The sequence below is a fragment of the Arthrobacter sp. Sr24 genome (assembly GCF_054511175.1).
The window spans coordinates 113972-170763 of the sequence record NZ_JBTNDB010000004.1 but is presented as its reverse complement, the minus strand read 5'-3'; the positions used below and the strand labels follow the sequence as shown (position 1 = coordinate 170763).

58 protein-coding genes (2 of these 58 running past the window's edge) are annotated in these 56792 nt (G+C 58.8%); 28 read left to right on the top strand and 30 right to left on the bottom strand.

The window, feature by feature from the left end:
* The 10 genes from ACX80D_RS04885 to ACX80D_RS04840 form a co-directional block, all read right to left on the bottom strand.
* Nucleotides 1-806 carry the start of a xanthine dehydrogenase family protein molybdopterin-binding subunit gene (locus ACX80D_RS04885; protein WP_459321509.1) on the bottom strand. The gene continues 1597 nt to the left of window position 1, outside the view, so the window shows 806 of its 2403 coding nt (coding positions 1-806); the start codon lies at nt 804-806; the stop codon falls past the left edge of the window.
* A complete protein-coding gene (locus ACX80D_RS04880; RefSeq protein WP_459321508.1) occupies nt 803-1339 on the bottom strand; it encodes a (2Fe-2S)-binding protein in 537 nt (178 codons plus the stop codon). Before ACX80D_RS04880 ends, ACX80D_RS04885 begins: the two co-directional genes overlap by 4 nt.
* Before the next feature lie 118 nt (nt 1340-1457).
* Nucleotides 1458-2621 carry an XdhC family protein gene (locus tag ACX80D_RS04875; RefSeq protein WP_459321507.1) on the bottom strand — a complete coding sequence of 388 codons (1164 nt, stop codon included), beginning with the start codon at nt 2619-2621 and terminating at the stop codon, nt 1458-1460.
* Nucleotides 2614-3726 carry a vWA domain-containing protein gene (locus tag ACX80D_RS04870; protein ID WP_459321506.1) on the bottom strand — a complete coding sequence of 371 codons (1113 nt, stop codon included), beginning with the start codon at nt 3724-3726 and terminating at the stop codon, nt 2614-2616. Before ACX80D_RS04870 ends, ACX80D_RS04875 begins: the two co-directional genes overlap by 8 nt.
* 3 nt (nt 3727-3729) lie before the next feature.
* Entirely contained in the window at nt 3730-4611 is an 882-nt protein-coding gene (locus ACX80D_RS04865; RefSeq protein ID WP_459321505.1) for an AAA family ATPase, read from the bottom strand.
* Nucleotides 4612-4653: 42 nt separating this feature from the next.
* Nucleotides 4654-5937, bottom strand: a complete 1284-nt coding sequence (locus ACX80D_RS04860; RefSeq protein ID WP_459321504.1) for a reverse transcriptase family protein — start codon at nt 5935-5937, stop codon at nt 4654-4656.
* Nucleotides 5938-6367: 430 nt separating this feature from the next.
* Nucleotides 6368-7441 carry an alkene reductase gene (locus ACX80D_RS04855; protein WP_459321503.1) on the bottom strand — a complete coding sequence of 358 codons (1074 nt, stop codon included), beginning with the start codon at nt 7439-7441 and terminating at the stop codon, nt 6368-6370.
* Nucleotides 7442-7567: 126 nt separating this feature from the next.
* A complete protein-coding gene (locus tag ACX80D_RS04850) occupies nt 7568-8200 on the bottom strand; it encodes a nucleotidyltransferase family protein (protein ID WP_459321502.1) in 633 nt (210 codons plus the stop codon).
* Between the two features lie 59 nt (nt 8201-8259).
* Nucleotides 8260-8682 carry an alternative ribosome rescue aminoacyl-tRNA hydrolase ArfB gene (arfB, locus tag ACX80D_RS04845; RefSeq protein WP_459321501.1) on the bottom strand — a complete coding sequence of 141 codons (423 nt, stop codon included), beginning with the start codon at nt 8680-8682 and terminating at the stop codon, nt 8260-8262.
* 260 nt (nt 8683-8942) lie between these two features.
* Nucleotides 8943-9386, bottom strand: a complete 444-nt coding sequence (locus ACX80D_RS04840; protein WP_459321500.1) for a Clp protease N-terminal domain-containing protein — start codon at nt 9384-9386, stop codon at nt 8943-8945.
* Between the two features lie 94 nt (nt 9387-9480).
* Between ACX80D_RS04840 and ACX80D_RS04835 the strand changes: the two genes are divergently transcribed.
* From ACX80D_RS04835 to ACX80D_RS04820, 4 genes are all read left to right on the top strand, one after another.
* A complete protein-coding gene (locus ACX80D_RS04835; RefSeq protein WP_459321499.1) occupies nt 9481-9882 on the top strand; it encodes an NUDIX domain-containing protein in 402 nt (133 codons plus the stop codon).
* A gap of 111 nt (nt 9883-9993) precedes the next feature.
* Nucleotides 9994-10686, top strand: a complete 693-nt coding sequence (locus ACX80D_RS04830; RefSeq protein WP_459321498.1) for a MerR family transcriptional regulator — start codon at nt 9994-9996, stop codon at nt 10684-10686.
* A 104-nt stretch (nt 10687-10790) separates the two neighbouring features.
* Nucleotides 10791-11540 (top strand): sulfite exporter TauE/SafE family protein, encoded by a 750-nt coding sequence (locus ACX80D_RS04825; protein WP_459321497.1) that lies wholly within the window; start codon nt 10791-10793, stop codon nt 11538-11540.
* Between the two features lie 284 nt (nt 11541-11824).
* On the top strand, nt 11825-12298 hold the full coding sequence (locus ACX80D_RS04820; protein WP_459321496.1) for a hypothetical protein: 474 nt from the start codon (nt 11825-11827) through the stop codon (nt 12296-12298).
* Nucleotides 12299-12446: 148 nt separating this feature from the next.
* On the opposite strand, the gene ACX80D_RS04815 is transcribed toward ACX80D_RS04820, so the two are convergent.
* On the bottom strand, nt 12447-13139 hold the full coding sequence (locus tag ACX80D_RS04815) for a hypothetical protein (protein ID WP_459321495.1): 693 nt from the start codon (nt 13137-13139) through the stop codon (nt 12447-12449).
* A 79-nt stretch (nt 13140-13218) separates the two neighbouring features.
* Between ACX80D_RS04815 and ACX80D_RS04810 the strand changes: the two genes are divergently transcribed.
* The 3 genes from ACX80D_RS04810 to ACX80D_RS04800 all read left to right on the top strand — a co-directional run bounded on the left by ACX80D_RS04810 (nt 13219) and on the right by ACX80D_RS04800 (nt 14635).
* Complete coding sequence (locus ACX80D_RS04810; protein WP_459321494.1) at nt 13219-13380, top strand: hypothetical protein; 162 nt, start codon at nt 13219-13221, stop codon at nt 13378-13380.
* A 164-nt stretch (nt 13381-13544) separates the two neighbouring features.
* On the top strand, nt 13545-14054 hold the full coding sequence (locus tag ACX80D_RS04805) for a hypothetical protein (protein WP_459321493.1): 510 nt from the start codon (nt 13545-13547) through the stop codon (nt 14052-14054).
* Between the two features lie 302 nt (nt 14055-14356).
* Nucleotides 14357-14635 carry a putative quinol monooxygenase gene (locus ACX80D_RS04800; protein WP_459321492.1) on the top strand — a complete coding sequence of 93 codons (279 nt, stop codon included), beginning with the start codon at nt 14357-14359 and terminating at the stop codon, nt 14633-14635.
* A 157-nt stretch (nt 14636-14792) separates the two neighbouring features.
* On the opposite strand, the gene ACX80D_RS04795 is transcribed toward ACX80D_RS04800, so the two are convergent.
* Nucleotides 14793-15425, bottom strand: coding sequence for a dihydrofolate reductase family protein (locus ACX80D_RS04795; protein ID WP_459321491.1), 633 nt, complete (start codon nt 15423-15425; stop codon nt 14793-14795).
* Between the two features lie 755 nt (nt 15426-16180).
* Between ACX80D_RS04795 and ACX80D_RS04790 the strand changes: the two genes are divergently transcribed.
* On the top strand, nt 16181-16768 hold the full coding sequence (locus ACX80D_RS04790) for an antibiotic biosynthesis monooxygenase (RefSeq protein ID WP_459321490.1): 588 nt from the start codon (nt 16181-16183) through the stop codon (nt 16766-16768).
* 146 nt (nt 16769-16914) lie between these two features.
* Here ACX80D_RS04790 and ACX80D_RS04785 read toward each other — a convergent pair whose 3' ends face one another.
* Nucleotides 16915-19227, bottom strand: a complete 2313-nt coding sequence (locus ACX80D_RS04785; RefSeq protein ID WP_459321542.1) for a lamin tail domain-containing protein — start codon at nt 19225-19227, stop codon at nt 16915-16917.
* A 12-nt stretch (nt 19228-19239) separates the two neighbouring features.
* The gene (locus tag ACX80D_RS04780) at nt 19240-19785 is read right to left on the bottom strand and encodes a lamin tail domain-containing protein (protein ID WP_459321489.1); all 546 of its coding nucleotides are present in this window, start codon (nt 19783-19785) and stop codon (nt 19240-19242) included.
* 434 nt (nt 19786-20219) lie between these two features.
* On the opposite strand from ACX80D_RS04780, the gene ACX80D_RS04775 reads away from it, so the two are divergent.
* The 3 genes from ACX80D_RS04775 (at nt 20220) to ACX80D_RS04765 (ending at nt 23889) form a co-directional block, all read left to right on the top strand.
* The gene (locus tag ACX80D_RS04775) at nt 20220-21674 is read left to right on the top strand and encodes an amino acid permease (protein ID WP_459321541.1); all 1455 of its coding nucleotides are present in this window, start codon (nt 20220-20222) and stop codon (nt 21672-21674) included.
* A gap of 199 nt (nt 21675-21873) precedes the next feature.
* Nucleotides 21874-22575, top strand: a complete 702-nt coding sequence (locus ACX80D_RS04770) for a DedA family protein (RefSeq protein WP_459321488.1) — start codon at nt 21874-21876, stop codon at nt 22573-22575.
* A 126-nt stretch (nt 22576-22701) separates the two neighbouring features.
* Nucleotides 22702-23889: an SGNH/GDSL hydrolase family protein gene (locus tag ACX80D_RS04765; protein WP_459321487.1), complete on the top strand. Its 1188-nt coding sequence runs from the start codon at nt 22702-22704 to the stop codon at nt 23887-23889.
* Nucleotides 23890-23975: 86 nt separating this feature from the next.
* Here the strand turns inward: ACX80D_RS04765 and ACX80D_RS04760 are convergent, their stop codons facing one another.
* Nucleotides 23976-25454 carry an MDR family MFS transporter gene (locus ACX80D_RS04760; protein ID WP_459321486.1) on the bottom strand — a complete coding sequence of 493 codons (1479 nt, stop codon included), beginning with the start codon at nt 25452-25454 and terminating at the stop codon, nt 23976-23978.
* A gap of 197 nt (nt 25455-25651) precedes the next feature.
* On the opposite strand from ACX80D_RS04760, the gene ACX80D_RS04755 reads away from it, so the two are divergent.
* On the top strand, nt 25652-26053 hold the full coding sequence (locus ACX80D_RS04755; RefSeq protein ID WP_459321485.1) for a DoxX family protein: 402 nt from the start codon (nt 25652-25654) through the stop codon (nt 26051-26053).
* Nucleotides 26054-27169: 1116 nt separating this feature from the next.
* Here ACX80D_RS04755 and ACX80D_RS04750 read toward each other — a convergent pair.
* The 4 genes from ACX80D_RS04750 to ACX80D_RS04735 all read right to left on the bottom strand — a co-directional run bounded on the left by ACX80D_RS04750 (nt 27170) and on the right by ACX80D_RS04735 (nt 30300).
* Nucleotides 27170-27328 carry a hypothetical protein gene (locus ACX80D_RS04750; protein ID WP_459321484.1) on the bottom strand — a complete coding sequence of 53 codons (159 nt, stop codon included), beginning with the start codon at nt 27326-27328 and terminating at the stop codon, nt 27170-27172.
* A 270-nt stretch (nt 27329-27598) separates the two neighbouring features.
* Nucleotides 27599-28207 (bottom strand): phosphoribosylanthranilate isomerase, encoded by a 609-nt coding sequence (locus ACX80D_RS04745; RefSeq protein ID WP_459321483.1) that lies wholly within the window; start codon nt 28205-28207, stop codon nt 27599-27601.
* A 461-nt stretch (nt 28208-28668) separates the two neighbouring features.
* Nucleotides 28669-29478 carry a metal-dependent hydrolase gene (locus ACX80D_RS04740; RefSeq protein WP_459321482.1) on the bottom strand — a complete coding sequence of 270 codons (810 nt, stop codon included), beginning with the start codon at nt 29476-29478 and terminating at the stop codon, nt 28669-28671.
* 150 nt (nt 29479-29628) lie between these two features.
* Nucleotides 29629-30300 (bottom strand): YceI family protein, encoded by a 672-nt coding sequence (locus ACX80D_RS04735; protein WP_459321481.1) that lies wholly within the window; start codon nt 30298-30300, stop codon nt 29629-29631.
* Between the two features lie 113 nt (nt 30301-30413).
* On the opposite strand from ACX80D_RS04735, the gene ACX80D_RS04730 reads away from it, so the two are divergent.
* From ACX80D_RS04730 to ACX80D_RS04715, 4 genes are all read left to right on the top strand, one after another.
* Nucleotides 30414-30569: a hypothetical protein gene (locus ACX80D_RS04730; RefSeq protein ID WP_459321480.1), complete on the top strand. Its 156-nt coding sequence runs from the start codon at nt 30414-30416 to the stop codon at nt 30567-30569.
* 336 nt (nt 30570-30905) lie between these two features.
* A complete protein-coding gene (locus ACX80D_RS04725) occupies nt 30906-31370 on the top strand; it encodes a GatB/YqeY domain-containing protein (protein WP_459321479.1) in 465 nt (154 codons plus the stop codon).
* 447 nt (nt 31371-31817) lie between these two features.
* Nucleotides 31818-32129, top strand: coding sequence for a hypothetical protein (locus tag ACX80D_RS04720; protein WP_459321478.1), 312 nt, complete (start codon nt 31818-31820; stop codon nt 32127-32129).
* 34 nt (nt 32130-32163) lie between these two features.
* Nucleotides 32164-33810 (top strand): flotillin family protein, encoded by a 1647-nt coding sequence (locus tag ACX80D_RS04715; RefSeq protein ID WP_459321477.1) that lies wholly within the window; start codon nt 32164-32166, stop codon nt 33808-33810.
* 123 nt (nt 33811-33933) lie between these two features.
* Here the strand turns inward: ACX80D_RS04715 and ACX80D_RS04710 are convergent, their stop codons facing one another.
* Nucleotides 33934-34953, bottom strand: coding sequence for an isopenicillin N synthase family dioxygenase (locus tag ACX80D_RS04710; protein ID WP_459321476.1), 1020 nt, complete (start codon nt 34951-34953; stop codon nt 33934-33936).
* 228 nt (nt 34954-35181) lie between these two features.
* On the opposite strand from ACX80D_RS04710, the gene ACX80D_RS04705 reads away from it, so the two are divergent.
* The 3 genes from ACX80D_RS04705 to hrpB are packed head-to-tail and all read left to right on the top strand — an operon-like array spanning nt 35182 to nt 38967.
* A complete protein-coding gene (locus ACX80D_RS04705; RefSeq protein WP_459321475.1) occupies nt 35182-35856 on the top strand; it encodes an MBL fold metallo-hydrolase in 675 nt (224 codons plus the stop codon).
* 36 nt (nt 35857-35892) lie between these two features.
* Nucleotides 35893-36216 carry a putative quinol monooxygenase gene (locus tag ACX80D_RS04700; RefSeq protein WP_459321474.1) on the top strand — a complete coding sequence of 108 codons (324 nt, stop codon included), beginning with the start codon at nt 35893-35895 and terminating at the stop codon, nt 36214-36216.
* A gap of 6 nt (nt 36217-36222) precedes the next feature.
* On the top strand, nt 36223-38967 hold the full coding sequence (gene hrpB / locus ACX80D_RS04695) for an ATP-dependent helicase HrpB (RefSeq protein ID WP_459321473.1): 2745 nt from the start codon (nt 36223-36225) through the stop codon (nt 38965-38967).
* A 71-nt stretch (nt 38968-39038) separates the two neighbouring features.
* Here the strand turns inward: hrpB and ACX80D_RS04690 are convergent, their stop codons facing one another.
* The 3 genes from ACX80D_RS04690 to ACX80D_RS04680 form a co-directional block, all read right to left on the bottom strand.
* Complete coding sequence (locus ACX80D_RS04690) at nt 39039-39884, bottom strand: SDR family oxidoreductase (RefSeq protein ID WP_459321472.1); 846 nt, start codon at nt 39882-39884, stop codon at nt 39039-39041.
* Nucleotides 39884-40447: a Dps family protein gene (locus ACX80D_RS04685; protein ID WP_459321471.1), complete on the bottom strand. Its 564-nt coding sequence runs from the start codon at nt 40445-40447 to the stop codon at nt 39884-39886. Before ACX80D_RS04685 ends, ACX80D_RS04690 begins: the two co-directional genes overlap by 1 nt.
* A 232-nt stretch (nt 40448-40679) precedes the next feature.
* Complete coding sequence (locus ACX80D_RS04680) at nt 40680-41300, bottom strand: L-threonylcarbamoyladenylate synthase (protein ID WP_459321470.1); 621 nt, start codon at nt 41298-41300, stop codon at nt 40680-40682.
* Nucleotides 41301-41965: 665 nt separating this feature from the next.
* Between ACX80D_RS04680 and ACX80D_RS04675 the strand changes: the two genes are divergently transcribed.
* Nucleotides 41966-44368, top strand: coding sequence for a transglycosylase domain-containing protein (locus tag ACX80D_RS04675; protein ID WP_459321469.1), 2403 nt, complete (start codon nt 41966-41968; stop codon nt 44366-44368).
* Between the two features lie 120 nt (nt 44369-44488).
* Nucleotides 44489-44917: a universal stress protein gene (locus tag ACX80D_RS04670; RefSeq protein ID WP_459321468.1), complete on the top strand. Its 429-nt coding sequence runs from the start codon at nt 44489-44491 to the stop codon at nt 44915-44917.
* Nucleotides 44918-44937: 20 nt separating this feature from the next.
* Here the strand turns inward: ACX80D_RS04670 and ACX80D_RS04665 are convergent, their stop codons facing one another.
* Together ACX80D_RS04665 and ACX80D_RS04660 are read right to left on the bottom strand one after the other, a co-directional pair.
* Nucleotides 44938-45552: a hypothetical protein gene (locus ACX80D_RS04665; RefSeq protein ID WP_459321467.1), complete on the bottom strand. Its 615-nt coding sequence runs from the start codon at nt 45550-45552 to the stop codon at nt 44938-44940.
* Nucleotides 45553-45711: 159 nt separating this feature from the next.
* Complete coding sequence (locus ACX80D_RS04660; protein WP_459321466.1) at nt 45712-45900, bottom strand: hypothetical protein; 189 nt, start codon at nt 45898-45900, stop codon at nt 45712-45714.
* Between the two features lie 299 nt (nt 45901-46199).
* Between ACX80D_RS04660 and ACX80D_RS04655 the strand changes: the two genes are divergently transcribed.
* The 3 genes from ACX80D_RS04655 (at nt 46200) to ACX80D_RS04645 (ending at nt 49153) form a co-directional block, all read left to right on the top strand.
* Nucleotides 46200-46745 (top strand): AMIN-like domain-containing (lipo)protein, encoded by a 546-nt coding sequence (locus ACX80D_RS04655; protein WP_459321465.1) that lies wholly within the window; start codon nt 46200-46202, stop codon nt 46743-46745.
* Between the two features lie 197 nt (nt 46746-46942).
* A complete protein-coding gene (locus ACX80D_RS04650) occupies nt 46943-47977 on the top strand; it encodes a DUF222 domain-containing protein (protein ID WP_459321464.1) in 1035 nt (344 codons plus the stop codon).
* 363 nt (nt 47978-48340) lie between these two features.
* Nucleotides 48341-49153 (top strand): HNH endonuclease signature motif containing protein, encoded by an 813-nt coding sequence (locus ACX80D_RS04645; protein WP_459321463.1) that lies wholly within the window; start codon nt 48341-48343, stop codon nt 49151-49153.
* A gap of 50 nt (nt 49154-49203) precedes the next feature.
* On the opposite strand, the gene ACX80D_RS04640 is transcribed toward ACX80D_RS04645, so the two are convergent.
* Both ACX80D_RS04640 and ACX80D_RS04635 read right to left on the bottom strand, forming a co-directional pair.
* On the bottom strand, nt 49204-49626 hold the full coding sequence (locus ACX80D_RS04640) for a pyridoxamine 5'-phosphate oxidase family protein (RefSeq protein ID WP_459321462.1): 423 nt from the start codon (nt 49624-49626) through the stop codon (nt 49204-49206).
* A 7-nt stretch (nt 49627-49633) separates the two neighbouring features.
* A complete protein-coding gene (locus tag ACX80D_RS04635) occupies nt 49634-50809 on the bottom strand; it encodes a LacI family DNA-binding transcriptional regulator (RefSeq protein WP_459321461.1) in 1176 nt (391 codons plus the stop codon).
* Nucleotides 50810-51028: 219 nt separating this feature from the next.
* On the opposite strand from ACX80D_RS04635, the gene ACX80D_RS04630 reads away from it, so the two are divergent.
* From ACX80D_RS04630 to ACX80D_RS04620, 3 genes are read left to right on the top strand one after another with little or no spacing between them, the layout of a single operon-like run.
* The gene (locus ACX80D_RS04630) at nt 51029-52162 is read left to right on the top strand and encodes a Gfo/Idh/MocA family protein (RefSeq protein WP_459321540.1); all 1134 of its coding nucleotides are present in this window, start codon (nt 51029-51031) and stop codon (nt 52160-52162) included.
* Between the two features lie 2 nt (nt 52163-52164).
* Entirely contained in the window at nt 52165-53406 is a 1242-nt protein-coding gene (locus tag ACX80D_RS04625) for a dihydrodipicolinate synthase family protein (RefSeq protein WP_459321460.1), read from the top strand.
* Nucleotides 53403-54299, top strand: a complete 897-nt coding sequence (locus tag ACX80D_RS04620; protein WP_459321459.1) for a sugar phosphate isomerase/epimerase family protein — start codon at nt 53403-53405, stop codon at nt 54297-54299. The genes ACX80D_RS04625 and ACX80D_RS04620 overlap by 4 nt, the downstream gene beginning before the upstream one ends.
* Nucleotides 54300-54500: 201 nt before the next feature.
* Here the strand turns inward: ACX80D_RS04620 and ACX80D_RS04615 are convergent, their stop codons facing one another.
* Nucleotides 54501-55223 carry an AAA family ATPase gene (locus tag ACX80D_RS04615; protein WP_459321458.1) on the bottom strand — a complete coding sequence of 241 codons (723 nt, stop codon included), beginning with the start codon at nt 55221-55223 and terminating at the stop codon, nt 54501-54503.
* A gap of 67 nt (nt 55224-55290) precedes the next feature.
* A complete protein-coding gene (locus ACX80D_RS04610; protein WP_459321457.1) occupies nt 55291-55884 on the bottom strand; it encodes a hypothetical protein in 594 nt (197 codons plus the stop codon).
* Between the two features lie 190 nt (nt 55885-56074).
* Here ACX80D_RS04610 and ACX80D_RS04605 point away from each other — a divergent pair, with 190 nt between their 5' ends.
* Nucleotides 56075-56314 carry a hypothetical protein gene (locus tag ACX80D_RS04605; protein WP_459321456.1) on the top strand — a complete coding sequence of 80 codons (240 nt, stop codon included), beginning with the start codon at nt 56075-56077 and terminating at the stop codon, nt 56312-56314.
* A gap of 444 nt (nt 56315-56758) precedes the next feature.
* On the opposite strand, the gene ACX80D_RS04600 is transcribed toward ACX80D_RS04605, so the two are convergent.
* Nucleotides 56759-56792: the end of a DUF1990 family protein gene (locus ACX80D_RS04600; RefSeq protein WP_459321455.1), read on the bottom strand. The gene runs 1661 nt beyond the window's last position; the window shows 34 of its 1695 coding nt (coding positions 1662-1695); its start codon lies beyond the right edge, outside the window; the stop codon is at nt 56759-56761.

Genomic DNA, 56792 nt, shown 5'->3' with positions numbered 1-56792 from the left:
ACCTGCAGCTTCCCGCCAAAGCCTCCACCAACATCCGGAGCGACCACCCGAACTTTACTCTCGGGGATGCCTAATGTCAGCGCCAACATAAGCCGCAAAATGTGCGGGATCTGCGTGGCGCTCCACATGGTGATCTGCTGGCCCGTTGGATCCACCACCGTAGAGCGTGGTTCCATGAACGCCGGAATGAGCCGCTGCTGGTACAGGGTCCGCTCCACCACCACATCGGAGTTAGCCAGCGCCTCATCAATGGCGGTACCCGTGCCGGCTTCGCCCGAATCAAACACCCACGTTGCGGACTTGTTCGAATCCAGTGAGGTATGGGCCAACACCGCATCTGTTGCGGCTTCCTCCAGGTCCATGACCACCGGCAGCTCGTTGTACTCAACATCAACAAGTTCGACGGCGTCCCGGGCGGCGGCCACGCTGCGGGCAATCACCACGGCGACGATCTCGCCAGCAAAGGCGACTTCCTCCACGGCGATCGAGGGATGACTGGGAGCCTTCTGATCCGGGGCGACTGGCCACGCATTGGGCAATGAACCTTGCTCATCCGCTACATCGGCGCCGGTCAACACGGCCACAATACCGGGGGAGCACTGCGCTGCGGAGACATCAATGGAAGTAATCATGGCGTGCGCAAAGGGGCTGCGAACCATAGCCAAGTGCAACATCCCCGGAAGCACCATATTGTCGGTGAAGCGCGAACGCCCCGTGATTAGGTGCGCATCCTCCTTCCGAAGCCGGGCCGTGCCAATTTCGGTCCGATCCTTGCCAGTACGGCTGCCTTCTGTTGTCGCGGTCATGACACACCTGCTGTTTCGGAATCGTCCAGAGATGGTGCCACGGAAACACCTGAATCGTCATATTGGACGCCGTCCGCCACGGACTTCACAGCTGCCACAATATTTTGGTAGCCGGTGCAGCGGCATAGATTGCCCTCGAGCCCTTCCCGGATCTCCGTTTCGGTGGGATGTGGGTTTTCTTTCAGCAGCGATGCCGATTGCATGATCATGCCCGGGGTGCAGAAGCCGCATTGGAGTGCGTGGCACTGGTGGAAGGCCTCCTGCAACGGGGCCAGTTTCCCATTTTGGGCCATGCCCTCAATGGTGGTGACCTGGTGTCCGTCCGCCTGCACGGCAAACATGGTGCAGGATTTCACGCTGACACCATCGAGGTGCACAGTACAGGCACCGCAGTTGGTGGTGTCACAACCAATCAGGGTGCCTGTTTTTCCCAGCAGTCCACGCAGGTATTGGACCAACAAAAGTCTGGGTTCAACGCTGTCCGTGTAGCTGACGCCGTCAACGTCCACGGTGATGGATATGGAACTCGCCATTGAGAACTCCTCTAGTTTCTTTGGAGTTCAGACGCCATTGCCTGTCTCCAGCCCATGATGTGCTTCACGTTACATGACGGGCCAGAGGATAGTTAGAGCCCCAGCCCACCTTTCCGTATTAGAGCGGCAAATCCTCACTTTCATCCTCATGTGCGGCGTCCGCGACGAGAACGTGGTGTATTCGCACGTCCATGTCGCTGAGCCTGCCACCCCGCCCGCCCCACTGCAGTGCAATGATCTCAGCCGCAATGGACACAGCGGTCTCCTCCGGAGTGCGCGAGCCAAGGTCCAGGCCGATGGGGCTGGAGAGCTGGGACAACTCCTCCTCGCTCAAACCCGCCTCACGTAGGCGTTCCATCCGGTCGTCGTGGGTTTTGCGCGAGCCCATGGCACCCACATAAGCCACCTCGTGGCGCAACGCCACCTCCAAGAGCGGAACATCAAATTTGGGATCGTGGGTCAGCACGCAAATGACGGTGCGTGGATCCACCAGACCGGCATCAATTTGTGCCTGTAAATAGCGGTGCGGCCACTCCACCACCACCTCATCGGCCACGGGAAAGCGTGCCTTGGTGGCAAAGATGGCGCGAGCATCACAGACGGTGACCCGGTAGCCCAGGAAACTGCCTTGCCGGGCCACGGCCGCCGCGAAGTCAATGGCACCAAACACCAGCATGCGTGGCTGCGGAGCAAAACTGGCCACAAAGACGCGCATGCCGTCCCCGCGACGTTCGCCATCGGGTCCGTACATCAGCGTTGTATTGCGTCCGGCTGCCAGCAGCCCTATCGCATCATCGCTGACGGCATGGTTGGCACGGGCACTCCCCAGCGAGCCTGCAAATCCATCGGGGCGAACCACCAGGTGGCGTCCCAACCAAGCCGGGTCGGGGTGCTCAATAACTGTCACGATCGCCACGGGCCGATCCGCATCCACATGGGCAGCCACGTGGGCCAGCTCCGGGAACGTAGTCTGTGAGATAGCTTCGACAAACACGTCAATGATCCCACCGCATGTCAGGCCTACCTCGAAGGCGGCGTCATCGCTGATCCCATAGCGCTGTAATACCGGTGTGCCGCTGGCCGCCACCTCGGTGGCCAACTCATAGAGGGCTCCCTCCACACATCCGCCGGATACGGATCCCACAGCAAGCCCATCGGAATCGACCATCATGGAGGCGCCGGCCGGACGTGGCGCCGAGCGGAAGGTGCGCACCACCGTCCCCAATCCCACGGTGTGCCCGGCTGCCACAGCTTCCACTAAGTCCTTGAGTACTTCACGCATTGCCCATCACAGCCAACAACTCCTCGAAGCTCTTCAATGAATGGCCCCCAATAAAATCATCAACGTGCGGACGGATAGCCATAATTCCCTGTTGCACAGGCTCGTAGCCGGGCTTGCCCCGGTGTGGGTTGGCCCAGATGACACGACGCGCCACATGATGCAGCCGTTCCACCTGCCTCCCCAACAGCGCCGGATCGCCGCGTTCCCACCCGTCACTGAGAATAACGACGACGGCGGATCTGCCCACCGCGCGCTGTCCCCACCGATCGTTAAAAGCCCGCAGTACCTCACCCAGCCGCGTGCCACCGGACCAATCCGGCACGGTGATTCCGGCCAATGCCAAGGCATCGTCGGCGTCGGGGGTACGGAGCGCGGCTGTAACCCGGGTCAGCCGGGTACCCAAAGTGAAAATTTCCACCTGATGCGGGGCGGCTTGCAGGACATGGTGGGCCAGGCGCAGCAGACTGTCGGCATACGGTGACATGGAACCGGAGACGTCGATGAGCCAAACGATCCGCCGCAGCTTTCTGGGCCTGCGAACGTATTTCAGGGGCCCTGGCTCTCCTCCGCGGCGTAGCTGTTCGCGGAAGGTGCGGGCACGGTCAATCTGCCCGGTTCGCCACGGCTGCTTCCGGCGGGATAAACGCGTAGGCAAGGTGACGGTGAGCTTGCCGAACAGCTGGTGGAGCAGGGCCCCTTCGGCAGGGTCAAGGGTGGCTACATCGCGGTGGCGCAAGAGTTCGTGGCGGCTGGCGACAGCGCGCAGGGACTCTTCGCTTTGTTCGGAACCATCAGGGCCGGCGTCGTCCTCGTCAAGCGCAGCAGCCTGGACCGTGGTGGCTGCACCCATCTCGGCTTTGGGGGCGGCGTGCACGGGAGTGAACCAGTGTTCAAAGGTTCGTTGATAAGCATCCAGATCTTCCGGGGCGGAGCATAAGGTGGCCCGCCCAGCCCAAAAGACCTCACCACGGTTCTCCATGGATAAATGGGCCACGGCGTCAACAAAACTGCGTGAGTGCTCCGCGGTGACCTTCAAGCCGGCAGCACGGACAGCGGCGGCAAAGGCCAGGAGAATTTCCTCAGCGCTATTGGTCACCGCAGCCACGTATCAGCCCAGAATCCTGGCCAGCGCGGCCGTCACGCGTTGGGTATCCTCGCGATATTTGCACAGCGCACCGATACTGGCCGCTGCCGATTCCAGATCCAGTTCGGCACTGCCCAGCAGGTGCAGAGCGCGTGCCCAATCGAGAGTTTCGGCCACACCGGGAGGCTTCATAACATCGTCGGTGGCGCGGATCTGTTGGACGGCCCGGACCACTTGTTCGGCCAGAAGTGTCGGGACTTGGGGCAGCCTGGTGCGCACAATCTCCACCTCCCGGGCCAAGCCTGGGTGGTCAATCCAGTGATACAGGCAGCGACGCTTGAGCGCATCATGCAGATCGCGGGTGCGGTTGGAGGTCAGCACAACCAGCGGCGGGACGGCGGCTTTCACCGTGCCGAATTCCGGAATGGAGACTTGATAGGTGGATAGGACCTCCAGCAGGAACGCCTCAAATTCGTCATCTGCCCGGTCAATTTCATCGATCAACAGCACGGCAGGGCTTTGTTGCAACGCTTTCAGAATAGGCCGGGCCAGAAGGAAGCGCTGATCGTAGAGCGAACTTTCCAGATCGGCGGTGCTGCGGGTTTCGCCACCTGCTTCAACGCTGCGTAGGTGCAGGATCTGTGCAGTGAAGTCCCAATCGTAAAGAGCCTGTGTGGCGTCAATGCCTTCGTAACACTGCAGCCTGATCAGGGGCAGAGCAAATGCCTGAGCTAGAGCTTGCGCCATGGCCGTTTTGCCTGTGCCGGGTTCACCTTCAAGCAGTAGCGGGCGCTCCATTGACATGGCCAAATAGGCGATGGTGGACAGCCCTTCATCAGCAAGATAACCAGTTTCGGCCAGTCTGGCAGAGAGTGCGCCCGCGGAAGCAATCGACGTCGTCGTCATGGCCTAAGCATAACGGCCGAGGAGGCGGGCGCTACCGGCGTCTCAGAAGTTGATGCGGTGGAAAACCTCTAGAAGTTTTGCTCCGCGGGCTGGATGGAGTGCGGAAACCCAGGAGATATGGCCTTGCAGGTGGGCCCGGAAATCGGAGCGGTCTTCCCGGTTTTGCGACTCCGGACCATGTTTCAGGCAGTTGTGCAGGATTGCCTTAAGCCGGTCAAAGTCCGGGCGGGAAACATTGGTGCGTTCGTTGACCACTACCGAGGTCACCGTTTGGCGGGTGCTGGCGCGGCGGACTCTTGTTTTCAGCTGGTTGACGCTGTGTCCTTGGTCTTCGATGATTTCTGTGGCGGCCCGCAAGAAAGCCTGGGTACGCCGCGCAAATTCCCGGCCTCCGCTGAAGGCGAGGTCGTCTGCGTAACGGGTGTAGCCGCCGTCGAACGTTGCAGCGAGTCCGGCGAGGCGTGAATCCAGCCGGCGCAGAGACAGGTTCGCCACAGTTGGAGAGGTGGGTGCGCCCTGCGGAAGATGCGGCAAAGACAGTGCCTTCCGCAGCGCAAACCGCTGGGCCGGATTCCCTCCGGGAGGCATGTGGGCCAGCACCTGGGGCGGAACTACGTGGGTAAGGATTCCTGTCAAACGGTGCGCAACAGCTTCGGAATAACCAGCTTGGCGCAGCGTTCCGAACACTTGCCCGGCCGTCACCTTGGCAAAGAAAGTCTGCAGATCGACGGTCAACACCACATCCTTATCGGTGTGGTGAGCGGCGCCCGTGACGGCGCTGCGGCCGGGGACAAATCCGTGGGCCGCGTCGTGGAGTTCAATGGGGTAGAGCAGCTCGTGCAACACAGTTCGCTGGATGGCACGTAGGCGCGGCGCCGGGATCTCCAGTAGGCGTGGCAGTCGCCCTGGACGCGTGCGCCATTCGTAGCGGTAGTGCTGAAGCTTGTGTGCCCCCGTTCGGTTCCAGTGCTTTGGATCCGCGAACCATTCCAGTTCCCCGGCGCCGAGCTGGAGACGTTGAGCCAGCTCGCCCAACGTGTTGATCGCAGGTACTCCCGTTTGCCTCCGATCACGGGCCACCGAAGGTGCCAACACATATTTGGCAATCACGATGGGTTTACGTTGCCGGGCTGCTTTGGCTATGGCCTCAACCAATGCATCACTGCCGCCGATCATGACGGCCAGTTCGCGCGGAGCATCCAGCGGCGGACGCAGGTACGCACCCAAAACGAAGGTGACAAGCGGTCCCAGCCAACGGCGCCGTGCTCCCAAAACATGGGCGCCGGCGTCTACTAGATCCGGCTTGGTCCACTGTGGGGAAGCCAAAAAAGCCTGTGCCAGAGTTTGCGCTATGGCCTCCGTTGACGCGCGGGGGGGTGCGCTTGAGCGTTGCCGAGGCTGTCGTTAGAGACTGAGTCACTTGTGAATTTTGAGACGGAGTTATGGCTGCGATGGCTTCTCCGATGACTCAGCTCTCTGTGCGGGTGCGCGGCTGCGCGGAGCGCAGTGAGGCACCTGCGGTGCATGGATCAGGCAATAGTGCGTACCCCGGGGTAGCCCCGAAGAGGGAGGCGCGCCAAAGGACACTTCCCGCCTCATCGAAGAAACCATCGCATGCCTTCCATGCTAAACCAAGGGGTCCCACAACGCGTTCTTGCGTCGCCAACAGGATGGGGGTTGCCACAAGAACGCTGCGCAACTTGTCCGGCCCGCTAGTACTGCTAGCTAACGGGCCTGATGATTTAGTGGGTCCAGACTAGTTGGCCCAGAAGGGGTAGTCAGTGTATCCGGCCGCGCCCTCGGTGTAGAACGTGGCGAAATCAGGTTCGTTCAGCGGCAGGTTCTCAGCCCAGCGGCGCACCAGATCCGGGTTGGCAATGGCGGGGCGGCCAACCACTACAGCGTCTGCCAACTCACTGAGGGAGTGGGCATCGGAGAGGCTGGTGACCGTCTCAAATCCGGTGTTCAGCAGCACGGGGCCACCGAAACGGGTACGCAGTGTCTGTACCAAGGTGCCCGATGGATCCTTGTGCAAAATGCTCAGGCCAGCCAGCCCCAGAGGGGCGATAGCATCGACCAGAGCCGAGTAAGTGGCGAGGGTCTGCGCGGCATCGGTTTCCAACGCCCCTTGGATGTTGTGCTCGGGTGAAATGCGCAGCCAAGTCTTATCGGCACCAATCGCTTCGGCGACGGCCTGAACCGTCTCGATGACAAAGCGGGCACGGTTCTGGGCACTGCCACCGTATCCATCAGTGCGCTGGTTGGACGCTGGCGAGAGAAATTCATGGAGCAAGTACCCATTGGCGCCGTGGAGCTCTACACCGTCAAATCCTGCAGCAAGAGCATTGAGGGAGCCCTGGACGAATTCGCCGATGACGCCCGCCAGTTCGCCTTTTTCTAGTGCGTGGGGGACCGGATAAGCCTGTTTGCCCTCATAAGTGCGGGTCACGCCGTCGATCGCTACGGCGCTCGGGGCCACCACTTGGTATCCACCGTTGGTGCCCGGGTGGGTAACACGGCCCGAGTGCATGACTTGGGCAATGATGCGCCCGCCATCTGCGTGGACGGCGTCGGTGACGCGCTTCCAACCAGCGATCTGCTCATCGGTAACCAGTCCCGGCTGACGCACAAATGCCTGGCCGGCAAAACTCGGGTAGACACCCTCGCTCGTCAACAGACCCATGGATGCGCGCTGGCGGTAATACTCAACCACCAAGTCCCCGGGTACACCGTCGACGCCGGATCGGGAGCGAGTGAGCGGGGCCATGACCACGCGGTTGGGAAGTTCTAAGCTGCCGAGGGTGACGGGGGAAAACAAGTTCAAGGACATCTCCTAAAGTGCGGTTGATGGACAACGTGTTGCACAACCTTGAGGGGCGGGGCGCTATTCCATAAAGTTGCCTATGGTTCCTCATGTCACATATTGACTGCTCCAGCTGGGTACGGACTGCACCAACTATTCCAGCAGGGGTAGATCTGCAGGGGTGTCAATGTCAGCACCATCGGAGTAGGTACTGACATCGACCAGATCTACTAGCTCTGGATGAGCCGCGAGGAATACCCTGGCGCCGGAATCACCCGTGGCTATTGCCGCTGCGGCCACCGCGTGCTCGGCAGAGAACAGTACGGGATTCCCGCGCCGCAAGTTACCCGCGCCCGCTGCGCCATGAGCGGAGCGGTACCCGGCGGCGGTGATCCGTCCTGGCCGGTGGGCAGCGAGCAGAATTTGGATGAGTTCAAAGTTCATGCCGGGTTGGTCAACCAACGCAACCAATATGGGGCCGCTCCTGGTGCCATCAGCGTCTCCTTCGCCAATTGCCGCTGCAATGCCAGCTGCAAACGAGGTCCCCATGCCTTGTGTCCAGATTGGGTTCTCCACGATTCGGCACCCCCGCGGCAGGGGAGTAGCCCGCACTTGTGCAGCACTCGCGCCAACCACCACAATGACTTCGACGCAGCCGCCACGCAGTAGTTCCGCCGCTGCATGAGCAACGAGGGTGGTTCCGCGGAAAGATAAAAGGGCTTTGGGCCCGAGCCCCAACCTGGTCCCAGCACCTGCTGCCAGCAAAACCGCCACAGTCCGTGTCATGGCTCAACCCTAACGGGCACCGAGGCGCCAGCCGAGCCAGCGATGCAAAGTGATGAGCGTTAATCCCCGTGCGGTCGCTGCCGCAACTGTTTCGTCGCGGAGCGCTGCTGTTTCGCTGCCTGATGCCGGCGTTTGGATCCCCGAGTGGGTTTGGTGCTCTTGCGGGGAGCAGCTGCTGGAGTGAGCGCTGCAGCAACAAGCGCACCTAATTTCTCCAGTGCGATCTCCCGGTTGCGCAACTGCGAGCGCTGTTCATGCGCGGCCACCGTGATGACACCGTCAACGAGCCGCCTGCTGAACCGTTCAAGCAGAATGACGCGCTGCTCCTGGGTCAGAACTGCTGATTCGGCCACGTTCCACAGCAATTCTGCGCGACTATCGGAGGTGTTTACGTGCTGACCGCCAGGGCCTGAGGAACGCGAAAAGCGCCAGTTGAGTTCACTGGCGGGAATCGTGAGCGCCGCAGAAACCGTCAAATCCATGTCCCAAGTGTAGGATCCGTAGCTACGCGCCGCTAATCCGGATTTCATGTCACAACAAGATTTTTTTGTTGTAGTTCAACAACAGGCTCTGGGTCCGTGATTCGAGGACTCTGCTGTCCTATAAGAGAAATGTTCACCGTTCCATTCACCGGACACCGTTTACGGGAACTCCGAAATGCCTGTCCAAACGAACCCCTTGCGGGTGCTTGCGAAGATAGACTGGCGGGCGATCGCTGCCTGTTGCCCAGCCCGGCAATCGGTCAGCCGCGCGTAAGCGCCGCCATTACCCGCGTTTGCGCGCTGCCTCGAACCACACCCGTAGCGGCCAGCGCCCGATCCAGGCGGTCGCTATGGACACTCAGCACCCCGAACAATAGGTGCTTGATACCGACCTGATCGGAATGAAGCTCCCGCGCTGTTCGCTGCCCCGCCTTGAGAGCGTCCAGAGACTCGCGGGTGAATGGAAATAACGCTGGGATGTCCGGCGGACCCGAGGGGACAAAACCTACTATCGCATCACGCACTTCATCCGGCCAGACGCCCAGCGCCGTCTGCACCATCTTCGGATATGCGTGCAGAAGCCCCAATAGTAGATGCTCGGGACCGATGTACGAGTCGTGTATATACCTTGACTCTTCCTGAGCCATGATCACCGCCCGCACGGCATTGTCCGTGTAGTTCCCCAACATCGTCGAACGGCCCATGCCCTTAATCGTAGTCTTCGCGATGCGTCAGCACCACGGGCTGGCGTGCCTCCCGTTCCGCGGGACGACGGCAGGGTATCCGTAGACTCGACTCATGGAACAACTTTTGACGCATTATGTGTCGTGCGGATTGCTCGTACGTGCAGGGCAAATTCTTCTAGTGCATCGATCCCCATCGAAGGCTAAGTATCCCAACGTGTGGGACCTCCCGGGAGGCCACTTGGAACCAGGCGAGGATAGCCGACAGGCGCTGGTACGCGAGCTTCGAGAAGAGTTGAACGTGGAAATCACCGCGCCCGGTGGGACAGCTCTACTAACGCGCCAAGAAGCCGGCCTCTTTCTGGAGATATGGCGGATTGATGAATGGGACGGCGAAATCACGAATGCCGCGCCAGATGAACATGACGATTTCGGATGGTTCAGTTTGGAAGAGGCTCTCTCTTTGGACCTAGTTAGTAGTGAGTACCAAGCCCTGTTCAAACAGGTGCTGAGCTGATTCCCGCCCGGTAACGGATCAGTTTTTGAACTTTCTCAAAACCTCTGCGAGAAGTATGAAAATGCAATGCTTGACTCTCACACAGTGTGAGGCGGAATTCTTGGAGACATCATGTTCAACATTGGAGAGTTCGCGTCGATAGGCAGGGTATCCGTCCGGATGCTCAGGCACTACGACGAGATCGGTCTGCTTCCCCCTGCCCGAGTGGATCCTCACAGCGGATACCGCTCCTACGAGGGCAAGCAGTTTGCTGTGCTCGGCCGCATCCTGGCCTTCAAGGACCCTGGATTTCGGCTCGACGAGGTAGCGCGGATTATGCAGGGCACCATCACCACCGAACTCAAGCCCCTGCCGGCCCAGCATGTGGCACTCACCAGCACCATTGCCCCCGGCTTCGGACCGGAGAACATCAGCCCGGTCATCGGGCCACTGTTCGGACAGCTCGCGGAGGATCTAGCGACTGCTGGCATTGACCCAGGAGCCCAGTCTTTGGCGATGTACGAAGCCATCGAATCTGGTGACGGGGAGGAAGTCCGTGCCTACGCCGCATTCCCCGTCAATGCTGCCACCCTAGCGGGAGCGGGGTTCACCATCGCCAATATCCCGGGAGTCGCTCTTGCCGCTACGACCGTTCACCACGGTTCCATGGCAACCATCGGAGAATCGTGGGAGGCACTGCATGCGTGGATCGAAGAGAACGGCTATGAACTGGCTGGAGTCTGCCGCGAACTGTATATTGTCTCCGAGCCTGAAGCCCAGGAAAACTGGATGACTGAGCTGCAGCAACCCGTCATCCGCCCCTAACCACACATTCACCGGACACGTACTAGGCACGTGTCCGGTGAACATTCCTGTGCGGAATGTGAGCGGCCGACGGCGTGCAGTATCTCCGCTGATAGGCTGGCGACTTGTCTATTCTTCTTCTTGCCTGCATCGGTCTAATTGCAGGAATCGGCATCACAGCCGTTGGCCCTGGCGGTGTACTGGCGACAGCCGGACTCTTCCTCTTCACAGGTCTCTCGCCTGCGGCTGTGGCGGGTACAGCCATGGTGACGCATGTGGCAACTGGCACGGTTGGGTCCCTCGCCTACCTCCGATCCGGGCATTTGCGCGATCGGCAAACCGTTCGGGTGGCTGTCATATTGCTCCTCACTGCGATTGTCGGGACGCCTGTCGGGGTTCTGCTCAACTCGGCCGTCTCCGGTCCAGTATTCGGAATCCTGCTGGCCGTCTTTTTGATGGTTGTTGCCGTGCTTGTCTGGTACCGGCAGGCGCTCACAGTTGATGACGGAATGCACCCACGGCATCCTACGGCCGTGCTCGTGGTGATCGGACTTCTAGTGGCAGCTGCCAGCGGAATGTTCGGCGTCGGCGGTCCGTTACTAACGGTGCCATTGCTCGTCGCCATCGGCACACCGATACTGTCAGCCCTTGCCGCAGCACAAGCCCAATCGATCATCATCTCGATCGTAGGCAGCATCGGCTATCTCAGCATCGGCGCGATTGACTGGGGGTTCGCACTCATCGTCGGTGTACCAGAATTGTGCGGAGTGCTTATCGGCTGGAAGGTTGCACGCACAGTGCCAGCCAAGTATCTCAGATGGGCGATGATCATTATCTTGGTCACGATCGCCCCCATTCTTGCGTTCAAATCCTGAAGACACCAGGCAGAGCGGACAACCGTATCAGCGAACATCTCGACCTGCTTTGTCGCTAGCTCTAAGCGTTGTCCCGCAAGCCGTTCCCTTAAAATCATGGAGATGCAGTTCAGATAGCATTTGATGCTTGTCCAGTCGACTTTTGGTGGTGGCTTCATTCAGTCTGAAGCTTGGTGACCTGTGCCGGGCCGATTCCGAGTTCCTATGATTGACTGGTACGTAGTGGCGCGGGTTACACGCACAGCACTTTTAAAGTGAGTATGGAGAATACAGGGGGCCTTCAGATGTCTGATTCGGTAATCATCGCAACACCCAGCATGTTCTTGTGGCGCGTCGCGTCCGTCATGGCCCCAGTGTTCGCCTTGCTTGCGTTCATAATGCCGCTGTTGACTTTCGTGGCAGCCATTCTTGTAACCCTCACACTCGCATGGGGATTCCGCGCTTGTAAATCGCTGCTGCAACAAGACCAGTCTCGAAAAATCACCCTTTGGTGGCTGGGGCTGTCCGTGACATCAATCCTGGCCCTGCTCTGCAAATGGATGCTATTGGCAATCCCGTTCCCGCGCTACGGAGACTTTCTACCCCCTGAACCTGTCTCACCGCTGCGACAAGCCATCCTTGACAATGCCTCAGTACTTTATTGGGGTGTTGGCTGGGCTGCAGTCATCACTACCCTTGCTGGAACCGTCATCCTTGGCGGTGTGTTCCAAAAAATCCGGACTACTCACGGACAGGCAAAAATTTACGCCAGCCACTGACAGTGAATACTTCCATCGGAAGCAAGGCAATCCTCGAAAATCATGGTCTGGATCGAACCAACCGGATACTATCTCACAGAGGGTTGCGCCTACGGGCGTCTCACCTAGGCTGCTGTGTTGCGCGACGCAGGTGACTCGAACAATTTCTCTAAACCATGCGTGCTTCATAGTCTGTATTGCGAACTATGTGGCCGAACCCAAGCTGCAGAACAGGCGTGGGCCTGGTGTGGCAATACATCTCGACTGTAGTCCCGTTTAAGTTCCAGCATGAGGTCGCTTCGGCGAATGGTCCAACGGTCGCGTCAGCCGGCTGACCGTACATGGCAAGGAGTTGTTCGTAGATGAATCGGTATCCGAGCACCGCACCATCCTCTCGGCTGCTACGCCCGTCATAGAGGAAGAAACCTACGGAGAACAACTCTCCGTTAAACGACGACCACGTTGCGTTTGAGACAGCCAAATCAGCATTGTGGAGCTCCCCTCCGAGATACACCGCTGACTCTGGTGCCGGCAAAAAACCGTAGCCCTCGCAGAATCCCTCTGCTCCTTCGTCTTGGTGGAATCCCAACCGCAGAAGATAGTCGGCTTGATCGTCATTTCTGTCGGGCCAACCCGATGTCACGATTTCGTCGATCAAAGCCACGAGTTTCTCTGGGCTTGGCACAAGATTCATATTCACGGCTTCGTCCATATGCCCACGATACCTGCCGGACCAAGACGGGCCATAGTGAATAGTCCAAACGAAAAACAGCGCTTCCATCGCAATGCGCTTGAACTCATGGCAACCGTCCCAATAGCCGTTCCCTATTGGGACGTAGCCTAGGATCGCTGGCAACTTCACTACTACACCCTTATGCAATTTGAATCCATTGACAAACGGCCCACTTTCGATGCGCTGCCGGATCTGACAGAGTGAGTCCATGGATATCACTTGGTTGCTCGTCGTCCTGATTCTCATCGTGTTGTTCGCAAGCATCAGTATTATTGGGGCGCTGCATCGGATTCGCAATGCGAGCGAAAAGGCCCTCGCCATTCTGGAAAGTCAGACCGCTGGGCAAAATACGGGCAACTCGTCCAGGTAGCCGTTCGGCTTCCGAGCCACCAGGGGGTGACATTCAGCGTTGCGAAAAAGCCGCCATTTATCGCTGCGATCCACACCGAATGCGGGAGCGACCGTCTTCCTTCAGTTCAACACGTCGATGAAGGTCATATACTCGATTTACTGCCGTTGATGAAAGGCGAGCGTATGTCCGAGTGGGTTCGCATAGAGGCCAGATCGAAACGTAACTACGTGTGGCTCGGCGTCTGCGGACAAGGTAAGCCGAAAATCACCGGAGAACCCTGGTACATGCCCGACGGTGTCACCAGTGCCTACCCGTTCATCGTCGACTGGCGTCCTGAAGAACTTCCCTTCCCTGTGTGGCTTGCTCCCTACAACGGAGGCAAGAAGTTCGGTGACATGCTGTGGACCGGTGGGAACGCGTTGAAGATTGTCTCCACTCGTTTCATCGAGGCGCTCCGCGCCGCTGAGGTCACCGGTTACCGAACCTTCGACGTCGATGTTCGAGACCACTCCGGCTCGCATGTCGAGGGATATACCGGCTTCGCGACCGATCCGTCCCCGGGCTCTGACATTCAGAACATCTACGGCCAGACGGTTCAGAACTATGTTTTCATCGCCACGCATCGTGTCGTCGAGGCATTGCACAATCACGGAGTTGACCAGCTGGAGATCAGCCCCTATACCCCCGACTGACGGTGAACCCCTCGAGCAGGGAACGAATCGCGCGACCGCAACCTGGTGTCGGAACACACCCCAGTCTCAGGACCCGCGGCCACAAGAGTTCGAGACTTTGGAATTCATTGGAGACTGGTGCCGATCGGCGCGAAATTAGCGATGCTAGATCTTGAAAGATTTGCTGTGACAACTAGCAGTTTTCGGGTCCACTAGTCGGTTGGAAGCAATTCTGGCGAAGATTGTCCCGCGGAGGCTGGTCTTCGAAACACCGTGGCTAGTTCTAGTTCTGGTTCTCGCCTGTCCATGGCAGGATCTATCACGTGAACAACATAATTTTGACTGGTCAACTGATTTGTCAGGACGACGCCGAGACTGCCCTCGTCAAAAAGTTCCTACCTAGACATGTCGAACTGACGCTGGCCGAATCAGGATGCATCTCCTTTGCCGTGCAACAAAGCGTCAACCCTTGGGTCTGGGATGTTTCCGAGTGCTTTGAGGATGCTCGCTCCTTTGAACTTCATCAGGCTCGAGTCAAAGCCAGCGAGTGGGGGCACGCTACTGTTGCTATCAAACGCAGCTACTCAGTGTCAGGCCTGTAACGCGGGAGTGATGCGGGAATGACATTCGCCCGCCCAGCGCGGTCCGGCCACTCTGGTCCGCGCAGTGGAATGGGGGATTCTGCGCAAAGTCTCGCACCCGTTGCCTCCCGCGCGCTCCCAAGGCAAGTCCCGCCGTCGTACTTTAGTAAGCTTGATTTCAGGAAGTGGGCACGTCGCTCACACCGGTGTACGTGGCGTAGCCGGGCGGTCCCGTCAGCTGATAACTGTGGAGGGCTAGGCCTCCGGGTGTGGTTCGGCTGGCGAGCAGTTTAAGGCCTGCTGGCGTAGCGCCATCGGGGAAGAGTCGGCGGCCGCTTCCCACCACCACGGGGGCCACCACGAGCCGGAGTTCATCGATCAGGCCGGCAGCGAATAGCGATTGGGCAAGGATGGAGCTGCCATGAATCTGAATTTCACCGCCTGGGACGGACTTGAGTTCTTGGAGTTGGGCGCTGATATCTCCGGATAGAACGGTGGTGGGATTCCAAGACCCCTCCGTTAGCGAGTTGGAGGCAACGTATTTGGGCAGGCTGTTCATGCGCGCTGTGAAAGGGTCGTGTGGATCGGTGATGAGCGGCCAATCACGAGCGAAGGCGGTGTAGGTGCGTTGGCCTAACAGCAGAGCTTCGGCGAGCTCGAGCCACTGGGATGCCTGGTCGATGAAGTCTTGATCCATGTGCGGGACAAACCAACCTCCGCGCGTAAAACCTCCAGTGGTGTCCTCCGCTGGTGAGCCTGGTCCCTGGGATACGCCGTCAAGGCTCACGAATTGCGTCAACGTCAGTTTCATTGCATTCCTCTAGATCGTGTTGCTAGCAGATGGCGATTGAGCTGGACTCACACATGCTGAGCCACGATCACGGGATTGCCGTCCGAATCGATCACCACAAAACTGGCCGGTCCCGTGGAACCGAGTGCCATGGGGCTCCGTTATTCGTGGGAATTTCTTTCGATAGTAGCGGTGCCAAGGTCCGGCAGTCTACAACCTCTGGAGACATCGGGCTCGCGGGTGCATGATGGGACTAGGCGAACCGAAATTTTCGCTACTGACCGTTCGCCGACGGCCTCCGGGCCGCTGAGCTGAAGGAGCTGACTGTCATGAATATGTGGGGCCTAGCCATTGCCATTGGAATCATCGTCATTCTCACCGTCATCATGGGGCTTATCGCCACCCACGGGACCTACGAAAAGCCGCACCACTAGCACTATTCACGGGTACTTTAGAAGAGACTCCTCGTCGCGGTGACGGTGGTCTTGGACGACTTGCTCGGCGCCCACGGCCGATTCAACCGGACTGTAACGGCCGCCGAAGGCCGCGCTAACGCCACCTTGGAACAGCCCGAACCATTACTCAACTGGCTGGCTGGTTGGCTTACGGGTTCCTTGTCCCGGTTCGTGCAGGACTAGATGCCGCACTCTGAAGTACGACGCCGGACACTCCCGTTGGGTGTGACCGGCACCTTTACTGTGTGGTCACTTGTGGACGTGTTTATATGGTGCGTCCATATGGTGGAATTGGCTTGCGTAGGGCACTACACTAGTGCGGTGCCTCAACTTCAACCCGTCACCGTGTCAATTGCCCGTACCGTCCAGCCTGGCTGCCACCGCCAATTCGCTGCCTGGGCACTGGCTGGGCAGGAACTTGCCAGAGAATGGCCTGGTTACCTTGGATCTGGGTGGGTTCGTAGCAAATTAGACTCCAATGAATGGCACGTCATGTACCGCTTTTCTGACGCGGAAACACTGCTTGCCTGGGACGATTCGCATGAGCGTAAATGGTGGATGGACGGCAGCGGCGACCTCATGGAAATCACCCGCGTGGAGCACCGAACCGGTATTGAGGGTTGGTTTGACCAGCCAGGAGATGTCTCGATCACAGTTCCAGAAATTGTGGTCCCGCCTCGGTGGAAACAGGCCGTGAGTATCTTTCTGCCTTTCCTTCCTGTGAGCTTGTTGGCTAATTTCTTCCTGGGTCCGGTCACCAGTGATTGGCCGTTGGTTCTAGCTGTCCTTCTTAACGTCTGCATTCTGACGCCGATCATGACCTATTTTATGTTGCCCTTGAGTACGCGATTACTGCGTCCCTGGCTCCAAGCACCTCGCCGTTCGAAGCGGCGGCGCAACAGACTTTAGGCGATACCGATCCTAAGCGCGTCAAGGCGTAAACCACGCAGGGCCGGGGTGTCCGCATGTGCGAGCGCCCCGACCCCCTCAGCGAGATTCAGCGATGAGTCAGTTTTCCGGTGTCTCTAGTGGTGACTCCCTATTGCCCGTAGGAACTAGTGGTTACTCTGCCGCCGACGGTTGGCAAGCACCAACGCAGTCATGCCACCGAACAAGAGCAGGGCCACACCGCCAAGGAGTCCCGCACCATCTGCTCCGGTCTTTGCGAGATTCTGCGAAGTACCAGAAGCTTGCACGTCCACAGCATCTTGGCTGGGCTTTTGTATATCGGTGCTCTGAGGGGTGGTGCTAGGACTTGGCTCGCCGCCACCGGCTCCACCAGTCTCGGTCGCCTCTGGCGCTGGGGCCGTGGCGCAGTTGATAGAGCCGGTCCGCAGGGCGTGCCCATCCGTCTGGCCGTCATCGGAATAGACCACGGGTTTGAACCCATCCACACAGAAAGCGTTGGGCGCAATGGCAAAGCCCTCGTTGTTCAGGTTGGGCATGCCCGTGGGGCGTTCGAAGACTTGCGTGACGGAGAAGTTGCCAGCGCCTTCGCCGCTGTCGGTGATATCCAGTGTTGCACTGCGACCCTCGCAGGTGTCGTCGCAGATAGCCCAGAGCAAACCTGTCGCCGGATCGAATTCCAGTTCCACGACACCGGGGAACCCGCTCTCAATGGTGGCCACGCGGGTGTAACCGGAGCCATCCTGGTCTAGGGCGTAGGCGTAGACCATTCCGTTGGCTTCCACCGCGACGAAGAAGAGTCCCGAACCGTGGTTGGGATAGCTATCCGGGTTATAGGATTTGCCAGTGGATTCGTCCACAAATCCCTGGGCAACCAGCTGCGTATCGGGGATCCACGCGACACCTTCAAGTCCGGCGTTCGCGCCGATCACGGGTAAGTCCTCCACGAGGTTCCATTCGGCGGTCGCCGCCAAGGTGTCAACCCCACCAAACGCGTTGTAACGAAGAATTGACGGACGGGAGATACCGCTGGCTGCGTTGTTCCGTTCTGAGACCACAAAGATACCGGCCGAAGGTCCGGCGGAGGTCATGGTCACACCCTCGGCATCAACCTCGCCGGCTCCATCGGCATAACGCAGGGTGGTGATACCAGCCCAAACATCGTTGGCCTGTTCAACCCAATTGCCGCCATTCTGAACCAGCCGGTGCAAGGTGCCAGCACCGTTGTTGACAGCCCACAAGGTGCCGGCACCTGCAACGGCTTGGGGTTCAAAGGCCAAGCCGCTCATGTCAGAGCCAAAGGTGTTTGCAATATCTGCAGTGGCAATAGCATCAGAACCGGGCCACGCGGCCGTGATCAAATCACCTTGGCAGGCATTGCCTGCGCCCTTAGTCGCTTCTCTGGTCTGCACAAACTCGCCGGTACCGTTCGGGCAGCGGCCCCACGTGGTTGTCGCGTGAGCCGTGTAGCTGTGAGCGTCAATTTGAGTGTCGGTAGCGTCGAAGAGCCGCACAGAATCTGCCTTGCCCAGTCCAAACGCCGCATCAACGTCCAGTGCAATGTAGGCACCGGCGCCCAGGGTGGTTCCGGCGGGAACCATCAACGGTGCCTTATCTGAATTGTCTCGGACCAGGAATCCGGAAATATTTACTGGCGTGGCACCAATATTGGTGAGTTCTACCCAGTCGCCGGGGACACCGCCGTCGGACTCTATCTCATTGATGCGGATGGGGAGGCCGCAGTCATTCGGGGCGCCCTTGGTTGAGGTGGTGGTTACGGCCCAGTTGTCAGTGCCATCGGCGCAGCGGCCAAACGTTGTCGGGGCGTGTTCGTTGTTGCCCCACGCAGTCCAGGAATAAGAATCAACTAGTACGTGCCCGCCAGGAAGGTAGATGCGGGCCGAATCAGCTTTGCCCAAGCCGTAACCGAGCATATTCTCCTCAACCACGTAGAAGCCACCCGGAGCAATGCTGGCACCATCGGGGAGTACTGATGCGTGGCTGGCGCTGTCATCGTTGTCGCGCACAACCCAAGCAGAGAGATCCACAACTGTAGTGCCGGCGTTGAACAGCTCAATCCAGTCACCGGGGTTGCCATTGTTGGATTCCACCTCGTTCACGAAGACCGCTGGCGTCGCAAGAGCTACGCAGTCATTCGCAGCCCCCTTAGTAGGCGTGGCGGTGGTGGAGAAATCACCAATTCCGTCCGGGCAACGGCCCAAACTGGTGGCCGAGTGGGCAGTCCACGTATGTGAGTCAATGAGTGTGGCGCCGTCCGTGTCGAAAAGGCGCACGGAATCGCCCCCACCGAGCCCGAAGCCGAATTCAGCCTCGTGCAAGACCAAGAAGGCACCCGGTGCCAAGACTCCTGCCGGCAGGGTGTGGACATGGGAGTCATCGCTGTCGCGGATTGAGAGTCCGCCCAACTCAATCTCAACGGCACTTTTGTTCAGGAGTTCGATCCAGTCACCGGGCTACCCACCGCTGGACTCGATTTCATTGATGACCAAGTTTCCGTCCGCTGGGACTTCGCAGATGTTCGCTGCACCGGGAGTGGCTTGAGGTGAGACAGTGAATTCCCCGGTTCCCTCGGCGCACCGAGCGTAAGAGGTGCTCACATGGCCACTCCAAGCGAAGGAGTCCACCACCGTGTTCCCATCGGGACCCAGGAGCCTGGCTTCGTCTTCTTTTCCGAGGCCAAATTTTACCGGAGCGGCGTCATCGTCCACCGTTACCATCAGGTAGCTGCCGGGCGCAATTATTGATCCGGCCGGCAACTCTATGACGTTTTCCGGCTTGTTGTCGGAGATGTGCCACCCAGAAACGTCTATGGCTTGCTGGCCGGTGTTGATGAGTTCAACCCCGTCAGCAACGGTGCCGTTGTTCTGAATGACCTCATTGATGCGCACCGTGTTGGGGGAGTCAGCAACGGCTGGTAGTGCAATACTGACGCTGCTTCCAACCATTGCTAGGGAGGCGAGTCCGACTGCGGAGCGCAATCTCCACTGTTTGTTTCTCAAGAGTTTTCCTTATCGGAGGGATATTCGTTGGGCACAAGGCATGACTCTTGGGAGCTTGCCCTGCCAACGTGACGCTTAGACCAACTCCGTGTGAACTGTTGCCCGAAGTAGTGCCAACACTGGCCACGTTCGACGGTCTGCATTCGGCGCATTCCCATGATGCAGATCACTAATTCCATGTCGATACTGGATTTCCGTCATAATGGAGTGTTCAACTCGTGAATGAGGCTCGTCGGGGCAAACCGCCAGAAAGTCACACACATGCATCATCAGTACCAGTCCTTCGTGGTCGCAAAGGCTATCTCCGCCGTCGCGCCACTGAAGTCTTCGTCTCGAGGGGCGGCACTAAACCAATCGTGAGTAAGCAATCAACGGACACAACACAAGAAGGCCGCAACTCGCGAGTTCGTTCCACTAACGTCTCGCCAACTGCGATAGCGGATAACGAGCTCAAGCGGGGCCTCAAGAGCCGCCACCTCCAAATGATCGCGATTGGTGGCGCCATAGGCACTGGCCTTTTCGTGGCTTCCGGTGGCACCATTGCTCAGGCAGGTCCGGGCGGAGCTCTCCTCGCCTACATACTGGTGGGCTTGATGGTTTTCTTGCTCATGCAGTCCTTGGGGGAGATGTCCGCCAAAATTCCTGTGGCCGGCTCCTTCCAGACGTATGCCACCCGCTTCGTGTCACCATCTTTCGGGTTTGCCGTTGGTTGGAACTACTGGTTCAACTGGGCCATCACTGTGGCCGCAGAGTTGGTTGCTGCTGGAATCATCATGGACTTCTGGTTCCCGGGAGTGCCTGGTTGGGTATGGGCTGGAGGCTTCCTCTTGTTGCTGACCGGCGTCAATGCACTCTCATCCAAAGCGTTTGGGGAAAGTGAATTCTGGCTGTCCATGATCAAAGTCGTTGCCGTGATCTTGTTCCTCATCGCCGGCGTGCTCATGATTGTTGGAATCCTCGGCGATGGCCCCTCGGGGATGACAAACTGGCAAACGGGTGAAGACGTGTTCCATGGCGGGTGGGTGTCCATCATTTCCGTCTTCATGATTGCCGGGTTCTCCTTCCAAGGCACAGAGCTGGTTGGCGTTGCAGCTGGCGAGGCCCAGAATCCGCGTCGAGAAGTTCCCCGTGCAATCCGCTCAGTCTTCTGGCGCATTATGATCTTCTACGTGGGCGCCATCTTTGTGATCGGTTGCCTCATTCCCTTCACCGATCCCAGCCTTCTCTCATCCGGTGAAGCGGACATTGCTGCGTCGCCTTTCACCCTGGTGTTTGAACGGGCAGGGATCGCCTTCGCCGCAGCACTGATGAACGCCGTCATCCTGACCGCCATTCTCTCGGCGGGCAACTCCGGTCTTTACGCCTCAACACGCATGCTCTATGCCATGGCCCGCGATGGCAAGGCACCCAAGATCTTTGGCAGAGTCAACTCCCGGGGCGTGCCCATGGCAGCGCTACTGGCCACGGCCGGCGTCGGACTCTTCGGTTTCTTGAGCGCCATCGTCGGGCAGGGCGCTGCATACGCATGGTTGCTCAACGTTTCAGGGCTCAGTGGATTCATTGTCTGGGCCGGAATCGCCATCTCGCACTACCGCTTCAGACGCGGCTTCCTCGCTCAAGGAAATAGTGTGAACGACCTGCCGTACCGGGCGTCCTTCTTCCCCATCGGTCCGGTGTTGGCATTCGCGGTGCTGATCCTGGTGATTGCCGGACAAAATTATGAGGCCGTCGTGGCCGGCCGTGGTGTGGAAGTCCTATCCTCCTACATTGGCATCCCCATCTTCCTGGGGCTTTGGCTCATTCACCGATTCGTCAGTAAGTCCAAGGTGGTGCCGCTCTTGGAGATGGATCTTTCCGGCCCCAGAGATATCGAAGAGGGCGCCGTTTAGCGGAGCTGTCAGCAGATCTTGGCGCAACGGGCAGGGTATTGGCCCAACTAGCCCCGAATGGGCGCGAGGAATTGGGAGCCGCGAGTCAGGGTTTCCTCAGGGCTAAGTAGGGGGTTTTCCCCCTAGTGGTGCACCGCGGCTGTCCGTAGCGTTGAAGCTATGGAAAATCCCGGAATTGGCCCGTTAGCTGTGTGTTCTCATGACTGATTTCTTGATGGCAGCCGCCGGGCAACCGTGGGCCTACGCTGTGGTGGTGCTTTTCTGCTTGCTGGATGGCTTCTTCCCGCCGATTCCCAGCGAAACAGTGGTGGTGGCCGTGGCGGCATTGGCAGTAGGTCATGGTCCGGCCATCCTCGGGTTACTGGTGGTGGTGGCGGCTGCCGCAGGTGCTTTCCTTGGCGATAACATCGCTTATCTGATGGGCCGGAGAATGGGAATCAGCCGTTTTGCCTGGATGCGTCGTCCACTCATGCAGCGGGCCTTTAGCAAAGCCGGGAGAGAGCTTGAACAACGTGCAGTGTCGATGATTTTGGTGGCCAGATTCCTCCCCGTTGCCCGGGTTGCCGTCAATCTCACAGCCGGAGCCACTGGATATCCGCAACGTAAATTCATGGCTGTTTCTGCTCTCTCTGCAACCCTGTGGGCCATCTATTCAGTGGCGATTGGCGCGGTGGCCGGAACCTGGTTGCGGGAACATCCGCTGTTAGGGCTGGTAACTGCCATGGTTGCGGCGGGCCTGCTGGGAATTCTGATCGAGAAGATCATGGGTACATTCCGGGCCCGTCGGATCAAGGGTGAATCAGCACGGCTACCGGAGCTTGTGCCAGCGCAGCTGCCGGGGCGGGAGCCGGAGCCAGTATTAGAACCAGCGAGAAGCCTCGCCGGGGCCGCTCGGCTCTGACTTCTCAGCCGTTGTTTGCCGGCGCGAGCCCGGGCAACGGGAAGCTATCGTCACCCGTGCAAAGATGGAGCCTGCAACACAAAATTAGATAACGGCTATACGGCTATAAAGACACTCTGGAGCAACGTGCTTACCACCCGGCCCATCCCGTCCACCTTCATTCGCGGTGCCCTTGAACTTGAGAGCACAGCAACAGGTACGATCGTGCATCGTTTGCCTTCCGCAGCCCGGGCGCAAGCTAACGGGGACCCGCAACTTCTGATGGTGGAGCAGCAGCCCTCTGGAGTACGCATCGCTTTCGAAACCACTGCCACGGTCATCGAGCTGGACACAGTACGTTCCCGTACCACTTATGCAGGAGCGCCGGCCCGGCCAGATGGTGTCATTGAACTTGTTGTGGACGGTGTGGTTCTGGGCGAGTCCGTCACCACCGGTGGCATTCTGACCACCATCGATATGGCCACGGGCACCCCTTCTCGTGTTGCAGGTCCCGTCTGCACCACCCGATTCACGAACCTGCCAGAGGGATTAAAGAGTGTTGAACTCTGGCTTCCCCACAATGAGGCCACAGAACTCCGTGAGCTGCGAAGCAACGCAGCGGTTACAGCACAGCGAGAGAGCGGACAGCCCCGATGGTTGCACCACGGGAGCTCCATCAGTCACGGCTCCAACGCCACACGTCCGACGGCGATCTGGCCCGCCGTCGCTTCTCGCCTAGGAGGCGTGGAACTGACCAATCTCGGTTTTGGTGGCAGCGCCCTCCTGGATCCGTTCGTGGCGCGAACCATGCGTGACACCCCAGCTGATGCCATCAGCATCAAAATAGGCATCAATCTCGTCAACCTAGATCTGATGCGATTGCGCGCCTTCGTGCCAGCAGTCCATGGCTTCCTCGACACCATCCGTGACGGACACCCAGACACACCGCTACTGGTGATTTCACCGATCTTCTGCGGTATCCACGAAGACACGCCAGGCCCTGGTGCCTTTGACATGGCAGCTCTTGTAGAAGGAAAAATGCGTTTCACCGCCACCGGAAATGCCGCAGAAACTGCCGCTGGAAAGCTCACCCTGCGCATTATTCGCCAGGAGCTGGAAAAGATCGTCCAATCACGAGCAGCGCAAGATCCCCATCTACATTTCCTCGATGGGCTTGAACTCTACGGCGAAGCTGACTCCGTGGAGCATCCCCTGCCGGACGCACTCCATCCAGACAGCGAAACCCACGCCATCATAGGGGAGCGGTTCGCAGCCCTAGCTTTTGGTCCCGGGGCAGTCTTTGGCTCTGGGCCTTCCCCGGCCTCCAAGCCCTAGAAACAGCAGGGACCCGGCTTGTTGCCTCAACTGCAGGCAACACGCCGGGCCCCTGTTCAGGCTTAGATCCAGGCTCAGACTAGCTGTTAGTGGATCGCTGTGACGGTCTTCGCCGAGGTGAGATTCGAATCCGAGGAAGGTTCGGCGTCGGGCTTGCCCATGAAAGCGGCAATGACCACAATGCCCAAGGCAACGCACGCCGCGACCATGAAACCATTACTGAATCCAGCTGTTTGGGCCGCGATCTCATCTTTCCCAGCAGCGGCCGCAGCGACGGTTCCGGCCGCCATCACACCCACCAGCAGGGCCGTCCCGGCCGCACCACCAAGTTGTTGCAAGGTGGAGAGCAGTGCCGAGCCGTGTGCATGCAGTGAATGCGGCAACGGGTTCAACCCTGCGGTGAAAGCTGGCGTGAAAATGAACGCCAGCGCCAGTGACATGGCGAGGTGCATGCCAATGATCATGGCCAAGGGTGTGCTCTCGTTCAGCTGTGTGTAGCCGAAGAGGACGGCAGAGAGCAGCAGGCCGCCGGGCATGAGCAGAGGCCGGGCGCCGACCTTATCGAACAACTTGCCTACCCATGGAGCTAGTAGACCCATCAGAATACCGCCTGGGAGCATCACGAGTCCGGTATTCAGGACATCCAAACCGCGCACGTTTTGGAGGTACAACGGCAGCAAGATGATGACACCGAATAGTGCCAGCATAGCCATGACCATCAGAGCCAGGGCCAGGGTGAACTGGCGGTGCAAGAAGGGTCGCATGTCCAAGTGCGCACTATCGTTGCGTTGGAGCCGGAGCTGCAGCAGCACAAAAGCGGCCAGCGAAACGAGGGAGACACCGAGCGCCACGAGGGCAATCAGGTGAGTGCCGGCGTCGGGCGATCCAATGCCGCTGAGTCCATAGACCAAGCCACCGAAGGCGGGAATGGAAATAAGGAGTGATGGCACAGAGAGCTTGGAAGGCTTACGTTCGCCATCCTTAGGCAGTAGCCGTGAACCCACAATGAGAGCCAGGAGGGCAATGGGCAGCACCAGTAGGAAGATGAAACGCCAAGACAGCGAATGCAAGATCAGCCCGGACAGCGTGGGTCCAATGGCAGGCGCCACTGAGATGACGATCGAGACGTTACCCATGATGGCGCCACGGCGATGTGTGGGTACCAGGCCCAGAATGGTGGTCATCAGTAGCGGCAACATGATGGCCGTTCCGGAGGCCTGAACGACTCGAGCGACCAGCAGGATTTCAAAGCCCGGAGCCAGCCCTGCCAGCAGCGTGCCGGCCGAGAAAAGCCCCATTGCCAGGATGAAGATAGTCCGCAATGACAGGCGGTTAAGCAGATAACCCGTAGTGGGAATGACCACGGACATGGTCAACATGAACGCGGTTGCCAGCCATTGGATGGCTGAGGAGGAGACATCAAACTCGTCCATTAACTTGGCCAGAGCCACGTTCATGACGGTCTCATTGAGGATCACCACAAAGGCTGAAACGAGGAGGACGCCGATGGTGGTGCGGTCCCTGGCCGAAAGCCTTTCGGAGACTTCAGCGGTGGAAAGTGACATGGTGGGGTCCTGATCGTATCGTGCGAAAAAAAGATGAACGGTGCCGAAAATGTCCGGAGCTATTCTCAACTGTAGAACAACGGCATACGGATATAAGCGCCCCAAGCGATGCTTCTATTCCTCATTTCCTCCACAACCTTTTCCGAGCTCCCGCTAAGCTTGTGCGAAAACCACCTCGGAACCATTGAAGGAAGTCCATGACGCGAATTAATACCGTAAATGCCTGGGCGCTGGCGGCCCTCCTAGGCGCTAGTGCTATCAACCATCTGAAGAATCCTGCGTTTTACTACCCTGTGGTTCCGCCGTCGTTGTGCAGTGACAAGGGCGATGAGCGCGGCGTGATGACGCGTCACCAGTGGGTACTGGTTTCGGCAGTCCCGGAGGCTCTCGCGGTCGCTGGGTTGCTGATTCCACGTACCCGCAACGTCACCGCTATTGCCACAACGGCCATGTTTGTCGGATTCACCGCCGGGCACGTCTCAGCTCTGAGACGTGCACTCGGACCGGAGGGGACCCCGGAGACCAAAAGAATCCACAGCGTTCGGCTTCCCTTGCAAATCCCCTTGATCGCCTGGGCATGGAGTGTTCGCAAAGCCTGACTTGGCACGAACTGACTGAGCACGAAAGCTAGACCACCAATCAGCAAGGTTGTTGAGGCGCCAGTGACAACCAGATCATCCTGATTTGTCCCATTAAGGGTGCCGTGGGCGACGCCGTTCCTTGCGCTGGAGCAGCGCTGGTAGTGCAGTCCGTGGCTGAAGGGGAGGGCTCCGTCGTAAGCTCATTGGTGGGTTCACTTGACGGCTCATCGGACGGCTCTCCCGTCGGATCAACCTGAGGGAGGCCCTCCTCAGCGATAGCCAGAGCGGTAAAAGCTAGTGCTCCTTCAGTGTTCTTAATGCTGAGCCCATATTCACCGGCAGTGAGTCCGATCGGAACGCTCAACGGAACTTCACCGGTTACCCTGCATCGCACCCAACCCGTAGAAGTTGCAGCACGGGCTTGGTTCGAGCCATCATGGACGGCCAACAACAGCCAGGCATTCGACAGCAAGTTCGCCAAGGTGGAAGTACCGCCCCTGAGGAAGCCCGCGAGGACTCGGGCCAATGAAGCTCCGGTACCTCACCGCGTGGTCCGTGAGTGAGGATTTCGTTGCCACGGATCAGAACTTCCACGGCGCCCGGTAGATTACAACTCCAACCGCGGAGAAGGCCGCCCACGCGGCCAATCCTGCTGCGACGGAAGCGATGCTCACGGCGAGGAAAGCCTTGCGGCTGAGTTGATGGTGTCTTTTTATGCGATGTGTCCAATTATGGGATGGATCACATCATGTCAAGACGCTTTACATTCAAAACTCTTTACATTCGGGAGAATCCAGGCCAAGTTCGACCAGAGAACCCTAGAAATCGGTGGACTCGTTTGCAGCGGTCCGAGATCAGGACCTAAGGCTCCGAGGTCTAAGCCTAGGTTTTGTCCGGCAAGGGCGCACCGGAACGGTTCCAGAAGAAGTTCACCAAATTATGGGAGCTCTCCGGTGATGACCACGAGCCTGGAATCCAGCAATTCTCCAGCCCAGGAAACAGCATCAGTAGCTAGACCATCGTCTTCAGCTACAGCCTGGGCCATGGCTGCCAAGCGAATATTGTTGTCCCACAGCAGCGGGACGGAGATCGCCTCGCGAATCGGTGCTAGTCAGGCACCTTGTAGATCACTTTCTAATTCCAATCCATCGGAGAGTGATGCCGGGTTGCCGGGTCTGCGTGCCGACTGGCGGTGCCGATGACGGTGCCAATGACGGTGCTGGTGCTGAACCGACCTTCAGTAACGAGATGCCGCACCATTCCTGCGGCCTTGGCCGTAGAACTCTTGATCATTCTCGGTCAAGACTCCCAGTAGCCGCAGGTCTCCTACGATCTCCGACAGGGTTGTTCGGGACACGCAGCTCGTGGCGGCGGCACACAGCCTGCAGGGCGTAGTCATCCGGTGTCAGCTCGTGTCCGTCTTTCCATATCTTCTGATCGACGGAGCCGTGCCCAGCGCGAGCCTCAGTATCACCATCATGCAACACCAGCTCAGCTTCATGGAAACGGCTCTTGCCGCTAATGAAATTGTAGGGAACCGGCCGGCATAGCCCTGTTCGGCTGCTACTGCTTAGAAGCCTTCACAAAGGCCTGAATTAGCTGAACATCTTTGACTCCACGAGCTGATTCCACTCCGCTGGAAACATCCACGCCCACAGGTTTCAAGGCTTTAGCTGCAGCTGCCACGTTGGCAGGGTTTAAACCGCCAGCCAGTAACCAAAAACCTCGGGGAGTTCCTTCCGTGAGCTCCATGGCATCAAAAGTGACCCCGGCCCCGGGTTCGACGGCATCTAATAGGAGCCGCTCAGAGTCCCAAGCGTGCTTATCATCTGTAGACAGCTTGTTGTAGGCGGCTGCGGAGAAGGCGCGCAGTGTCCGGAATCCAGCGTCGTGCACGCGCACCATGTCAGCGAGGCTCTCCTCACCATGCAATTGGACGGTGGTTACGGCAGCTTTTCGAGCGATGTCCAGAACATCCGTGATGGGCTGGTTTCTAAACACTCCAACGGTCTCGACCCGTGACGGTACGCTGTGCCCCAGCTCGGCGGCCAATTCTGGGGTCACGGTGCGGGGACTGCCGGGGGCAAAGACAAATCCAATAGCATCGGCACCGGCGTCCACTGCGGCGGCCACGGTCTCAGCCGTTTGCAGGCCGCAAATCTTTACGTACATGCTTGGAGCGACTCCCTAATTTTTTTACTATCCCTGTTTGTATTAACGCGCACCGACTCTTGCTTCTCCGGCTTGGAATGATCATCTCTAGACACTACAAGTGGAGGCGCTGACCCCTAGTCCTAATGTTAACAGCGTGAGCGGTCAAGGATGTCATGGGGGTTTCTGGCGTTGCTGGGGGATTCTGCCTGCGCCCTACAACGTTCTGACTCCTGACGTGATGGTCGCTCAAGAGTTGGTGGCGCAGCCCGACGCTAACCTAAGACAGAAACCGCACAATGCCACTGACTTGATGAAACGGCCGGCATCCATTTTTTCGTATTGGCCTAGCCAAGCTTCACTCGCGCATGCTCGTGGCTTTCATGCTGTTGAGCGTCGGTCTACCCTTGCTGGATTTCCTGACTTCGGCAGACGCTGAGTGCTGCACCCCACTTGCGGAACCCCAGCTAGCCCAATGAAGCTCAGGTGAAGACGGCGTCCGCCATGGCCCAGATGACGTATCCACTGACGGGGACCAAGAGCAGCCATTCGCGGACGGATCCGGCGTTGCCCAAGATAGGCAAGGCAACGTTGCCACTGGGCCGCCAAATATTCTTTACTAGTGGCATCTTGCGCAGCCAGCGCGGGGGCCTAATACGAAGTGGCCACAGTAAGTTGCAACCACCGGTCGTCAGCATATCCCCGAAGATGTGTGCGGCCACGCCCAATCCCATGGCCATCGGGAACCAGTAGTCATGTTGCGGGGCAAAGAGTGTGACAAAGGTACCGACGGCGATCCCCACCACCCATGGGAACTTGCGCATCGTGTCGGGAATGAATTTCAGAGCCTTTGCTGCAAAGGAAGCCAGCAGGACCGCTAAGAGTCCTGCCCCAGGAAACAACGTGCCGTAACCGGGCAGTTCCACGGTCCACATGCCCGCCAGGGCAGCGATGGCCACGAAGACAGCCATGCCCAAGATTGAGTGCGTGCCGTGCCGGTGCCCACCAGAAAATTTGCCGATATGGATACACAAGATGTTGGAGAGCGGTGGCAACGAATGGGCGATAGTGGCATGCCGATGATCGGCGTCCGGCACCAAGGCTGCCCCTGCACTCACCAATGCCCCGGCTATCACGGAGGTGGGCGTCAGATCCATCAGCCCCATGCCCACCGTCAGCGTTTCGGGAAGCGATGGAACCACCTGCGCCAGGTTACCCACTCCGACGTCGAACTGGGTAGTTAGCGCCAACCAAACGGCCGCACCGGTGGCAGCGTGATGAGGACCCATCATGAGGGCACGTCCTTGCATTTGTGGGTTAGTCGTTCTGAACCCCGCAAAACGTGGACAAAACCTGCTGCCCTAAGCCTATGCTGAGCCTCTGACAATGCTCGACGGCGTGCGGCCCTCGTCACACTGTTGGGCGCGCTGACGCTCTTGGAACTATTTCTTGAGGTGCAGCAACATTTCGACTGTCCCGGCATCCTCAACCTTGACGAACCCCAAGTTGGGTGCTGAAATCTCGAAATCAGAAAAGGTGATGGGGATGGAGCCTTGGACATCGACCCCATCGCTGGTGACCTGAGCTTTGAGATTCACGGTGACAGCTTGGGTAACACCGGCAAGAGTGAGTTCTCCTGCAGCTTCGGTGGATGCGCTACCCCCGGAAATGGCGCCAATGTCCACCGCCTCGGTCAGGGTGAACGTGGCGGACGGGAACTGACCCGTTTTCAGGATGCCCTGAAATTGCCCGTCGCGGCTGCCGTTGTCCGTGGCTACGTTGCGCATGTCAACTTCAGCGGTTGCAGCCGTCAGCCGGGTTCCTTCAATGGTGGCCTCTCCCTTAATATCCGATGTTCTGCCCACCACGGTGACCGGCTGGCCATTGAGGACCTCATTGACACGATAACCAGCCTCTGATTCCTGGCCAATGGTCCACGTTCCGGCCAGGCCATCTTCGGAGAGAGTGCTGGGCGCGCCTGCGCTCGGGGGTGCGAGCGTCAACTCTGCGCTGGCTTGCTCATTCTGAAGCGAGGCGTAAATAACGCTTCCGCCCCAGATTCCGGCGATGAGTGCTAGTAGTGCAATTGCCGCAATGATGAGTTTTTTACGCATGCCCAACCTTAGCGAAAGTTTGTTCTGGAACAGAGAACTATGTCAGGCAAGGCTGAGCGCTGGCTGGCAGCGGAGGGGTTCCGCCGAAACGGCTTGACGCGTAGCCTAGGGCCATGAGTCAAGAATCGAGCGAACAGCCGCCCCAAGCAACCGACAAACCCGCATCTCCCGTGGAAGAAACGTTCAAACTACTCGTCCCCGCACCGGAGCTGCTCGAGGAAGAAACCACTCCGAATCCAGACGTTGAACCGCGTGTTACCGGATCATGATGGGTCATCACTACGAAGTTAAGGTGACGGAGGGGGCCCAGTATCCTCACCCAGCCCAGGCCAGCATTCCCGATCCCGGCCAACCACCCATTTACCCCGACCCGAGTCAACCACCAAATCCGTTTGAGCCACCGGATCCCAGCGGACCACAGCCACCGCCATATCCGCCAGAGCCGGTCTTCCCGCCAGATCCCATGGAGCCACCACAACCACCCGAACGGCCTTTCGGACTCTAGAACAGTCTCTGAGTAGTTGGGCACAAGCTGAGCTCCCCAAGGTGGAATAATTAGTTCCGACGGCCGCTGTGCGGCCACCATATGCAACCTAGGGGAGCCAATGTCTACACTGAAACAACAGCTCAAAAATGACGTCATCGCGCACATGAAAACTGGCAACAAGATTGCCCTGACCACTGTCCGCAACGTGCTAGGTGAGATTGAAACGCGTGAAAAGGGCGGCAAGACACCCACCGAGTTCGATGACGCCCAGGTCATCACGCTGCTCCAGAAGGAAGCCGCAAAGCGTCACGACACCGCTGGCATCTATACCGAGGCTGGCGAGTCAGATCGAGCCGCTGCGGAATTAGCAGAGGCAGAAGTTATCGAAGCGTACTTGCCGAAGGCACTTGACGCTGAAGAAGCAGCAGCCATTGTGGACCGCATCATCACCGACCTTGAAGCAGAACAGGGAGAACTCTCAATGCGCCAGATGGGTCTGGCTATGAAGCCCATCACGGCAGAAATTGCTGGCCGCTTCGATGGCAAGGCAATCTCAGAAATGGTTCGCAAGCGCCTCCAATAGTTCTGCACCTTGAGCTGCACTCCAGGCCAACAGGTCACCTTGGAGTGCCTGCATTATTTCCTACTCTTCCCTGGGCTCTTGCCTGGGCACGAAGAGTCCATGAAGTCATCACCTACGCGACCTACGCGCCGGGTACCCCGGGCGCCTCGCGTGCTGAGAAATCCAGGTTGATTTTGAGCGTAACTTCCTCGACGATGCTGTTCGCCGGAGATCATCCCCCCAGTAGGAATGGTGGGGTTAGAGGTACGTTCTTCCGTTCTGATTCCGCCCGGAAAGGACCCTCACTCTTGGTACTACCTGATCGGACTGGTGCCGAGGGTGACGGTCCGGCCTCAAAGTCATTGAACTGCCTGGGGATTGCGAGAATGCTGTGGCTTGCCATCTTTATGAGAGTCTTGGTTTCCCGACTTGGAATAATCCAGCTCACCAAAACGGCTTTCCACTCTCATGAAACGCACACCACAAGAAACGCACACCACAAGAAACGGCTACGCATTGATTCAGCTAAAGCAAGACACCGACGGATACGTCCGTATGAGCCGTCACTTCCCCTCCAAGACGCTCATTTCCATCACCTTCAACGACGGCACCACGGGTGAGTACACAGGTCAGCGCCTGAATGAGCTCTACGACGCTGCCCTGGCGGCCTTCCGCCTCGGCAACAATATGGATGCCAAGGGTTTTGATCGCAACGATAAAAAGATCCACCGCCGCGACGCCGTCGAACATGTCCTTGTGCAGTCAGGAATGGCCCCTTAACAAAAACGACGCTTTTCACCATCATGTGGAGAAAGTGAGCAATGTCCGTAGGATTGAACTCACCAGGCGTGCCGTGGGTCTCAGCATGGCCGCCGTGAACCCGAAAGGCGTCATGTCATTCTTGACCCTCATTCCCTTATTCATTGGGCTCGGCGTGTTGGTGGTGCTCATCATCATTGCTGCCGTGATCTCACGCATGGCTTTGCATATTGCCAGTCCCGACCAAGCTCTTGTCATCTCCTCTAAGGACAACAAGAGCCAACCGGATCCCAACAGCCAGCGCGTGGTGTTCGGCCGGATCTTCATTAACCCCTTCACGCAGCGTGCTTACCCTCTCTCATTGGCCTCGCGTCAGGTTTCGCTGAAGATCGAGGGAATTTCCAAGAACGGCATCAAGCTTCACTTGACAGGTGTTGCGCAGGTTAAGGTAGGCGGCGACGCCGATTCTGTCCGCAAGGCAGCCCAGCGATTCCTCAATCAGCAGGAAGCCATTGACCACTACACGCAGGAGACCCTCTCCGGTTCGCTGCGTTCTATTGTGGGTACTCTGACGGTTGAATCCATCATCAAAGACCGCGCCACCTTCGCCAAGAGTGTGAAGGAAGAAGCAGAGCACTCCATGCACAACCAGGGTTTGGAAATTGATACCTTCCAAATCCAATCGGTCGACGACGATTCCGGTTACCTTCAGAACTTGGGTCGCCCCGAGGCTGCTTTGGCCGAGAAGAACGCCAAGATTGCTGAAGCTCAGTTCCTGCAGGAAGCGGAGCAGGCCAAGGCTATTGCTGATGAACAGGTGGCCCTTGCTCAGCAGCAGCTGATCATTAAGCGTGCCGAGCTCAAGGAAGAGGCCGACGCCCGCCAGGCTCGCGCCGATGCGGCTGGCCCCTTGGCTGCTGCAGAGCAGCAGGAGCAGGTCATCATCCGCGATCAGCAGGTTGCCCTGCGCCGTGCCGAATTGCGCGAGCGGGAACTCGACACCGAGGTTCGCAAGCCGGCAGACGCCGAGAAGTACCGTTTGATCCAGCAGGCTGACGCCAAACTGGAGGAACGCCGTCGTGCTTCAGAGGCTGCTGAAATCGAAGCCACGGTAGAGCTCGCTAAGCGTAGGCTCACGGCCGAGGGTGACAGGGTTGCCGCCGAGGCAGACGCAGCGGCCTCCACCGCTCGCGGTAACGCCGACGCTGCTGTGGTTGAGGCTCGTGGCCGCGCCGATGCTGCGGTCATCAAGTCCCGCGGTCAGGCCGAGGCTGAGTCCACTGAGGCCAAGGGTGTGGCAGAGGCTGCCGGTATTGCCGCGCAAGCTGAGGCATATGAGAAGTTCAACGAGGCCGCCATCCTGAGCAAGGTCTTGGAAGTCCTTCCCGCCATGGCCCGCGAGGTGGCAGCACCTATGGCAGCCATCAAGGACATGACAGTCATTTCCAACGACGGCGCCAGCCAGTTGAGCAAGAACGTCTCCAACGGCGTTCAGCAGACAACGCAGCTGATCAAGGACTCCACAGGTCTGGACATCATTGGCCTGCTGCAGGGCATGGTCGGTGGCGGTGCCAAAGATTCCTCCACCGGAGCTGCTAGTGGACTCCTCAGCTCCATTAACAAGGGCAATTCCGGCACAGGTAACTCCGGCACGGCTAACTCCGGCACGCACAGCCCCGATGTCGACGCAGATGAGAACTAGGCACCACCGCAACAATCATTAGGGTTATTCACCAACGGCGACGCCGCGAACTGCATCTACAGTTCGCGGCGTCGCCGTTTATTGTGGGTCATCTTGGCCCCACTACCCGCCACGTGCCAGCGTTTATGCGAGTTCGGGGTAGTGGATGGCTGCCGTTTCCGGGTGGGCCCGCACCCAGCCTTTGAGGACGTTGGAACCGTAGGAGGACAGCATGGGGTTATCCGGATCATCGCTGACGCCGCGGGCTTCGGCCGCTAGAGCTGCAGGCAGCGGGACCGTTTCAATCACCGAGTCGAGGCGCGGGGACCAGAAGAACGGGACCGAGTAGCGGTCCACGCCGGGCGGGGGAGCGGTCACCCGGTGGATCGTGGCCATAAGGTAGCCATTGGTGGCCACCTCAAGCATTTCTCCGAGGTTCACCACAAGGGCGCCAGGAATCGGCTCAACCGGGAGCCACTCTTCCTGGCCATGCGGTTGAACTTCTAGGCCTCCCACAGTGTCCTGCAACAGCAAAGTGATGAAGCCGTAGTCGGCGTGCGCGCCAACACCCTGAGTGCCAGCTTCGGGAACCTGTCCGCCAACGTAGTGCACCAACTTACCCATCCACGCAGGAGCGAAGGTAAACGGTTCAGCTAAGTAATCCTCCGGCAGGCCCAATGCAACGCTGATGCCCTCGAGTAGATCTACACCGATCCGAGCCATCAATGCAGTCCACTGCAAGGCGGTGCGCTCCAGCTCTGGGTACTGCGCGGGCCACTGGTTGCGTCCCTGCAACCGCAGGAACAGCTGGTCCTCCGGGACGTCAATCAGAGGTTCGCGGTCGGGCCCGAAATCGATCTGCTCGCGGGAATCGGCACGGCCTCGGGTAATTTCCTTACCCAGACGGGTGTACCCGCGGAACTGGGCTGAGGAGCGGTTGTCCAGCTCGAGGCGCTGCTCCAACGGCAAGCGGAAGAACCCGGCCACTGTCTCCAATAATTCCTCAACTTGGCCCTCCGCGGCGCCGTAATTGATGATCTGGAAGAACCCGACATTGTGCGCCGCGTCGCGCAGCGCGTCGATGAACTCCATATTGAAAAAGCCGTCCGAATTACGGGCGGTGGAGAGGTCTAGAACTGGGACTGATGTGCGTGTTGTGCTCATTCACCCAGCCTGAACGCTCCGAACTCAAAAGAGAAGTAATATTTCTAATTGTTGCGTCACAAACTTGTTTCGTTGCGAAACTGCACTTCCCTAAAGTTCGACGTCGGTACCTTTGGTGACGCTTATGCCGAACCTTTTGCTCTTCTTGGGCTCTATTGGTCCCGTTAGTTCGGCCAGTGAGCCTTGTTAGGCTATTTTGATTCCCCGCCCGGGGGATAGGCTCCTCATATGACTGTTGAATCTTCACTGCTATATGACTTTCCCGCCCACACAGTACGCAGGGCGGTAGTCTCGGCCATGGCCAACAATGTGTACTTAATTACCGCCAAGTCCACCGGTGCTCAGATCCTCATTGACGCAGCCGATGATCTCCCGGCAATTAGTAAACTGCTGCACGATTCAGCGAGCGATGCGGACGTCCCCACTGTCGTGGCCATGATCGCCACCACACATCAGCATTGGGATCACGTCCGGGCGCTTGCCGAACTGGTGTCCCAAACCGGAGCACCAACGGCGGCCGGAGCGGATGACATCTTTGGTATTGCAGAGGAAGCCGGCGTGGCCATTGACCACGCTTTGGTTCATGGCGGAGTTCTCTCGGTGGCTGGAATCAAGCTCGCAACAGTTCATCTACGCGGCCATACCCCTGGTTCCATCGCCTATGTCCTGCAGTCAGAACCTGAAGCTGCGCCTATCATCTTCAGCGGCGATTCTTTGTTCCCCGGCGGCGTGGGCAACACCGGCGACGAGCCAGCCCGTTTCACCTCACTGCTCAACGATGTCGAAGAACGCCTCTTCAATGTCTATCCAGATGAGGCATTAGTGCTCCCTGGACACGGTGACGGAACCACTTTGGGCACCGAACGCCCCTCGCTACCGCAGTGGCGCGAACGCGGCTGGTAGCACCTGCATGTCCCCGCATCGGGATAGGCTAGAAGCATGTACTTCATTGTTGTTAAATACCAAGTAAAGCCCGAAGCCACCGCAACGTTTATGGATCTAGTGACCCCCTTCACCGAAGCGACCCGCGCCGAGCCAGGCAATCTCTGGTTCGACTGGTCACGCAGTGTGGTTGATCCCAACGAGTTCGTTCTGGTTGAGGCGTTCCTTGACGACGAGGCTGCCGGCAACCATGTCAACAGCGAACACTTCAAGGCCGGCATGGAAACCATGCGCCCCGCCGTGGTCTCCACCCCCAAGATCATCTCCCGCAAGGTGGATGGCAGCGATTGGGATGATATGGGCGAACTGCAGATCGGCTGATTTCCTATGTCATCTCCCGCTCCGGGCGCAATCCCGGGCGGACCGTTCAATATTGCCACGATCGGGAAGGGCCTGGTCTTTGCCCAGTCCCTGCCCGATCTGGCTGCGATCCTCAAGGGCACGGGCCCTGACCCTGAAAGTGGCACCCACGATGGCGCCTCGGCAGTAGTCCAGGCGCCTCCCGGTACTGGCAAGACAACGTTGGTGCCGCCTCTGGCAGCTAATGCACTCGGCGCCACCTCCGCCCACCGGATTCTGGTCACCCAGCCCCGCCGTGTCGCCGTCCGCTCAGCGGCCCGGCGCTTAGCATCTTTGGATGGCACTGCGCTGGGCGACAAGGTGGGCTACTCCGTGCGCGGCGAGAGTCATAGCAGCGCCGAGACGATCATTGAATTCCTCACCCCGGGCATCTTATTGCGGCGGCTCTTACACGATCCCGGGCTGGATGGCGTCGCGGCAGTAATTCTGGACGAGGTCCACGAGCGCGGCCTCGACACCGACCTGTTGCTGGGCCTGCTCGGCGAAGTCCGGCAGTTGCGCAGCGATCTTAGCCTCATTGCCATGTCTGCCACTCTTGACGCTGCCCGCTTCGCTCAGCTCTTAGCGACGGACGACGCCGGGTCCCCGGCTCCCGTGGTTGACTGCCCCTCAGCGCTGTTCCCCCTTGAGCTCCAGTGGGCTCCCTCAGCGCAGCCGCGCATGGACCAGCGCGGAATCACGCGCAGCTTTTTGGATCACGTAGCCGATACCGCTGCCGTGGCCCACGCCTCGGCACTGGCGCTAGATCCATCCGTTGACGCGTTGGTGTTTGCTCCCGGCGCGTGGGAGGTTTCCTATATAGCTTCCCGGCTGCGTTCAGCGGTTTTGCAGCCGGACGTACCTAACTCTGCTGCGTCACCTTCCGTGGTCAGTCGCTCAGATGGACCCCGAATCGAAGTCCTAGAACTGCACGGGCAGGTCTCTGCCCGTGAACAGGACCGCGCTGTTTCTGCGCGTGAGCCCGGAGGACTGCCCCGCATCATTGTCTCCACCTCTTTGGCGGAATCCTCATTGACCGTTCCCGGCGTTCGCCTGGTGGTGGACTCTGGACTTTCACGCGAACCCCGCCGCGATGCTGCCCGAGGTATGACGGGATTGGTGACCGTCTCCACCTCACGTGCCTCGGCTGAGCAACGTGCCGGACGTGCTGCTCGCTTGGGCCCCGGAACCGTGGTGCGTTGTTATGAGCAGAAGGTGTTTGCCGCTGCTCCGGCACATCCCATGCCGGAAATTGCTGTGGCCGATCTCAGTGCCGCGGCTCTGCTTTTGGCTTGTTGGGGTGCACCCGGGGGAGTTGGCCTCCGTTTGCCCGATGCGCCACCGGCTTCTGCTCTTGCTGCTGCTGTGGAAATCCTCGGCGAGCTGGGGGCTGTTGATGCCACCGGCCATGCCACTGCTCTGGGCAGGACGTTGGCCGATATCCCGGCGGATCCGCGCCTAGCCCGCGCATTGCTCGACGGCGCACACGCCGTAGGTGCAAAGGCCGCCGCTGAAATTGTCGCACTCGTCTCCGGAGATGGCAGAGCTCCCGGCGCCGATCTCACTGCGCTACTTTCTGCCATGCGCTCCGGTCGCGATGCGGGATCGCAGCGCTGGAGTCAGGAAGTGCGCAGGCTTGAGACGCTGGTTCGCAAGGACGCCCGCAAGGTTAGTACCGATGCAACAGCCAGCCTCCTAACTGGACCACCAGCTGGTTCGCACTCCGGGAAGGTGAGTGCCGCTGAGGGGGTGGGGTTCGTCGTCGGACTTGCCTTCCCTGACCGGGTGGCAAGGCTGGTGGAGAATGCTGCTGGGCAGCAGTATCTGCTGTCGTCGGGCACTCGTGCGGGCTTACCGGCCGGCAGTTCTTTGACCGGTCACAAGTGGCTGGCGGTGGCGGAAGTGTCCCGCGCGCAGGGCCGTGATGCCGCCGGAACTGGCGCCATCATTCGCTCAGCGGCGCCCTTGGATCAGGAACACGCGGAACGGGTCGCGGCACATATGCTCCAAGACTCTGTGGTGGCGACCTTTGGCAATGGCAAGGTTTCTGCGCGCCGCGAACGTAGGCTGGGCGCCATTGTTTTACTGTCGACTCCCGCCAAGGCCACACCTTCGCAAGGTCGCGAAGCCGTCGCTTCCGCTCTGTCAAAGGAGAGGCTGGGACTGCTCACCTGGAGCGGTGCTGCGGACGCGCTGCGCCGCCGTTTGGCCATTGTGCACCGTGAGTTGGGGGAGCCTTGGCCCGATGTCAGCGACGACGCACTTTTGCGGCGCTTGCCAGACTGGTTAGGGCCTGAATTGGAATCCGTGGCAGCCGGCAAGTCACTTTCCTCGCTCTCGCTGACCGATCCCTTACGCCGTTTGCTGCCCTGGCCCGAGGCATCCAAATTGGCAGAGCTGGCGCCGGAAACATTGGCGGTACCCAGCGGATCGAACATCCGGATTGATTATCCAGAGGTCTCTAGCGATGGGCCTCCCGTGGCCGCTGTTAAATTGCAGGAATGCTTTGGGCTGGCTGAGACCCCGAGATTGGTCAGCGGCAGGGTACGAGTGTTGTTCCATTTACTCTCGCCCGCCCGTAGGCCCCTCGCAGTGACTGATGATTTAAGTTCCTTCTGGAGCGGACCCTATTCACAGGTTCGGGCCGAGATGCGCGGACGCTATCCGCGGCATCCCTGGCCCGAGGATCCATGGAGCGCACCGGCAACAGCAAAGGTCAAGAAACGGATGTAGCCAGCTAGGCGGGCAACTGCCCCGCCTAGCCGGCTAGTATCACTCCTGACAGCTGGCTACTGCTACCTCGCCTAGCTGGTGCCTACTAGCGTGGCTTCGCGCCACTCATTGGTGGCCACGTGCGAGCTGGCTTGAGCACCCACTTCTGCCATACCGCCATCAACTTCCCAGCTGGCGCCCGTAACATAACTTGATCCGGGCGAAGCCAAAAAGACAATCACATTAGCCACTTCCGCTGCTGTTCCGCCGTATCCGAGCGGAATCCCTGGCCGGAGGATCTGATGCGGGTGTCTGGTCTCGGTGACGGGCAGATGCGTTGCAATCTCACCCGGCGCAACAGCGTTAACGGTGATGCCGTGGCCAGCAAGTTCCACGGCGAGTGTTTTCGTGAGACCGTCCAAGCCAAATTTTGAAGCGCAATACGCGCCGTAACCAAAACGCGGCTGATGGGCATGAATGCTGGTCACCACCACGATCCGACCCCCAACACCTCCGGCAATCAACAACTTAGCTGCTGCCTGGAGGCAAAGAAAGGCGCCGTTGAGATTGGTGTCCAGAATTCGTTGCCATTCATGCAGCTCTGTGTCCACCACTGATTTGTTCAGCCCAATACCCACGTTGTTCACGAACACCCCCAACGATCCCAGCGCTTCCGCCAGCGTTGTGATCGCCGGAGCGCAACTGGCGGCATCAGTGGTATCCAAGCACACAGATACTGCTCGCTGGCCCAAGTCTTCAATCAGCTGGATGGTGTCAGCTGCGCCAGCTTCGTCGTCATGCCACGTGAATCCGACATCGAATCCGGCATTAGCCAAGGCAATAGCTGTGGCCTTGCCAATTCCCCTATCGCCACCGGTCACAATGGCCGTTTGCGGATAATCGCGCAGAGCCCCCAAAACCGGGGCCAGATCCGGCACTATTTCGGTGCTTTCGCAGCAGCTGACCGTTCGGTTTTGCTACCCGCAGTGGCGAGGTCACCGGCGTCGTCCTCTAGATGCGCGCGCATAAACCACTGGAACAACTCCAACTGGGCACACTGGCTGATGACCATGTCCTCCGTGATCGGATCCAGCTCACCCACGGCCGCCAGTGTCTGGCGGTGACTTTTCAGGAACCCTGAATACACCACATCAAGGGCCGCCAGATGGGCGCTGGTGTGCGCCCTCCCAATGGAATAATCGTCCCAGGAACGCGCGCTCACCAGTGCTCCGGGCAAGCCGTTGGGGGAGACGCCAAGGGTGGCAATCCGCTCTGCGGTCTCATCAACCATGGCTCGAACCAGCTCAATTTGAGGATCAAGCATCTCGTGAACGCTGATGAAGTCCCTGCCAACAACATTCCAATGCGCATGTTTGAGCGTGAGCTGGAGATCGTTCAGTGCGTGCAGCCGCCCCTGAAGCAGCGCTGCAATCTTATGTCCGTCTTGCAACGACAGTCCGGGAACTGTGTAACCTGCATGTGCCGTTCTTTTGGTGACCATTGAAACTCCCTCGAATCCTGTGAGTGTGCTTGCGCTTATTCCGATCAGGTTCTTGCGTGTTCTTACTGGCTTTTCAGCGAGCCGGGACTACTTAATGCCCTTTATTGCCCGGCCACATCCACGCTAGTCACAACTGGCGTCAAGTTCCAGTGGCACGCGCTTCAAGGGCCGGAATTCAGGTTAAAGTTCCGGTGAGTTCGGCCGACGTTCGGAGAAAAATTGGGCTCCGGTGTTATTCGAACCGGCTGGGATCGCCCATTCCCCGGCGAACTATTTCTGCATAGCCGCTGGAGAAGTCCACCACAGTGGTGGGTTCGGCGCCAACGTCGCCGGAATCGATGACGGCATCCACCACATGATCAAGAGTTTCCTTGATTTCCCACCCCTGCGTCAGTGGCTCCTCTTCATCGGGGAGCAACAAGGTGCTGGAGAGCATCGGCTCACCGAGTTCTTCAAGGATGTCGTGGATCAGGCGACTATCCGGGATGCGGACACCCACGGTCCGCTTTTTCGGGTGCGCCAGCCGCTTGGGAACTTCTGGGGTGGCCGGGAGGATGAAGGTGTAGGGCCCAGGTGTGACGGCCTTGATACTGCGGAAAATGTCATTGTCGACCATGACGAATTGGCCCAATTGGGCAAAGTCCTTGCAGACCAGTGTGAAATGGTGATGCTTATCCAGCTGACGAATGCTCCGGATGCGATCCAGAGCCTCACGATTTCCCAGTTGCGCACCCAGCGCATAACAGGAATCCGTGGGGTACGCGATCAAACCGCCAGACCGGATGATTTCAACGATCTGGCTGACGGAACGCGCCTGCGGATCGTGCGGGTGAATGTCGAAGAATTTAGCCATGACCCGAGCATACGACTCCAGAGGCTCCAGCGCCGCCATTGACCGCATTTCATGGCAATTTTTACTGTGGATTCAACCGTCAGCCACAGGCCATTAACAGCTATCCGGGAGGGCACGTGCCCCGAAATTCGCTTGCCCCACCCGCGCCACGGTGGGGCCCTCTTCAATGGCCAATTCATGCCAGCGCAGTCCTGGAACAACCGCGAGTTCCAGACACTGGTGCAGGGTCTCTTGAACCCTAATTTCACCCAAATCAGTACACCCTGGCGCAATGACGTGGCGCGTCCTTGCAGAGTCCACTGTCTTCCCGGCAGTTGTCTTACTGGCAGGCAAAAGCTGGACATACTCTAGGGTGCGTCCGGCGCGCTGGGCGGCGCCCAACATTCGGTCCTTGACCAAGGCTGGGAGGTGGCCGAACTATTCCACCGGGCAAGGCGGGCCCAGGAACGTTCATGCCAGCCATTTCCCAGCTGCACTTTCGCTTAGGGCAGGTTGGCTCCTTTCAGGAAACTCCCATCTTGAAGGCGCACCCTTAAATGGCCCGTGCCTCGCAGTGCTATAGGAGAATTACTAGCTACTGACGACGGCCAGCCACACGTGCACAGCTACTGAGGGGAATATGCATGGTCCAGGACGCAACACCGAAACCAGACCCGGCAAAGAATATGGCTACGAATTCAAATGGGAAAGCAGCGAAGTCAGGTCGCAGATGGCGCGCAGCCTTTGAAGCCGGCAAGGGGTTCCTCACCGGCACTGGCACTGGCACGACCTTGGCCCAGCTGGGACGGTTCTTTGCTATCTGTGCTATCGCCGGGGTCCTCGTGGCCGCCCTTTTTGTGCCGGCTGCAGCCATAGCCACGACCGCCGCGCATAGTGCCGATGATTTCATTACCAATGCCCCACAGGTACTGGATATGGGCGCCCCGCCGCAAGCCACAACGATCCTGGCGGCCAACGGCGCCACGATCGCCACCCTTTATGCCCAAGACCGTCAGATAGTTGGGTTGGACGCCATGTCACCCTTCATCAAAGAGGGCATTGTTTCCATCGAAGACTCCCGCTTCTATGAGCATGGGGGAGTGGATCCCACGGGTATCTTGCGGGCTCTCGTCGCCACAGCCCAGGGCGGCAGACAAGGCGCTTCCACCATCACCCAGCAGTACGTGAACAACATGCTCATTGAGCAGCTCGTCTCCGATGGCAAAACGGATCAGGCCAAGTTCGGGCTGGATAAGACCATGGCCGATAAGGTCAATGAGATTCGGCTAGCCATCAGCTTGGAAAATGAAATGTCCAAGGACGATATCTTGGCTGGATATTTGAATATCATCTATTTCGGCAACGGTGCCTACGGTATTGAAGCTGCGGCCAAGCTGTACTTCGGCACCACCGCCGCCAAGCTAACGCTGCCGCAGGCAGCGTCCTTGGCTGGAGTTGTCAATAACCCCGGCTACTACGATCCCATTTCCCAGCCCGATCATTTGGTGGACCGCCGCAATGACGTGCTGGCCAGGATGCTGGCACAAGGCAAGATCAGCGCTGCCGATCATGACGCCGCTGTCAAGACCCCACTCACGTTGCAGGTGACGGAGTCCAACCAGGGCTGCGCCGCAGCCGCTATGGCTCCCTACTTTTGCGACTATGTGCAACAGCTCATCCTCAATGACAAAGCCTTTGGCGCCACTGTGGAAGAACGCACTAAAGTCCTCTACCAGGCTGGGTTGACGATCAAAACGACTCTAGATCCGACGCTCCAGAATGAGGCACAGCAGCAGGTCACGGCCACCATGAGCCCCACGGATCCCTTGCAGCGCGGAGCCGCCATTGTGAGCGTGCAGCCGGGAACTGGCAACGTCCTGGCCATGGCTCAAAACACTATTTATGACCCAGCAACGCAACCGGGCAATTACATGGGAAACTTTGCTCTGCCCGTCAACGACGCCAATGGTTTACCACTGAACGGTGCTGGTGGTTTCCAGCCCGGTTCAACGTTCAAGCCCTTTGTCTTCGCAGAGTGGCTCAACAGCGGACACTCCATGATGACGAGCATCGATGGCACTGTCCGGGAGTACCCGGTCGACTACCCCTGGATCAACAGCTGCGGCAAGACCACTGGTTTCTACGATCCGGCCATTCCGGGCAGTGATCTGCTGCCTAATGACGGCCCCAATGACTACCGTTCGATGACCGCTTATCAGGGTCTTTTCACCTCCATCAACACCGTCACCTTCCAAACCGCAACAGCCTTGGATTTCTGCAATATCCAGAAAATGGCGACGGCGGCTGGTGTCAAAGACGGCGGCACCAACCAGCCTTATGATCTATCTTCCATCGCCAAGTTGATCGGCACGAACAATGTGGCTCCCATTGATATGGCAACCGCATTTGCCACTTTCGCTAATGACGGTATCCGCTGCAGTCCTATTGCGTTGACCTCTATCACTGACACTGCCGGAACCAAGTACCCGGTTCCCGGTGCCGACTGCAAACGCGCCATGAGTTCAGAGGTGGCAGCTGGCGTCACGTACGCCCTGCAGACTATGTTGGTACGCGGTTCCGGTTGGAATATCCCGCTGAACGACAAGTCATCGGCCTTTGCCAAGACTGGCACCACTGACGGAAATATTGACACGTGGACAGTGGGTGCCACCAGCGGCATTTCGACGGCGTCATGGTTCGGCAGCTACCAAGGCAACGGCGATCAGTGGGTAAACCAGGACATCGTCATCAACGGTCAGTATTACGCTGGCGTTGATGGGGCTAATTTGGCCGGATCACAGTGGGCTGCCGTGATGAACGTTGCGCAGGAGCAAACCACTTACACGGCGAAGCAGCTTGTTCAGCCTCCCGACAGTATGTTGGCCCCCACGGCTCCTTATATTGCGGGTTTCAATGATCCCAAGCCTGGTGATTTCCCAGCGCCGCTGTCAGGAAACGTCCCGTTTCCGGTAACGCCGGCTGTGCCCTACCAGTCTCCGGCGCCAGAAGTCCCTTCCCCAGAATCTCCGGCTCCTGCAATACCAGCCCCCGCACCCGCTGAGCCTGCTGCCCCAACTCCATCACCTTAGTTAGTTCCTTGGCTGGCAGCGAAGTGCTGGCCCTTCATAAGGCCGCGTCAACTACCTCGTTGGACTAATCTGCGGGAGAATAATGTATCGGGAAAAGCCCGCAAGTCTAAGGAGATAGACGTGACGCAAGCTATGCCAGAGGTTCGTATTGTTGTCGGTGTTGACGGCTCAGCATCCTCGGTGAATGCACTCAAAGAAGGCGCGCGTTTGGCGGAGGAGCTAGGTGGCGTGGTCGAGGCCATTGCTGTTTGGGAAATGCCCACCAAACATGCCAGCTACGCAGCCTTGGGTATTGGCGAATTCGAGGAAGGAGCTCGCAAAGTTCTGAGCGACGCACTTTTTCAGGCTTTTGGAGATGAAGTCCCTCCTTCCGTTTCCGCCAAGCTTGTACACGGGTCGGCGGCGAACGGACTGACATCGGCGGCCCAAGGTGCGCGGATGCTCGTGGTGGGTCGACGCGGCCACAGTGGCTTGATGGGACTCTTGCTGGGATCTGTCAGTTCAGCTGTAGTGAAACACTCCCCAGTTCCCGTGCTCGTGGTTCAGTAACAGCACCATCAGCCCCGTGGTCACCAGCCACCCTGGTAGCGACGAGCCGCCGCTTCTGCCGTCTGAAGTGCCAGTTCAAGTTCAGCGACGGCATGCTGGTAGGTGGCTACGCCGTCGTCCGTCATGAGGGAATACCCGGAGTCATCGTTTGAGGTGCTCCGGGCATTCTTGGCACTGGAAACTGGCTGCAGCCGGTTGGCGGCCGTCACGGCCCGGATCAGTGCCGATGTTTCAGGAACTCTGACATCGCTCATCGTGGGGAAGTCGATGGCGGCACCCGGGTCCAGCTCGTAGCGGCTCCATTGCGTCATCAAAGCGAGGTGGCGGCGCGATACCTGATCAAGCGCCGCAGCCAGCTCGGTTTGGTGCCTGTTGGCTGCCACAAGGTCGGCATGCCTGCGGCACCCGAGGTGAGCGGCGATGGCGGTAACAGCTGCCAGCACGAGCAGTGCGCACGAGAGTGCGCGGTTAGTCATGGCCGGGATCAGAATCATTGGGGCCAAAACGCACAGGCCCGTGAACGCGTACCAGAACGCCGCATCGGGATCGTCTTGTCGCTGCCGGCGCGATCCTGCAAGCGCCACTGTGACCGCCGTGGTGAGAGCGACGAGGACTGCAAGAACGAGGAACAGCATTCCCATCGACCTCCCGGTACCGTAGCCACCTGCATCTGCCCTTACTCCATTTCAGGCCCATTACCGGCGCAGGTCAAGGGCCAAGTTGTCTCTGCCGATATACGGCCGCGTAGCCCAGGATCTGGGTTAGGCGACGTCGCGTTGCTGGCCCCTACGTAGTCACCCAAATTGGGCCCGCTCCCGAGATGCGCCGTCCACCAGAATGTCATGGACACTCAGGCGTTTGGCGAGCATTCCGGACAGCACCAGGTACGCCAAGAATCCACCCAGACCCACGATCACCACGAGCGAGCCGCTCCAGGCCGTTGCACTGTCAGTGTCCAGGTCCAGGACGATGTTCAACATCACCCGCGGTTTCGTAAGCGAGTAGTGCCTGGACACCAACGCCTGCCATGAGATCCCGGTGGCACGGGCTGCCTGCGCTTTCGTGCCATCGAGGTGCCATCGGGGTGATTGTCATCGGCCTACTGCCGTGCGTCACGAAGCAGCATCTAAGGAGACCTGGATAACGATTCCCCGCGCCCCTGCTGGCGGACATAACAGTTCAGTGGATCTTCTGGTCTAACAGCTTCCATTGCGCTCGCTACGGCCTAACGTGAAAGTACCCAAACCTGGGTAAGTTCTCACTGTTAAAGAGGGTGTTTCCCATGAAGTTCATCAAGGCATGGCTGGCAATTGTGGGGTTACTGGCGGCATTCATTCTCGTCGCGCCGGCACCGGCGCAAGCAGCGCCCTATTGTGGGATCACGTGGGGTTCGCTGACGAAGACTGCCGGGGTTGGTTCCAGCGCCACGGTAGCTAATGTCCGAGCCGGGCAGCACGCGTGCTTTGACCGTATGGTGATCGACATCAATGGCCATGCCAATGGCTATTTTGTCCAATACGTTTCCGTGGTTGCGCGTCCGGGTAGTGGACAGTCCGTTCCGGTTCGTGGTGCTGCCGATCTCCAGGTCACAGTGTGGGCCCCCGCCTATACAGACTCTGGCGCATCCAGCTACACGCCAGCCAACCGTAATGAGCTCATTAACACTGCCGGATACACCACCTTCCGTCAGCTGGCCATGGCAGGCAGCTTTGAGGGCAGCACCACCATGGCGTTGGGAGTCCGCGCACGGCTCCCGTTCAGGGTGTTTGCCCTAGACGGACCGGGGAACACCTCGCGAATCGTGATTGATGTGGCGCATCGTTGGTAGGTCACTGTTAATCCACTTCTAAGCGACTATCGCCGCACATCTCTATCCCGGCTGCCGTTGGCGTACTTCTTTCAAGTACGACGGCGGCAGCCGGCTTTTCGCTGTCACGTCGCCAGCATGCGGATTGACTAGAATTTAGTTTCGTGAGATTTTCTCTTTCTATTGCACCTACCATACATGTGATCTAAAATTGTGGTATGGGCAATTCATTTGGGTTCCCGATGGATCGGGAGAATCTATCCACCACAGCTCGTGTGGCGGAATTGATTGATGGGCTTACTCTTCCCACCATTGAACCCCTTGCCTCTGACATTGCATCTCTCGTGGGATTGCCAGCGCTGCCCCTTCCGGAGAGTTCCGGCCCACAACGCCCCTCGCAGCTGGCGGGCATACGGACGCTGATGGACGACTGTGGCGAGGCAGTCGCATCCCTACGCCGGCATCAAAACAAGTGCGCCGCCCACGTTGCCATCATGGTTGAGCGCATGGATTCAGCCTCTGTCATAGAAGGCGGGCTGTTATCTCTTGGTGCGTGGCAGAAAAACGGCGCTTTGGCGCAGATTACCTCCGAACTGGCCCTGATTCTGCACGTTGGTGAGGGCTACGCTTGGAGGCTAATCGATCATTCAGTGACGCTGGTTCGGTTCCTACCGGCCACCATGGAGGTTCTCTCGGCAGGGGAATTGTGCTGGGATCATGCAGTGGTCATCGCCGAGGAAACAGCGCTGCTGCGTTCGGCACGAATCTCCCAAGCTACTATTGACGCCTTTGAACAGACGCTGCTTGAGCATGCTGCCACTAGGACGCTTCCAAGCTTTCGCTCCACTGCCCGCAGATTACGTGAACGCAGCTACCCGGAAACAATTACGGCGCGTACACGACATGCCTACGCTGACAGAAATATGCGCGTCTCACGAGGCCAGGACGGCATGTCCTGGCTCAGCCTCTATGCTCCAGCGCCCACCATCGAAGCCATTTGGGATCAATGCAACTTCACAGCTCAGGCTGCCCGCGGACCCCATGAAGAGCGGACCCAAACGCAATTGCGCGCAGACATTGCAGCGGCACTACTCCTGCGCCAAAGCATGGAACAGAACGGAATTCACAGCCCAGCCCCTGCCGGGACGGCCCCTCCAACACCCGCCCAGAATGATTCCTCCCTCAGAGATCAGGGAGGTAGCGTCCCCTATCAAAGTGCGCAGGGTGAAAGTGGGCAGGTTACAAACGGGTAGGATCCTTGGTACCTCAAATCAGCGCCGGATCCCCGCGGCGAAGGACTCTTCCCAGACCCGAACCGCTGTGCAGCTAAGTTCAGTCCCTGGCAGATCCCACATTTTGATGATGCCAACTACAACCACCCAGACTCTAAGGAACCAGATCCTCGGAACTTTCCTGAGTGGAACTCCACAGCCCAAATACCTCCATTAACCCCCGTCCGTACTGGCTCCAGTGCAGATTCTGGCGCGAGTACTGGCACCGAGGAGAGCTATCAGGGGACTAATGCGTCCGCAGCATCTTCCAACGACAAAGGTTCATGGCCACCGTTACCGCAGGTCACTCCCATCGTGCTGATTCCTGCCCTTTCACTTCTTGGTATGACCAATGAGCCGGCATGGATAGAGGGATCGGGGCCCATCAGTATGGAAGTTGCCAAACGCCTTACCTCTCAAGCCACCAGTATGCTCCGACTGCTAGTCGATCCCATCAGCAATGAACCCTTGGACATTGCACCGGACCGCTACCGAATCAGCTCAGCCATGCGGACGATGCTGCGCATCAGGGATGAATACTGTCAGTTCCCGGGGTGCTTGGTTAAAGCCATTAGCTGCGATGTGGACCATATCAAGAGCTTCGAAACTGGGGGCAGGTCGATCTACAACAACCTTGAGAGCTTGTGTGGCCGTCACCATCTACTCAAACACTTCAAGGATGACAAGGACCGGCACGGAAGGCGACGCTGCATTGATGAACCCGAACGCCAAGGTGTGCGTCTCCGTGGCTGGACTCCGCACATGGAGGCCAATGGCAGGGTTTCCTGGACCTCACCGTCCGGCCGGTCTTATCCTCCTGAAGTCCAAGAGACCCAGGCGCCGGCCTACCCGAAGTGGTTGAAGCAGCTCATCGAGCGGTCCATGGCTGGCAAGGAACCCAAAGAGCTCGAGAACAGCATGGACGTAGACCAACGGCAAGAAAGAGAGCTGGCTCGGGCCTTTTCGCTAGCTGTGGCCGAAGCGGTCGCTAGCAACCTCGCCCAAGCAGTCGACAACGAAGAGACATGGGACCCAGACAATCTTCCTGAACCTCCCGCACCGACGCCTTACGATCAGGAAGACGACGAGATCTGGACTCTGAGGGCCATTGAAACAGCACGCATGAATCCGCATTTAGGACTCCCAGACGCGGCCTAGCTGGCACGCCATTCGGACTCACCCAGAATCAGGCTCACCGGATATCAGGCTCAGTACCGTTCGGGTTCCGTGCCCAACTGAAAACGGAAACCGCGAACGCTGCTCGGGATGATTTCCACAAATGTGTACTTCAATGTCTGCAGCCACGGGGCAAGGGGAAGCTCACTAACGGCATCAATTTCCGTTTGCGATTCCAAGACTCGCGCGGTGCCCTTAAGTACCACGCTCCAGGCTTCGCTCTCGGCGAGTCCGTCAATCTCAAACGCCACCGAGTCGTTGACGGTTAGCTCGGCCAACTTGGTACCTGGGTTGGTGCGCATGAGGAGTTTTCCGTCATGGGCCAGGTAGTTAATGGGGAAAATATCTGGCTGGTTACCCACACTCAAGGCCAACCTGCCGAATCGAGTGTGCTCAAGGAAGCGCCACGCTTCGTCATTGCTCATGACCTGTCCAGGGATCTCTTCTGTGCTCATGGTGTGATTATGCCCCATCTAAAACAACGGCGGGCTTTCCGGCACTTTCACGCAACATTACGGTTCCGGTAACTGTCGCTTGAGGCTGAGTATCAGGGTCCAAAGCCAGCTGTGCTGCGAGGCGCCCCATTTCTTCAAGCGGCAACCGGTAAGTGCTCAATCCGGGGGAGTGATCCCGGAGGGTTGGAATGTCATCGAAGCCGGCTACCTGAACGTCTTCGGGAATCCGCAGTCCCCGGGAGCGGAGCGCTGTCATGGCGCCAAGTGCCATGACGTCATTTGCCGCAAGGATGCACAGGGGGGACTCATCCGCATTCTGGCCGGTGGTGATTTTCAATGTATCGAGGCACTCAAGGGTGGCATCGAAACCGCCGCGGCTAGTAAAGGGCCCAGCTACAACGGCCAACGGTTCGAGGGAGCTTTCAGCTAGAGCGGCCATGAATCCTGCAACACGTGACCGGGCGGTATTGCGTTCGTGAGGACCGGAGAGAATGGCAAAGCGGGTGAGGCCACAGGCCAGCAAAGCAGCCACAAGGTCGTGAGCGCCGTCAAAGTTCCCAATGGTCAGGACCCTCGCCTCAGGGATGGATGTTGCACCCAAGGTGACCACCCTGCCACCGTTCTCGATGTAACGCTCCAAACTCTTGGCCAAGAGCGGATCTTCCTCCAGGAAACGGGACGTGGCCAAAATGATGGCATCTGTGCGGTAGGAGATAAACGCCTTGACAGCTGCCAGCTCTGCGCTTCGAGGCGTGCCATCTTCGCCGCCAAGATCAGTGCCTGCCAATAGAACTTGTCGACGTGACTTGAGTGCCATCTCCTGAACACCATGAGCGATGGCCGAGAAGTATGGATCGGCAATGTCATGAACTACCAACCCCACCAAGCCGGTGGTGGAACGAGCTAGTGCTTGGGCTTGGGCATTAGCTACATAGCCCAGTTCTTCTGCAGAGGCCCTCACTCTTTCACTAATATCCGGGGCAGGGCTGCGCGCCGAACCGTTCAATACGCGTGAGGCAGTGGCTAGCGACACGCCAGCATGGCGGGCCACTTCGGTGAGGTTGACGGGCACAGCGGATCCCTCTTCGTGAATATGTTGACGGGGCGAAAGAAACTTGACCAGATATGACTCGCTGGTGTGGCGCAACTGGCGTGGCGAAAGTTGGGTGGTCTTGTGAACCACTCAACCCAATGATAGATTAGCCGCAGACCGGAAAGCGCTTTCCTCTAGAGTTACCGCGCGGCCCCACCAGTACAGACCAACAACACCCCTCAGGAGCACCCCATGACCCTCACCGCATCAACTGAGCAGACAACCGAGCAGGCAACTGCCGAGGCGACAGCTATAGACAACGCCACCAGCGCGGAGTCTGGCAGCAAGCAGCGTGTCATCCGTATTGCCATGAATGGCATCACCGGACGCATGGGCTACCGCCAGCACCTGCTGCGCTCCATCCTGCCCCTGCGCGAGAGCGGCCTGACGCTCGAAGACGGTACCAAGGTGGCGATCGAACCCATCCTGATTGGCCGCAACGAGGCCAAGGTTCGCGAGCTGGCAGAACTTCATGACGTTGAGCATTGGTCCACCGATTTGGATGCCGTCATCGCTGACCCCACGGTCGACGTCGTCTTTGATGCGTCCATGACCAGCCTGCGTGCTGCCACTTTGAAGAAGGCCATGGCCAACGGCAAGCACATCTTCACCGAGAAGCCCACGGCTGAAACACTCGAAGAGGCCATCGAACTGGCCCAGATCGGCAAGGACGCCGGAATCACCGCTGGGGTTGTGCACGACAAGCTGTACCTACCCGGCTTGGTCAAACTGCGCCGTTTGGTTGAGGAAGGTTTCTTCGGCCGCATCCTCTCCATCCGTGGCGAGTTCGGCTACTGGGTCTTTGAAGGCGATCACCAGAGCGCCCAGCGCCCCTCCTGGAACTACCGCAAGGAAGATGGCGGTGGCATGACTACCGATATGTTCTGCCACTGGAACTACGTACTGGAAGGCATTATCGGCAAGGTCAAGTCCGTTAACGCCAAGACCGCTACGCACATCCCGGCGCGCTGGGATGAGGCTGGCAAAGAGTACAAGGCAACGGCCGACGACGCCGCTTACGGCATCTTCGAATTGGAAACCCCCGCCGGAGATCAGGTCATTGGCCAGATCAACTCCTCATGGGCCGTCCGCGTATACCGCGATGAGCTGGTGGAATTCCAGATCGATGGCACCCATGGTTCAGCCGTTGCCGGCTTGAACAAGTGCGTGGCACAGCAGCGCGCACACACACCCAAGCCTGTCTGGAACCCGGATCTGCCCGTCACCGAATCCTTCCGCGCACAGTGGCAGGAAGTCCCGGCCAACGCTGACTTGGATAACGGCTTCAAACTCCAGTGGGAAGAATTCCTGCGCGATGTCATCGCCGGCCGCGAGCACCGCTTTGGTCTGCTGTCCGCAGCTCGTGGCGTGCAGTTGGCTGAGCTGGGCTTGCAGTCCTCCGCCGAGCGCCGCACCTTGGACATCCCGGAAATCGAGCTCTAACCATGACTCTTTCAATCACCCTTCCGTTACCTGGTGGGGAGCTAGAAACACTCACGCTGAATGCAACGGGACCGTGGCGCAAGCCCACCGACCTCATCACCTCGCGTAAGGTTTACGCTGCCGCGCATGTCACCCCCAAGGTGCTGGGTAACAACGTTCCCGGTGCCCCTGCTGACATTGATTGGGACGCCACCCTGGCCTTCCGCCGCGAGTTGTGGAGCTGGGGCGTGGGCATCGCCGACGCCATGGACACCGCGCAGCGCGGCATGGGCCTGGACTGGGACGCCACCCAGGAACTGATCAACCGCTCAGCTGCCGAGGCCACAAAAATTGCGACGCCGGAACGCACCGTGCGCGATCTGCTCGCCTGTGGTGCCGGCACAGACCAACTGGATCCGGCCGACGTCGAGCCTGGGGAAGCTGGGCTAGCTGCAGTTTTGGCTGCCTACCGTGAACAGATCGCCGTGGTGGAATCCTCAGGCGCCAAGGTCATCATCATGGCATCGCGCGCGCTGGCCAAGGTTGCCAGTGGGCCCGAAGATTACTTGGCGCTGTATGGCACGTTGCTGAACGAGGTTAAGGAACCGGTGGTTCTGCACTGGCTTGGCACCATGTTTGATCCATCACTGGCCGGGTATTGGGGCAGTGAGAACATTACTGCCGCCACTGCCACGTTCGGCCAGCTCATTGAAAAGCATGCAGACAAAGTGGACGGCGTGAAGGTTTCACTGCTCGACGCCGGACATGAAGTTGCGCTCCGGGCCTCGCTGCCGGAGGGTGTGCGCCTGTACACAGGGGACGATTTCAACTACCCCGAGCTCATTGACGGCGACGGCGAACATTACTCGGATGCGCTCCTTGGCATCTTTGCAGCGATCGCCCCGGCGGCCTCAACAGCCTTGCAGGAGTACGACGCCGGCCGTCCCGCCGAAGCGCGTGCCATCCTGGATTCCACACGGGATCTGGGTCTGCACATCTTCGAAGCGCCCACGTACTTCTACAAGACTGGCATCGCGTTTCTGGCCTGGCTCAATGGTTACCAAGCAGGTTTCCAGATGATTGGCGGCCTGCATTCCGGCCGCGATGTCAACCATTTGGTCAAGCTCTTCCGGCTGGCCAACACGGCCGGCCTGTTGCTCAACCCGGAGCTTGCTGCCACACGTATGGCCGGATTCCTGAACGCGTGTGGCGTCAACTCCGCTGTCACGCAGGCAGCAGATGTTCGCGAAGGTGCCAGCGCATGAGCAGCTTTGAGAAGTTGTCCATCAATACGGCCACCATCAAAAAAGCTTCCCTAGCCGAAGCCTTGGACCTGAGCGTTGCTGCGGGTTTGAAACACATTGGTCTGTGGCGGGACAAGGTCGCTGAGGTTGGCCTCGAGAAGGCCGTTGAGATGGTTAAGGCCTCCGGTTTGCAGGTCTCCAGCCTGTGCCGTGGCGGCTTCTTGACCGCTGCTGATCCGGCCGGCCAAGCTGCTGCCCTGGAAGATAATAAAGCCGCGATCCTAGAAGCCAAGGCTCTTGGCACGACCGAAATCATCATGGTGGTGGGCGGACTTCCCGATTTCAGCGTCTCACCCGGTGCCGTCGATGGGGGAGGCGAGTCAACCTCCGTCGCTGGTGGCAAGGACATTACGCTGGCCCGCCAGCGAGTCGCTGACCGGCTGGCCGAGTTGGTTCCTTTTGCGCTGGAACACGGAGTGCGGTTGGTGCTGGAACCGCTGCACCCTATGTACGCCGCGGACCGCGCGGTGCTTTCGACGCTTGGCCAGGCGCTGGATTTGGCTGCCCCGCACCCGATTGAGGCCGTCGGCGTGGTGGTGGACACCTTCCATGTGTGGTGGGATCCGTCCCTGCAGGAGCAAATCGCCCGCGCGGGTGCCGAGGGACGGATTGCTTCCTACCAGGTGTGCGATTTCAATCTGCCCATCGCCGCCGATGCACTGTTGTCCCGAGGATTCATGGGCGACGGCGTCATTGACTTCGCCTCCATCGGAGCGTGGGTTGCCGAGGCAGGATACAACGGCGTGGTTGAGGTAGAAATCTTCAACGAGGACATCTGGAACCTGCCCTTTGCTGAGGTTATTGACACGGTGAAGTCACGTTATGCCGAACTTGTGGAGCCTTACCTGGGCTGACGCAAGAGCATCGGCTCCGGCGGAGCCTTACCGGAGCCGATGCCGTTAACTTCTACGTGAGCCCGTTCCCCAATTCCCGGATCGTGGAGTCCTCCCGGTCCGGTAATGCGGGCCCGGGGGAACTTGGAACGGTGATGACCATGAGGAAGCTTGTGATCGCTGAACTTCAGGCTGCCTACGATGGCTAGCTTCACTTGAGGGCTAAATGTATTTCAAGAACCGTTGCGGTGCGTCCATAAAAGATCGCCAGCTACGCACCAGTTCAAGATCTTCCCACTCGTTGGGGCGCAACCCCCACGGACCGACCTCGTAGATATCAGCTCCCGGCAACGATGCCAGCATGGGGGAGTGCGTGGAGAGGATCACTTGAGAGTCGCCGCCGTCGACCAATTGCGTCAGGACACTGAGTAGCGATAGGCAACCGGAGAAGGACAGTGCTGATTCGGGCTCATCGAGGATCCAGAGGCCGCCGCCGCGAAAACGGTTCACAATCAATTCCAGGAACGATTCACCGTGGGACATGGCGTGATAATTGCTGTCCGGAATACCCATGGAAGGGTTGTCTTCAAGATAACTGAAGAATCCATGCATGGTTTCAGCACGGAGAAAATAGCCATATTTGCTGGATCCGGGGTTACGGGTGAGCTTCAACCCGGAGTGGAGATCGGACTCGGTGGATCGGCTATGGTGCATGGCTCCAGTAGAACCGCCCTCGGAATTCACGCCATAGGCCATGGCAATTCCCTCGACCAACGTTGATTTTCCGGAGCCATTCTCACCCACGAAGACGGTGACACGGCCTAGATCTAGACCGTCGCGCAGAATCTGTTGGACAGGTGCCAGAGTTGCTGGCCACACCTCTGGATTGGGCGGGTTGAAAGGGTCCACTCCAACGTGTGACACGGGTGTCTTGCCAAACATCATCTCTGGGCGTCCTTAAATCGTTTGTACCGCAAGTCCAGTGCTACCGCTGTAGCTGCTCAGGAGCCGCTCAGTAGTAAGCAGGCTGCGGGTCAGCCGGATTGGCGATGACCAGATCCAGCCGCGTTTCTGCCAATAGTTCCTTGATGGCTTCAGCGCTGGCGCCGATGCCTGCCCAGTGCGGGTCTACATCGTGGGCCACGCACCAAGCGTGGTCGGCAGGCCATACGAAAGCTGGTGCTGGCATCCACTGCTGACGTGGAGCTTGATCTTCCCGATTGGCCTCCCAAGCTCCCTCGCCTGTGCAAGTGTCTGCGGAGGTTGCACTGTAGAGAAAGTAGTCCCGATGGGGGACCTCAAAGCGTGCTGCTGGCATCTCAAAGCCGTAGCCGTCCCAGTGCGCGATGAAAAGTTGATCTGGCGTCTGTGTATGGTGACGCAGGATATCCAGCACCCTGCTCAACTTTTCAGTTTCGCTAAGACTTTGATCCCCAGTGCCAGCATCGCCTTCCTGCTGACCGGGGTGGGTGGGATCGGGAATGAACCGTAACCGTGCGTGGTGATCGAATCCTTCAGGGCCAAAAGCTACCAATTGGTCCCATGGTAGCTTCGAGGAAGTGATCCATTGCGCGGCGGAGGTGTCGTTGCAGGGTTTGATAGCCATGACAAAACCATAGCTTGTGGGGGCATCGTCACCGGCAGGATGACCGTGAGCAGTGGCTGTTCATAATTCGCAGCCGATTTTTAGCTCCCGAGTCACAGTGCAAGGTGCGAACGAGCGGTGAGAGCGACGAACCCGGAACCTAGCCAAACCGAGCTACAAGTGGATCGCCCTGCCAGATATTTTCCGCGGTGTGGGCATCAACCCGCTGGCAGCAGGGAACACGAGTCTGCTGCTCTGGCTGATCATGGGTTACATGGTGGTCACAGCCGTGCTGGTAGTCATCACCTGGCAGGAAGGTGTTCTGGCAGTCCTCTGGTTGATTGTTATGCGCATCTTGCAAAGTATTGGTCGGGCAATGCTGATGGCCAACTCCAACCCCATCATCACGGATGCGTTCGGAGTAGCCAGCGTGGCTTGGCGTTGGGGCTGAACCAGGTAGCTGGCATTGCCGGGTCCTTTTCCGCAGCAGGGCCTTCACCGCTGGCAACGCAGCCAGCCTGCCCTCCGCCATTGGCCGGGTAGGCGCATGTTCATTTTGATCAGCTGGCTCCAGGGGAACTGGCTGCCGCGCCACGGCTACAGCTTCGCAGCCACCCCGCACTCTGCCAGCCAACCCTACTGCGGGGCTCCCCGGGCATGGGGTAGCGGCGGTCGACGCCGGACGGGTCGCCGGATTGCCACCCGTCTGAGTCCTCTTTGCCTCATCTGCCGCAGCTTCTTCCCTGATTTGAGGGCCCTTGCCGACGGGCTGGCCGTTGCCTCGCCACTGCGAGTTGGCAAATAAGGGTACGGCGAACGCGCGCCCGGAATAATCAGAGAAATAGTCGGTTCGAATATATCTTCTAACTTGTATTTGACTGACTCGTCGGTGGATTCAGCGCAGCGCTCGCAGATAACGGCGCCGGACT

Coding starts and splice junctions, on each gene's coding strand:
- ACX80D_RS04705 (WP_459321475.1), top strand. CDS start 35,182: ATGACTGTTGAATCTTCACTGCTATATGACTTTCCCGCCCACACAGTA.
- ACX80D_RS04620 (WP_459321459.1), top strand. CDS start 53,403: ATGAGCAGCTTTGAGAAGTTGTCCATCAATACGGCCACCATCAAAAAA.
- ACX80D_RS04730 (WP_459321480.1), top strand. CDS start 30,414: ATGAGTCAAGAATCGAGCGAACAGCCGCCCCAAGCAACCGACAAACCC.
- ACX80D_RS04685 (WP_459321471.1), bottom strand. CDS start 40,447: ATGGTCACCAAAAGAACGGCACATGCAGGTTACACAGTTCCCGGACTG.
- ACX80D_RS04650 (WP_459321464.1), top strand. CDS start 46,943: ATGGGCAATTCATTTGGGTTCCCGATGGATCGGGAGAATCTATCCACC.
- ACX80D_RS04770 (WP_459321488.1), top strand. CDS start 21,874: ATGACTGATTTCTTGATGGCAGCCGCCGGGCAACCGTGGGCCTACGCT.
- ACX80D_RS04680 (WP_459321470.1), bottom strand. CDS start 41,300: ATGGCTAAATTCTTCGACATTCACCCGCACGATCCGCAGGCGCGTTCC.
- ACX80D_RS04750 (WP_459321484.1), bottom strand. CDS start 27,328: ATGATCAAGAGTTCTACGGCCAAGGCCGCAGGAATGGTGCGGCATCTC.
- ACX80D_RS04805 (WP_459321493.1), top strand. CDS start 13,545: ATGTCCGAGTGGGTTCGCATAGAGGCCAGATCGAAACGTAACTACGTG.
- ACX80D_RS04655 (WP_459321465.1), top strand. CDS start 46,200: ATGAAGTTCATCAAGGCATGGCTGGCAATTGTGGGGTTACTGGCGGCA.
- ACX80D_RS04835 (WP_459321499.1), top strand. CDS start 9,481: ATGGAACAACTTTTGACGCATTATGTGTCGTGCGGATTGCTCGTACGT.
- ACX80D_RS04755 (WP_459321485.1), top strand. CDS start 25,652: ATGACGCGAATTAATACCGTAAATGCCTGGGCGCTGGCGGCCCTCCTA.
- ACX80D_RS04820 (WP_459321496.1), top strand. CDS start 11,825: ATGTCTGATTCGGTAATCATCGCAACACCCAGCATGTTCTTGTGGCGC.
- ACX80D_RS04855 (WP_459321503.1), bottom strand. CDS start 7,441: ATGTCCTTGAACTTGTTTTCCCCCGTCACCCTCGGCAGCTTAGAACTT.
- ACX80D_RS04610 (WP_459321457.1), bottom strand. CDS start 55,884: ATGGCTATCAAACCCTGCAACGACACCTCCGCCGCGCAATGGATCACT.
- ACX80D_RS04665 (WP_459321467.1), bottom strand. CDS start 45,552: ATGCTGTTCCTCGTTCTTGCAGTCCTCGTCGCTCTCACCACGGCGGTC.
- ACX80D_RS04700 (WP_459321474.1), top strand. CDS start 35,893: ATGTACTTCATTGTTGTTAAATACCAAGTAAAGCCCGAAGCCACCGCA.
- ACX80D_RS04795 (WP_459321491.1), bottom strand. CDS start 15,425: ATGAAACTGACGTTGACGCAATTCGTGAGCCTTGACGGCGTATCCCAG.
- arfB (WP_459321501.1), bottom strand. CDS start 8,682: ATGGATTTGACGGTTTCTGCGGCGCTCACGATTCCCGCCAGTGAACTC.
- ACX80D_RS04810 (WP_459321494.1), top strand. CDS start 13,219: ATGGATATCACTTGGTTGCTCGTCGTCCTGATTCTCATCGTGTTGTTC.
- ACX80D_RS04875 (WP_459321507.1), bottom strand. CDS start 2,621: ATGCGTGAAGTACTCAAGGACTTAGTGGAAGCTGTGGCAGCCGGGCAC.
- ACX80D_RS04850 (WP_459321502.1), bottom strand. CDS start 8,200: ATGACACGGACTGTGGCGGTTTTGCTGGCAGCAGGTGCTGGGACCAGG.
- ACX80D_RS04710 (WP_459321476.1), bottom strand. CDS start 34,953: ATGAGCACAACACGCACATCAGTCCCAGTTCTAGACCTCTCCACCGCC.
- ACX80D_RS04725 (WP_459321479.1), top strand. CDS start 30,906: ATGTCTACACTGAAACAACAGCTCAAAAATGACGTCATCGCGCACATG.
- ACX80D_RS04645 (WP_459321463.1), top strand. CDS start 48,341: ATGACCAATGAGCCGGCATGGATAGAGGGATCGGGGCCCATCAGTATG.
- ACX80D_RS04720 (WP_459321478.1), top strand. CDS start 31,818: ATGAAACGCACACCACAAGAAACGCACACCACAAGAAACGGCTACGCA.
- ACX80D_RS04865 (WP_459321505.1), bottom strand. CDS start 4,611: ATGACGACGACGTCGATTGCTTCCGCGGGCGCACTCTCTGCCAGACTG.
- ACX80D_RS04625 (WP_459321460.1), top strand. CDS start 52,165: ATGACTCTTTCAATCACCCTTCCGTTACCTGGTGGGGAGCTAGAAACA.
- ACX80D_RS04630 (WP_459321540.1), top strand. CDS start 51,029: ATGAATGGCATCACCGGACGCATGGGCTACCGCCAGCACCTGCTGCGC.
- ACX80D_RS04760 (WP_459321486.1), bottom strand. CDS start 25,454: ATGTCACTTTCCACCGCTGAAGTCTCCGAAAGGCTTTCGGCCAGGGAC.
- ACX80D_RS04640 (WP_459321462.1), bottom strand. CDS start 49,626: ATGAGCACAGAAGAGATCCCTGGACAGGTCATGAGCAATGACGAAGCG.
- ACX80D_RS04840 (WP_459321500.1), bottom strand. CDS start 9,386: ATGGGCCGTTCGACGATGTTGGGGAACTACACGGACAATGCCGTGCGG.
- ACX80D_RS04830 (WP_459321498.1), top strand. CDS start 9,994: ATGTTCAACATTGGAGAGTTCGCGTCGATAGGCAGGGTATCCGTCCGG.
- ACX80D_RS04615 (WP_459321458.1), bottom strand. CDS start 55,223: ATGATGTTTGGCAAGACACCCGTGTCACACGTTGGAGTGGACCCTTTC.
- ACX80D_RS04735 (WP_459321481.1), bottom strand. CDS start 30,300: ATGCGTAAAAAACTCATCATTGCGGCAATTGCACTACTAGCACTCATC.
- ACX80D_RS04745 (WP_459321483.1), bottom strand. CDS start 28,207: ATGTACGTAAAGATTTGCGGCCTGCAAACGGCTGAGACCGTGGCCGCC.
- ACX80D_RS04880 (WP_459321508.1), bottom strand. CDS start 1,339: ATGGCGAGTTCCATATCCATCACCGTGGACGTTGACGGCGTCAGCTAC.
- ACX80D_RS04740 (WP_459321482.1), bottom strand. CDS start 29,478: ATGATGGGTCCTCATCACGCTGCCACCGGTGCGGCCGTTTGGTTGGCG.
- hrpB (WP_459321473.1), top strand. CDS start 36,223: ATGTCATCTCCCGCTCCGGGCGCAATCCCGGGCGGACCGTTCAATATT.
- ACX80D_RS04675 (WP_459321469.1), top strand. CDS start 41,966: ATGGCTACGAATTCAAATGGGAAAGCAGCGAAGTCAGGTCGCAGATGG.